The organism is Brevundimonas sp. (assembly GCF_041688735.1).
In the GTDB taxonomy this organism is placed as follows: Bacteria; Pseudomonadota; Alphaproteobacteria; order Caulobacterales; family Caulobacteraceae; genus Brevundimonas.
The window spans coordinates 1-49,970 of the sequence record NZ_JBDNHO010000003.1; the positions used below are offsets into that span (position 1 = coordinate 1).

General features: G+C 68.9%; 54 protein-coding genes and 1 pseudogene. 13 read left to right on the top strand and 42 right to left on the bottom strand.

Annotated features, from left to right (window positions below; genetic code table 11):
* Positions 1 to 116 (top strand): annotated as a pseudogene (locus ACESMO_RS00445) (IS5/IS1182 family transposase); the annotation flags it as partial.
* Between the two features lie 77 nt (positions 117 to 193).
* Here the strand turns inward: ACESMO_RS00445 and pgsA are convergent.
* The 5 genes from pgsA to ACESMO_RS00470 form a co-directional block, all read right to left on the bottom strand.
* Positions 194 to 829, bottom strand: coding sequence for a CDP-diacylglycerol--glycerol-3-phosphate 3-phosphatidyltransferase (gene pgsA / locus ACESMO_RS00450; protein ID WP_372706209.1), 636 nt, complete (start codon positions 827 to 829; stop codon positions 194 to 196).
* 75 nt (positions 830 to 904) lie between these two features.
* Positions 905 to 1,531 carry a carbonic anhydrase gene (locus tag ACESMO_RS00455; RefSeq protein WP_372706210.1) on the bottom strand — a complete coding sequence of 209 codons (627 nt, stop codon included), beginning with the start codon at positions 1,529 to 1,531 and terminating at the stop codon, positions 905 to 907.
* A gap of 243 nt (positions 1,532 to 1,774) precedes the next feature.
* A complete protein-coding gene (locus tag ACESMO_RS00460) occupies positions 1,775 to 2,200 on the bottom strand; it encodes a fasciclin domain-containing protein (protein ID WP_372706211.1) in 426 nt (141 codons plus the stop codon).
* Positions 2,201 to 2,426: 226 nt separating this feature from the next.
* The gene (uvrC, locus tag ACESMO_RS00465; RefSeq protein WP_372706212.1) at positions 2,427 to 4,316 is read right to left on the bottom strand and encodes an excinuclease ABC subunit UvrC; all 1,890 of its coding nucleotides are present in this window, start codon (positions 4,314 to 4,316) and stop codon (positions 2,427 to 2,429) included.
* Positions 4,317 to 4,332: 16 nt separating this feature from the next.
* A complete protein-coding gene (locus tag ACESMO_RS00470; protein WP_372706213.1) occupies positions 4,333 to 4,779 on the bottom strand; it encodes a DMT family transporter in 447 nt (148 codons plus the stop codon).
* A 76-nt stretch (positions 4,780 to 4,855) separates the two neighbouring features.
* On the opposite strand from ACESMO_RS00470, the gene ACESMO_RS00475 reads away from it, so the two are divergent.
* From ACESMO_RS00475 to ACESMO_RS00505, 7 genes are all read left to right on the top strand, one after another.
* On the top strand, positions 4,856 to 4,987 hold the full coding sequence (locus tag ACESMO_RS00475; RefSeq protein ID WP_372706214.1) for a hypothetical protein: 132 nt from the start codon (positions 4,856 to 4,858) through the stop codon (positions 4,985 to 4,987).
* Entirely contained in the window at positions 4,980 to 5,738 is a 759-nt protein-coding gene (locus ACESMO_RS00480) for an SDR family oxidoreductase (RefSeq protein WP_372706215.1), read from the top strand. The genes ACESMO_RS00475 and ACESMO_RS00480 overlap by 8 nt, the downstream gene beginning before the upstream one ends.
* Before the next feature lie 3 nt (positions 5,739 to 5,741).
* Complete coding sequence (folB, locus tag ACESMO_RS00485) at positions 5,742 to 6,137, top strand: dihydroneopterin aldolase (RefSeq protein WP_372706216.1); 396 nt, start codon at positions 5,742 to 5,744, stop codon at positions 6,135 to 6,137.
* A 58-nt stretch (positions 6,138 to 6,195) separates the two neighbouring features.
* Positions 6,196 to 6,957, top strand: coding sequence for a hypothetical protein (locus ACESMO_RS00490; RefSeq protein WP_372706217.1), 762 nt, complete (start codon positions 6,196 to 6,198; stop codon positions 6,955 to 6,957).
* 10 nt (positions 6,958 to 6,967) lie between these two features.
* Positions 6,968 to 7,297: a hypothetical protein gene (locus tag ACESMO_RS00495; protein WP_372706218.1), complete on the top strand. Its 330-nt coding sequence runs from the start codon at positions 6,968 to 6,970 to the stop codon at positions 7,295 to 7,297.
* Positions 7,298 to 7,454: 157 nt separating this feature from the next.
* A complete protein-coding gene (locus ACESMO_RS00500; RefSeq protein WP_372706219.1) occupies positions 7,455 to 7,742 on the top strand; it encodes a GNAT family N-acetyltransferase in 288 nt (95 codons plus the stop codon).
* 121 nt (positions 7,743 to 7,863) lie between these two features.
* On the top strand, positions 7,864 to 8,490 hold the full coding sequence (locus tag ACESMO_RS00505) for a DUF4126 domain-containing protein (RefSeq protein WP_372706220.1): 627 nt from the start codon (positions 7,864 to 7,866) through the stop codon (positions 8,488 to 8,490).
* Here ACESMO_RS00505 and ACESMO_RS00510 read toward each other — a convergent pair.
* From ACESMO_RS00510 to ACESMO_RS00520, 3 genes are all read right to left on the bottom strand, one after another.
* A complete protein-coding gene (locus ACESMO_RS00510; RefSeq protein ID WP_372706221.1) occupies positions 8,487 to 8,798 on the bottom strand; it encodes a hypothetical protein in 312 nt (103 codons plus the stop codon). The genes ACESMO_RS00505 and ACESMO_RS00510 overlap by 4 nt on opposite strands.
* Positions 8,799 to 8,935: 137 nt before the next feature.
* Positions 8,936 to 9,943 carry a tRNA dihydrouridine(20/20a) synthase DusA gene (gene dusA / locus ACESMO_RS00515; protein WP_372706222.1) on the bottom strand — a complete coding sequence of 336 codons (1,008 nt, stop codon included), beginning with the start codon at positions 9,941 to 9,943 and terminating at the stop codon, positions 8,936 to 8,938.
* A 12-nt stretch (positions 9,944 to 9,955) separates the two neighbouring features.
* Complete coding sequence (locus tag ACESMO_RS00520) at positions 9,956 to 10,357, bottom strand: cation:proton antiporter (RefSeq protein WP_372706223.1); 402 nt, start codon at positions 10,355 to 10,357, stop codon at positions 9,956 to 9,958.
* 47 nt (positions 10,358 to 10,404) lie between these two features.
* Between ACESMO_RS00520 and ACESMO_RS00525 the strand changes: the two genes are divergently transcribed.
* Complete coding sequence (locus ACESMO_RS00525; protein WP_372706224.1) at positions 10,405 to 12,204, top strand: von Willebrand factor type A domain-containing protein; 1,800 nt, start codon at positions 10,405 to 10,407, stop codon at positions 12,202 to 12,204.
* Positions 12,205 to 12,443: 239 nt separating this feature from the next.
* Here ACESMO_RS00525 and ACESMO_RS00530 read toward each other — a convergent pair whose 3' ends face one another.
* On the bottom strand, positions 12,444 to 13,964 hold the full coding sequence (locus ACESMO_RS00530) for an aldehyde dehydrogenase family protein (protein ID WP_372706225.1): 1,521 nt from the start codon (positions 13,962 to 13,964) through the stop codon (positions 12,444 to 12,446).
* A 98-nt stretch (positions 13,965 to 14,062) separates the two neighbouring features.
* Positions 14,063 to 14,554, bottom strand: coding sequence for a hypothetical protein (locus ACESMO_RS00535; protein WP_372706226.1), 492 nt, complete (start codon positions 14,552 to 14,554; stop codon positions 14,063 to 14,065).
* 167 nt (positions 14,555 to 14,721) lie between these two features.
* Between ACESMO_RS00535 and ACESMO_RS00540 the strand changes: the two genes are divergently transcribed.
* From ACESMO_RS00540 to ACESMO_RS00550, 3 genes are all read left to right on the top strand, one after another.
* The gene (locus ACESMO_RS00540; protein WP_372706227.1) at positions 14,722 to 15,132 is read left to right on the top strand and encodes a CBS domain-containing protein; all 411 of its coding nucleotides are present in this window, start codon (positions 14,722 to 14,724) and stop codon (positions 15,130 to 15,132) included.
* Between the two features lie 101 nt (positions 15,133 to 15,233).
* Entirely contained in the window at positions 15,234 to 15,806 is a 573-nt protein-coding gene (locus ACESMO_RS00545) for a hypothetical protein (RefSeq protein ID WP_372706228.1), read from the top strand.
* A gap of 79 nt (positions 15,807 to 15,885) precedes the next feature.
* Positions 15,886 to 17,748 (top strand): ATP-binding protein, encoded by a 1,863-nt coding sequence (locus ACESMO_RS00550; protein WP_372706229.1) that lies wholly within the window; start codon positions 15,886 to 15,888, stop codon positions 17,746 to 17,748.
* Between the two features lie 3 nt (positions 17,749 to 17,751).
* Here ACESMO_RS00550 and ACESMO_RS00555 read toward each other — a convergent pair whose 3' ends face one another.
* The 16 genes from ACESMO_RS00555 to ACESMO_RS00630 all read right to left on the bottom strand — a co-directional run bounded on the left by ACESMO_RS00555 (position 17,752) and on the right by ACESMO_RS00630 (position 34,566).
* Positions 17,752 to 18,243, bottom strand: coding sequence for a periplasmic heavy metal sensor (locus ACESMO_RS00555; protein WP_372706230.1), 492 nt, complete (start codon positions 18,241 to 18,243; stop codon positions 17,752 to 17,754).
* Complete coding sequence (locus ACESMO_RS00560; protein WP_372706231.1) at positions 18,240 to 18,677, bottom strand: hypothetical protein; 438 nt, start codon at positions 18,675 to 18,677, stop codon at positions 18,240 to 18,242. The genes ACESMO_RS00555 and ACESMO_RS00560 overlap by 4 nt, the downstream gene beginning before the upstream one ends.
* The gene (locus tag ACESMO_RS00565) at positions 18,674 to 19,237 is read right to left on the bottom strand and encodes an RNA polymerase sigma factor (RefSeq protein WP_372706260.1); all 564 of its coding nucleotides are present in this window, start codon (positions 19,235 to 19,237) and stop codon (positions 18,674 to 18,676) included. Before ACESMO_RS00565 ends, ACESMO_RS00560 begins: the two co-directional genes overlap by 4 nt.
* Before the next feature lie 64 nt (positions 19,238 to 19,301).
* Positions 19,302 to 19,925, bottom strand: a complete 624-nt coding sequence (locus ACESMO_RS00570) for an EF-hand domain-containing protein (RefSeq protein WP_372706232.1) — start codon at positions 19,923 to 19,925, stop codon at positions 19,302 to 19,304.
* Positions 19,926 to 19,990: 65 nt separating this feature from the next.
* On the bottom strand, positions 19,991 to 22,894 hold the full coding sequence (locus tag ACESMO_RS00575) for a bifunctional [glutamine synthetase] adenylyltransferase/[glutamine synthetase]-adenylyl-L-tyrosine phosphorylase (RefSeq protein ID WP_372706233.1): 2,904 nt from the start codon (positions 22,892 to 22,894) through the stop codon (positions 19,991 to 19,993).
* A gap of 160 nt (positions 22,895 to 23,054) precedes the next feature.
* The gene (locus ACESMO_RS00580) at positions 23,055 to 24,473 is read right to left on the bottom strand and encodes an ATP-binding protein (protein WP_372706234.1); all 1,419 of its coding nucleotides are present in this window, start codon (positions 24,471 to 24,473) and stop codon (positions 23,055 to 23,057) included.
* Positions 24,474 to 24,482: 9 nt separating this feature from the next.
* Positions 24,483 to 25,154, bottom strand: a complete 672-nt coding sequence (locus ACESMO_RS00585; protein ID WP_372706235.1) for a response regulator transcription factor — start codon at positions 25,152 to 25,154, stop codon at positions 24,483 to 24,485.
* Between the two features lie 88 nt (positions 25,155 to 25,242).
* Complete coding sequence (locus ACESMO_RS00590; protein ID WP_372706236.1) at positions 25,243 to 26,790, bottom strand: trypsin-like peptidase domain-containing protein; 1,548 nt, start codon at positions 26,788 to 26,790, stop codon at positions 25,243 to 25,245.
* Between the two features lie 110 nt (positions 26,791 to 26,900).
* A complete protein-coding gene (locus ACESMO_RS00595) occupies positions 26,901 to 27,398 on the bottom strand; it encodes a cytochrome c-type biogenesis protein CcmH (RefSeq protein WP_372706237.1) in 498 nt (165 codons plus the stop codon).
* Complete coding sequence (locus ACESMO_RS00600) at positions 27,395 to 29,389, bottom strand: heme lyase CcmF/NrfE family subunit (protein ID WP_372706238.1); 1,995 nt, start codon at positions 29,387 to 29,389, stop codon at positions 27,395 to 27,397. The genes ACESMO_RS00595 and ACESMO_RS00600 overlap by 4 nt, the downstream gene beginning before the upstream one ends.
* Positions 29,386 to 29,868, bottom strand: coding sequence for a cytochrome c maturation protein CcmE (gene ccmE, locus ACESMO_RS00605; RefSeq protein ID WP_372706239.1), 483 nt, complete (start codon positions 29,866 to 29,868; stop codon positions 29,386 to 29,388). The genes ACESMO_RS00600 and ccmE overlap by 4 nt, the downstream gene beginning before the upstream one ends.
* On the bottom strand, positions 29,865 to 30,665 hold the full coding sequence (ccmI, locus tag ACESMO_RS00610) for a c-type cytochrome biogenesis protein CcmI (RefSeq protein WP_372706240.1): 801 nt from the start codon (positions 30,663 to 30,665) through the stop codon (positions 29,865 to 29,867). The genes ccmE and ccmI overlap by 4 nt, the downstream gene beginning before the upstream one ends.
* 37 nt (positions 30,666 to 30,702) lie before the next feature.
* Positions 30,703 to 32,061: a hypothetical protein gene (locus tag ACESMO_RS00615; RefSeq protein WP_372706241.1), complete on the bottom strand. Its 1,359-nt coding sequence runs from the start codon at positions 32,059 to 32,061 to the stop codon at positions 30,703 to 30,705.
* 82 nt (positions 32,062 to 32,143) lie between these two features.
* The gene (locus ACESMO_RS00620; protein ID WP_372706242.1) at positions 32,144 to 33,592 is read right to left on the bottom strand and encodes a sensor histidine kinase; all 1,449 of its coding nucleotides are present in this window, start codon (positions 33,590 to 33,592) and stop codon (positions 32,144 to 32,146) included.
* Positions 33,589 to 34,269, bottom strand: a complete 681-nt coding sequence (locus tag ACESMO_RS00625; RefSeq protein WP_372706243.1) for a response regulator transcription factor — start codon at positions 34,267 to 34,269, stop codon at positions 33,589 to 33,591. The genes ACESMO_RS00620 and ACESMO_RS00625 overlap by 4 nt, the downstream gene beginning before the upstream one ends.
* Positions 34,270 to 34,566 (bottom strand): PepSY domain-containing protein, encoded by a 297-nt coding sequence (locus ACESMO_RS00630; protein WP_372706244.1) that lies wholly within the window; start codon positions 34,564 to 34,566, stop codon positions 34,270 to 34,272.
* Between the two features lie 246 nt (positions 34,567 to 34,812).
* Between ACESMO_RS00630 and ACESMO_RS00635 the strand changes: the two genes are divergently transcribed.
* On the top strand, positions 34,813 to 35,232 hold the full coding sequence (locus tag ACESMO_RS00635) for a hypothetical protein (RefSeq protein WP_372706245.1): 420 nt from the start codon (positions 34,813 to 34,815) through the stop codon (positions 35,230 to 35,232).
* Positions 35,233 to 35,293: 61 nt separating this feature from the next.
* Here ACESMO_RS00635 and ACESMO_RS00640 read toward each other — a convergent pair whose 3' ends face one another.
* The 16 genes from ACESMO_RS00640 to ruvA form a co-directional block, all read right to left on the bottom strand.
* Positions 35,294 to 36,109 carry a PhzF family phenazine biosynthesis protein gene (locus ACESMO_RS00640; protein ID WP_372706246.1) on the bottom strand — a complete coding sequence of 272 codons (816 nt, stop codon included), beginning with the start codon at positions 36,107 to 36,109 and terminating at the stop codon, positions 35,294 to 35,296.
* Positions 36,109 to 36,690, bottom strand: coding sequence for a nucleotidyltransferase family protein (locus tag ACESMO_RS00645; protein WP_372706247.1), 582 nt, complete (start codon positions 36,688 to 36,690; stop codon positions 36,109 to 36,111). The genes ACESMO_RS00640 and ACESMO_RS00645 overlap by 1 nt, the downstream gene beginning before the upstream one ends.
* On the bottom strand, positions 36,687 to 37,490 hold the full coding sequence (gene thiD / locus ACESMO_RS00650) for a bifunctional hydroxymethylpyrimidine kinase/phosphomethylpyrimidine kinase (protein WP_372706248.1): 804 nt from the start codon (positions 37,488 to 37,490) through the stop codon (positions 36,687 to 36,689). Before thiD ends, ACESMO_RS00645 begins: the two co-directional genes overlap by 4 nt.
* On the bottom strand, positions 37,487 to 38,356 hold the full coding sequence (gene folP / locus ACESMO_RS00655) for a dihydropteroate synthase (protein ID WP_372706249.1): 870 nt from the start codon (positions 38,354 to 38,356) through the stop codon (positions 37,487 to 37,489). The genes thiD and folP overlap by 4 nt, the downstream gene beginning before the upstream one ends.
* A gap of 64 nt (positions 38,357 to 38,420) precedes the next feature.
* A complete protein-coding gene (gene ftsH / locus ACESMO_RS00660; protein ID WP_372706250.1) occupies positions 38,421 to 40,349 on the bottom strand; it encodes an ATP-dependent zinc metalloprotease FtsH in 1,929 nt (642 codons plus the stop codon).
* 56 nt (positions 40,350 to 40,405) lie between these two features.
* Positions 40,406 to 41,728, bottom strand: a complete 1,323-nt coding sequence (gene tilS, locus ACESMO_RS00665) for a tRNA lysidine(34) synthetase TilS (protein WP_372706261.1) — start codon at positions 41,726 to 41,728, stop codon at positions 40,406 to 40,408.
* Complete coding sequence (locus ACESMO_RS00670) at positions 41,728 to 42,603, bottom strand: tol-pal system YbgF family protein (RefSeq protein WP_372706251.1); 876 nt, start codon at positions 42,601 to 42,603, stop codon at positions 41,728 to 41,730. Before ACESMO_RS00670 ends, tilS begins: the two co-directional genes overlap by 1 nt.
* A gap of 77 nt (positions 42,604 to 42,680) precedes the next feature.
* On the bottom strand, positions 42,681 to 43,244 hold the full coding sequence (gene pal, locus ACESMO_RS00675) for a peptidoglycan-associated lipoprotein Pal (RefSeq protein ID WP_372706252.1): 564 nt from the start codon (positions 43,242 to 43,244) through the stop codon (positions 42,681 to 42,683).
* 121 nt (positions 43,245 to 43,365) lie between these two features.
* On the bottom strand, positions 43,366 to 44,736 hold the full coding sequence (tolB, locus tag ACESMO_RS00680; RefSeq protein ID WP_372706253.1) for a Tol-Pal system beta propeller repeat protein TolB: 1,371 nt from the start codon (positions 44,734 to 44,736) through the stop codon (positions 43,366 to 43,368).
* A 126-nt stretch (positions 44,737 to 44,862) separates the two neighbouring features.
* Positions 44,863 to 45,654, bottom strand: coding sequence for a hypothetical protein (locus tag ACESMO_RS00685; RefSeq protein WP_372706254.1), 792 nt, complete (start codon positions 45,652 to 45,654; stop codon positions 44,863 to 44,865).
* Positions 45,655 to 45,658: 4 nt separating this feature from the next.
* Entirely contained in the window at positions 45,659 to 46,114 is a 456-nt protein-coding gene (locus ACESMO_RS00690) for an ExbD/TolR family protein (RefSeq protein ID WP_372706255.1), read from the bottom strand.
* A 3-nt stretch (positions 46,115 to 46,117) separates the two neighbouring features.
* Complete coding sequence (gene tolQ / locus ACESMO_RS00695) at positions 46,118 to 46,831, bottom strand: protein TolQ (RefSeq protein ID WP_372706256.1); 714 nt, start codon at positions 46,829 to 46,831, stop codon at positions 46,118 to 46,120.
* 355 nt (positions 46,832 to 47,186) lie between these two features.
* Positions 47,187 to 47,645 carry a tol-pal system-associated acyl-CoA thioesterase gene (gene ybgC / locus ACESMO_RS00700; protein ID WP_372706257.1) on the bottom strand — a complete coding sequence of 153 codons (459 nt, stop codon included), beginning with the start codon at positions 47,643 to 47,645 and terminating at the stop codon, positions 47,187 to 47,189.
* Positions 47,642 to 48,007 carry a hypothetical protein gene (locus tag ACESMO_RS00705; protein WP_372706258.1) on the bottom strand — a complete coding sequence of 122 codons (366 nt, stop codon included), beginning with the start codon at positions 48,005 to 48,007 and terminating at the stop codon, positions 47,642 to 47,644. Before ACESMO_RS00705 ends, ybgC begins: the two co-directional genes overlap by 4 nt.
* A 70-nt stretch (positions 48,008 to 48,077) precedes the next feature.
* Positions 48,078 to 49,112, bottom strand: coding sequence for a Holliday junction branch migration DNA helicase RuvB (gene ruvB, locus ACESMO_RS00710; protein ID WP_372706259.1), 1,035 nt, complete (start codon positions 49,110 to 49,112; stop codon positions 48,078 to 48,080).
* A 213-nt stretch (positions 49,113 to 49,325) separates the two neighbouring features.
* On the bottom strand, positions 49,326 to 49,943 hold the full coding sequence (ruvA, locus tag ACESMO_RS00715; protein ID WP_372706262.1) for a Holliday junction branch migration protein RuvA: 618 nt from the start codon (positions 49,941 to 49,943) through the stop codon (positions 49,326 to 49,328).
* Positions 49,944 to 49,970 lie beyond the last annotated feature (27 nt).

The window sequence follows — 49,970 nt, forward strand, 5'->3', positions numbered from 1 at the left end:
AGAACATGTTCGGCAGGCTCAAGGACTGGCGGCGCATCCACACCCGCTACGACCGATGCGCACACACCTTCATGTCTGCCATCACTATCGCCGCCACGGTGATCTTCTGGCTATGATCAATGAGTCCTGAGCCTAGTGGCGCACGCGGACAAACCAGCGCCAATCACTTATCACCAGTCACTAGCCACTCCTCCTACAGCTGGCTCATCTTCTGCTGGGCCTTGGCGAAATACTGCCAGCCGGTCCATAGCGTGACGATGGCGGCCAGCCAGATCAGGACATAGGCGAAGGTCTGGAACGGCGGCTGCCACTCCAGCGGCAGGCCAAAGCCGTCCCACAGAAGGACGAGCTGAAGGCATCCCAAGGCCACCAACTGCAGCGTCGTCTTCCACTTGGCCAGCATGGTGACCGGCAGCTTGACCTTGCCGGCCACGGTCTCGCGCAGGGCCGAGACGGCGAACTCGCGGAACAGGATCAGGCCGCACGGGATGGCGATTTGAGGCAGGGCGCCCCAGGCCAGCACGCCGAGGATGGCGCCGGTGACAAGGATCTTGTCCGCGATCGGATCCAAAATTGCGCCCCACCGCGTCGTGGCATGCCAGCGCCGCGCCAGATAGCCGTCAATCCAGTCGCTCGAGGCCGCGACCACAAAGATGACGAACGCGGTGCGGCCGAAGCGGAACTGGTCGTCCGGGCTCAGATAGTCGGACATGAACGGGATGCCCTGCGGCGCGGCCCCAGCGAGGATCAGGAACATGATCGCTCCGGCCAGCATGCGCAGGCCGGTCAGGATGTTCGGGATGGGGTTGGCGTGGGGCGTGGGGGTCATGTCATCTCGGGTCCGGCGTCTGAACGGGCTGTGCCACGCTTCGTTGCGCGAGGCGAGGCCGACGGCTGCTCGCGATCAGTCCAGCGCCTCGAACCGCCCCGGACCGACGAGGGCGCGCAGGACGCCGTCGGCGATGCCGAAATGCAGGCCGGTCAAGGCCAGCTCGCCCGCCACCTCCCGCTCAGCGACCCATGGGAAGGTGCGCAGATTGTCAATCGACAGGCGGACCACGGCCTCTTCCGTCGCCTGTTCGACCTGATCCGGCTCAACCGCCTCGGCCACCCGGCGCACAAAGGGCGCGCCCTGTTCGACCCAAGGCGCAACGAAGTCCTGACAATCCGCCGGCGCGCCGTGGAGCATCGAGTTCACGCCGCCGCAGTGGGCGTGACCCATGATGACGATGCGCGACACCTCCAGCACCTTGACCCCGAACTCCAGCGCCGCGGAGACGCCGTGCAGAAGGCCGTCGGGCTCATAGGGCGGGACCAGGTTGGCGACGTTGCGGACCACGAACAGCTGGCCCGGCGCAGTGTCGAAGATCAGGGCCGGGTCGGCGCGGCTGTCCGAACAGGCGACGACGAGGGTGAGCGGGCGCTGGCCGTCGGCGGCCAAGGCCTCGTACTCGGCCTTGGCCTCGGTCCAATGGCCTTCGCGGAATCGGCGGTAGCCGGAGAGCAGGGCGTCGGCAGACCGGGTAGGCATGGCCTCCCTATAAGCATTCCTCCTCCAGTTGGGGAGGGGGCGGCGAAGCGCTGGGGGCCTGCTTCGGACACGGGCGGCGAGCCCGCAGACCGCACCCCTCCGGACCGGCGCCTCTGAACTTCCGCCGAGGGCGGACAGTGGGCATCGACCCAAACGAAAACGGCCCCGCCTTGGCCAGGCGGGGCTGCTCTCTTTTCAGACTCGACTGCGGATTAGCCCTCTTGCGGAGGCTGGGACGGACATCTAGCCCTTTGGCAGAAGCACGGTATCGATGACGTGGATGACGCCATTGGTGCATGCGATGTCAGCGGTGACGACGTTGGCGCCGTTGACGGTAACACCGTCGGTGCCGTCGACGTTCAGTTCTTCACCATTGACCGACGCCGGCGACAGGGTCTTGCCCGAGATGTCGGCGGCGTGAACGGCACCGGACAGCACGTGCAGCGTAAGGATGGCGGTCAGCTTGTCCTTGTTCTCCGGCTTGACCAGATCCTCGACCGTGCCTGCGGGCAGGGCGGCGAAGGCTTCGTCGGTGGGGGCGAACACGGTGAACGGGCCTGCGCCCTTCAGCGTGTCGACCAGACCGGCTGCGGTGACTGCGGCCACCAGGGTCTTGAACGATCCGGCGGCGACGGCGGTATCGACGATGTCGTGTGTTTCAGTAGTCATCTTGACGTTTCCTTGATTACAGGAAACCCTAGGTGGGAGGCTGGCACTTTCGTTCAATAGAGACGCGGCCACTGATCGCTGTGGCAATGTGTCAACTTTCCGGGATCGAAAAATACGACGTGACACCCCCGATCGCTCCGTGCACGGAGCGAGTTCAGCATTGAAAGCGTGTTGGCGACATAGATCTCGTTAGCCGCCTTGTTGAGGCTGCGGGTTGGAAGCGGGCCTATCGACTTGTCGTCGCGGGGTGGAAGAATCCGTGAATCCGTTCGGCGAGCGGCTGGTTGATCCCATCCACCTTGACCAGATCGACCACGGCCGCGCGGCCCACGCCCTTGGCGGAACCGAAGGCGTGCAGCAGGGCCTTCTTGCGACGCGGCCCGACGCCCTCGATTTCGTCGAGCGGATTGCGCTTGATGTCCATGGAGCGGCGGGTGCGGTGGGCGCCGTTGGCGAAACGGTGGGCCTCGTCGCGCAGGCGCTGGATGTAATAGAGAGCCGGCGATTTTAGCGGCAGCATGAAGGGGACTTTTCCCGGCATGAACATCCGCTCCAGCCCGGCGTCGCGGTCCGGCCCCTTGGCCACGCCCACCACCGCGATGTCGTCGAGGCCGAGATCGGCCAGCACGGCGAGCACCTCGGCCAACTGCCCCGCGCCGCCGTCGATCAGCAGCAGGTCGGGACGGACCACCTCTTCCCCCGCGTCCTCGTCCTTGACCAGCCGACCGAAGCGGCGGCGCATGACCTCGCGCATCATGCCGTAGTCGTCGCCCGGGGTCAGATCCTCTCCCCGGATGTTGAACTTGCGGTACTGGGATTTCTGGAAGCCCTCGGGTCCTGCCACCACCATGCCACCGACGGCGTTGGTACCCTGGATGTGGGCGTTGTCGTAGATTTCGATCCGCTCGGGGCGGGTGTCCAGACCGAAGGCCTCGCAGACCTCGTCGAGGATTTTGCCCTGGGCCGAGCCCTCGGCCATCTTGCGGCCCAGCGCCTCGCGGGCGTTGGTGTGGGCATGATCGATCAGGGCGGCCTTTTCGCCGCGAAGGGGCCGGGCGATCTCGACCTTGCGTTCGGCCTTCATGCTGAAGGCCTCTTCCAGCAGTTCCAGCTCGTGCGGGCGGACGTTGGACAGGATCAGGCGCGGGATCGGCTTGTCCTCGTAGAACTGACCGAGGAAGGCGGCGAGGATCTCCGGGTCGGTGTCGGACTTGTCGACGCGCGGGAAATAGGCCCGGCCACCCCAGTTCTGGCCGGCGCGGTAGAAGAACACCTGGACGCAGGCCTGGCCGCCCTCGCTGAACAGGGCGAAGACGTCGGCCTCGGCGACACCGTCGGCGCTGACGGAGTTCTCCATCGAAATGGCCGACAGGGCCCGGATGCGGTCGCGGACGCGGGCGGCCTGTTCAAAGTCCATGGCCTCGGCGGCGGTGGTCATCTCAGCTGAAAGGCGGGCGATGACGGCGCGCGACTTGCCGCGCAGGAAAAGCGACGCCTCCTCGACCAGATCACCGTAGTCCTCAAGGCTGATCAGACCTGTGCACGGGGCCGAGCAGCGTTTGATCTGGTGCAGCATGCAGGGCCGGGTGCGGCTCTCATAGACGCTGTCGGAACACGAGCGCAGCAGAAAGGCCTTTTGCAGTGTGGTCAGCGTCCGGTTCACGGCCCAGGTCGAGGCGAAGGGACCGAAATAATCACCGGGCGTCGTGTGGGCCCCACGGTGTTTGCGCACCTGCGGCGCGCGGTGGTCCTTGCGGATCATGAGTTCGGCGAAGGACTTGTCGTCGCGCAGCACCACGTTGAAGCGCGGCTTCAGCTGTTTGATGAAGCTGGATTCCAGCAGCAGGGCCTCGGTCTCGGAGGCGGTGATGACCAGCTCCATCGACCGGGTCAGCGATACCATCAGGCCGATGCGCTGGGTGTGGAACCGCCCTTGCGCGTACTGGAGGATGCGTTTCTTGATGGAGCGCGCCTTGCCCACATAGAGGCAGGTCCCGTCCTCGCCATACATGCGATAGACGCCCGGCTTGTCCGGCGCGCGCCGGGCCTCGTCGCGGATCAGGTCGGCGGCCGTGAGCGCGCCGGTCTCCGTGTCGGGAATCGTCTCCTCGGTCATCCCGTCCGATATAGGCTCAGGAACGCCGCACCAGAAGCACGCCCGCGAGCACGAGGCCGACCCCGGCGACGCGCCCCCAGCTGAGCGGCTGTTTCGGCATGCCCATGGCGCCGAAATGGTCGAGCGCGACGCTGAGCAACAACTGGCCGGCCACCATCAGGATGATGGTCGTGGCCACACCCAGCCGGGGCACGCCCCAAGCCGCCGCCACGACGAAGATCGCACCATACAGACCGCCGACCCAGGCGTACCAGGGCAGGGCCCGCGATGCGGCCATGTCAGGCTTCGCCTGCAAGATGACGGCGAGGATGCCCAAGGCCGCCGTGCCGACCGCGAACGAGATGAAGGCCGCGTTCACCGGCGAGCCGACACCGGTCATCATCTTGGCGTTGGTCGGCGCCTGAAGGGCCGTGGCGGCGCCGCCGAGGACGACGGCGAGCATGGCGAGGACGGTGGGGTTCATCCCGTCTGGCTATCAGGTCGGCACCAACCGCGCACCACGGAAAACGCGGCGGCGGAACGATCTGGCTCCGTCGTTCTTGAACAGTCGGCTCCGGCGCTTTATCGAGGGGCGCGACAAGGAGCATCTCATGCTGGCCCTCTACATCATCCTCGGCTTCGTCGCCGTTCTCATGGCGATCAACTTCATCGAGTTCGGCCGGGTTGACTGACCCCGCCGCCCGGTCCGGAGCCGCGCTGGTCACCGGCGGCGGCAAGCGGATCGGGCGGGCGATCTGCCTGGAGCTGGCGCATGCCGGGTTCGACGTCGCCATCCATCATCGGAACTCGGAAGACGAGGCGACCGAAGTGGCCCAGGCGATCGAGGTGCTTGGGCGTCGAGCCATCTGCCTGTCCGCTGATCTGGCCGACCCCGTCGCGACACAGGCACTGATCGGGCGCGCCGCGAAGGCGCTGGGTCCGCTGTCGGTCCTGGTCAACAACGCCTCGGTGTTCGCCGATGACCGGCTGGACACGATCACGGGCGAGACCTGGTCCACGCACTTTGACGTCAACCTTCGCGCGCCGGTGCTGCTGGCGCAAATGTTCGCGCGGCAGGCACCGGACGGGTCGACCATCGTCAACCTGCTGGACCAGCGGGTGCTGAAGCCCGACCCCCGCTTCTTCTCCTACGGCCTGTCGAAGTCGGCCCTGTGGTTCGCAACGCGGACCATGGCCCAGGCGCTAGCACCGCGCATCCGGGTCAACGGCGTAGGGCCGGGACCGACCCTGCCGTCAATCCATCAGAGCGAGGCCGACTTCGCCGCCGAAGCGGGTGCCGTGCTTCTGCAGAAGGCGGGAAGCCCGCAAGCGGTGGCCCGCGCGGTGCTTTGGCTGGTGGACGCCGAGCTCGTGACCGGGCAGATGATCGCCGTCGATGGTGGCCAGCATCTGGCCTGGCAGACCCCCGACATCGTGGAGTAGCCCGTGGCCGCGTCTTCCCCCCTCCCCTTCGCTGAACCGAGCGCGCCGCGCCGCGAGGGCCTGACTGTCTTCGTGCGGGGCCTGATCCTGGAGGCCGGCATCGGCATCCATGACCATGAGCAGGGACGGCTGCAGACGCTGGTCATCGACGTCACGCTGGAGCTGACGCCCGCCCCGGTCGAGCGGCTGGGCGACACGGTCAACTATGAGACGGTGGCCCGGGCCGCCCGCGCCATCGTGGCCGAGGGGCATGTGGGGCTGGTGGAGACCTTCGCCGGGCGGCTGGCCGAGGCCGGTCTGGCGGACCCGCGCGTGCGGCGCTGCGTGGTGCGGATCGAGAAGCCGGGCGCGCTGGACGGCGCGGCGGCGGCCGGCTGCGAAGTCGCGCTGGCCCGCTGAGGCGGTTGCGCGGCGGCGAGCGGGCCGTCATTGTTCAAGCGGACTTCAAGGATTCCAGATGGCCGGACCCGGCGATCCCACTCACCCGGACGATCACGACGACGATCTGATTGGCTTCGTCTCGCCGGCGTCGCTGCAAGGCCGGGCGCGCGACGTCTCTCCGCCGGAGCCGGAGGCGCGAATCGACGCCCCGCCCGGCCTGTTACCCGAGACGGAGGAACCGATGGCCGCGGCGCCTCCGCAGCCTGAGCCGGAACCCGTCCTGCCGAACTGGAGCGCGTCCGTCACGGCGCATAAGACGGTCGAGCCGGTGACCGGGGTCGCCGAAGCGGACCGCTCCGACCCGGTCGAGGCGCCGGCGGCCGAGCCCCTGTCTTTGCCCCTGCCACTGCCCTTGCCCAAAACAGCGGACGCGGACGGTCTCTTTGCGCCCTCGCCCGAGTTCGCGACCCGAACCCGCCGACGCGGCCAGCCGTCGGCCATACCCGGAGGCGGAATGAGCCTGTTCGTCGTCTATGCCCTGATCCTGTTCGCCGTGCCGACGCTGGGTGTCTCCGTCCTGATCGGCCTGCTGGCCGTGACGGGTCGCGATGGACACGACGACGCCTTGTCTCGCTCGCATTTCATCTATCAGCAGCGCACCCTGTGGACCGCCGCCGTGGTGGCGGGCGCGGGCCCGATCCTGCTGGCCGCGCCCCTCGCCCTGGGCGTGCCGATCCTGTTCGGACTGGCCCTTTGGCTGGTGGCCCGCGGGGCCTCCGGCGTATGGGCGTTGAAGGCCGGACGACCGATAACCGATCCCCGCGGCTGGTGGATCTGAGGAGACGACCATGAGCAACGTTCCGCCTGAAGACCGGGGACAACCCCGTTTCGTCTCCGGTCACGAGTCCGAGGGCAAGGCCCCGGCGATGATCGCCTGGGCTCTGTACATCCTGTCGATCCCGAGCGCGAACCTGCTGGCTCTGGTCGGTCTGGTCGTGGCCTATGCCTCGCGCGGCACGGCGACAGGAGTGGCGCGCCAGCATCTGGACGCGCAGATTGGCCTGTTCTGGTCGGTCTTCGTCTGGACCATCGCCTGCTGGCTCGCGATCTTCATCAGCGCGCTGGCTTCCATCGTGCTGATCGGGATTCCGTTCCTGATCATCTTCGGCATCCTTTAGTTCGTCATCACCATCTGGTTCACGGTCAAGAGCATCTTCGGCCTGATGAACCTGCTGGGCGACCGCGCGCCCTGACACGGCCTTGCCGTTCAGGGGGAACGGGGGGCGTCGTCGGGTATTGGAGGCTCGCGGCCCGAGCCGCGCAGGAGGCTTTTCAGTGACCGAATTCCGCGACGTGAGCGACGCGAACCGCTTTGAACAGGCGTTCGCCGACGCCGAAGGCGAGACGCGGACGGTGTTTGCCGACTATGCGATCCAGGGCGACAGCCGGGTGATCTTGCATGTCGAGGCGGCGCCCGAGCTGCGCGGCGGCGGCGCGTCGGGCCGGTTCATGCAAGCCCTGGCCGAGCATGCGCGCGCCGGGCAGCTGAAACTGATCCCGCGTTGTGGCTACGCTGTCGCCTGGCTGAAGCGTCATCCGGAGTTTTCGGACGTGGTCGCGTAAGGGGGGAGGATTTGCCCCTCGCCGTATCCGCCGATGATCGGCAGATGCCGATGGAGCGGCGAAGCGTTCCCGCGCATTGTGCAGGGAGACGGCATCGATCGTCGCTGCGGAGCCTCGCCTGATGACCGAACTGGACCTGTCCGCCCTCGGCGCCGCCACGGGACCGTTGCAGACCTGGATCATGCCCGCCCTGCTGGGCCTGGGTTTGGCGTCGGCGACCGGATTGCGCACCTTCCTGCCGATGCTGATGCTTGCGGTGGCGGCGAAATTCGAGATGTTCGGTGTGCGGCTGATCGACCAAATGGACTGGCTGGCGTCGTGGCCCGCAATCGCCGCTCTGACCGTCGCGGCGGTGGCCGAGTTCGCGGGCGACAAGGTGCCGGCCGTCGATCATGCCCTGAACGCGGTCGGCTACGTCACGCGGCCGGTCGCTGGAGCCATAGCGGCGGGCAGCGTTTTCTGGGCGGTCGATCCGACGACGGCGGCCATCGCGGGCGTGATCGTCGGCGCGCCCGCGGCCCTCGCTTTTAATGCGGCCCAGACAGGCGCGCGGCTCAGCTCGACCGCGACCACGGGCGGTCTGGGTAATCCGCTGGTGTCGCTGATCGAGGACGTGCTGGCCGTGTTGACGGTAATCGTCGCCTTCCTGGCGCCGATCCTGATTCCCGTCGTGGTGGTGATCCTGGCGGTCGTGGTATTCCGCCTGGCCCGGAGGATCCGGGGCCGGATGGAGACACGCCCGGTCTAGAACGAGCGGCTGACGATGGCTTTGAGCGTCTCGGCCTTGCCGGGCAGGTCCGAGGCCAGGCGACCGGCCAGTTCACGTGCACCGACAGGGTAGGCGTCGCCACCTTCGGCGATTTCCCGGGCCATCTCGGCGGCCTGTTTGAGGACGCGTTCCAGGGCCTCCACCTGCTCGGCGGCGAGGGCTCGGGCTTCGATCTGAAGGCGCTTGACGCGGTCGGTCGTCGTTTCCGGTTTGCGCATCAGGTCGTAGATCTCGGCTTCGCCGGGAACGAGACGCAGGTTGGAACTGGTCGGCGGACTCTTCGTCATGGGGGACTCCTGCCAAGCTGAATGCGAGGACCCAACGCGCGTTCCGCCATCATGACGCCAGTTGGTTACTAGAGTTTCCGGTGTGTCTCCGGCGCATCAACAAAGGCCATGAGCGCGCCGAAACGGGTCAGGCGGCCTCAACGCGTTTCGGTCTTGCGGGCCTCGGCCTCGCGCACGGCCTCGACGGCCCGGTCGATGACCTCCAGCCCTGCGTCGGGACGGATCGAGTCCACGGTCAGGATGCGACGGAAGGCGCGCGCGCCGGGGCGGCCGTGCATCACGCCCAGCATGTGCCGCGTCATGGCCGGCAAGTGCACGCCCTCGTCCAGTCGGGCGGCCATATAGGGGCGGTAGCGGGCGATGGCTTCGAAAGCGTCGACGTCAGCCGTCTCGACGCCGAACAGACGACGGTCGGCCTGACCCAGGATGGCAGGCTCATGATAGGCCGCGCGGCCCAGCATGACGCCGTTCAGCTGGACGCCGTCGGCATCGTCGAGATGGGCCTCGGCCGCGTCCAGCGAGGCGATGCCGCCATTGATCGAGATGGACATCTGCGGCCGCTCGCGTTTGAGCCGCCGCACCAGGCCATAGTCGAGCGGCGGCACGTCACGGTTCTCCTTGGGCGACAGACCCTGCAACCAGGCCATGCGGGCGTGGATGATGAACACCTCGACGCCGACCGCGGCGCAGGCGTCCACGGTCGCGAACAGCGAGACGTCCGGGTCCTGATCATCGACGCCTAGGCGGCATTTGACCGTGGCGGGCACCGAGACCGCGCCCTTGATGGCGGCCATGCAGTCGGCGACCAGGCCCGGCTCTCGCATCAGACAGGCCCCGAAACGGCCGGACTGGACGCGGTCCGAGGGGCAGCCGACGTTCAGATTGATCTCGTCATATCCGAAGGCCGCGCCGATGCGGGCCGCCTCGGCCAGCTGATCCGGGTCCGAGCCGCCCAACTGAAGCGCCACGGGATGTTCGACTGCGTCGAAGCCCAGCAGTCGCTGCTGGTCGCCGTGCAGGATCGCCGGCGCCGTGACCATCTCGGTGTAAAGCAGGGCGCGGGTCGTGAGGACGCGATGGAACGCCCGGCAGTGCCGGTCCGTCCAGTCCATCATAGGTGCGATCGAGAGGCGGCGGTCCAGCATGGCGCGGGACTTCTATACTGAAGCGGCGGCGGACGCGACGGTCAGGCCTTCGCCATGCTTCTGGTTCAGCCGGGCCACCGCATAGACCGCGACCATCTTGGCCGTCATGAAGGCCAGAAGACCGCCGATCACCAGTGGCCATTCGGCGACCACGCCGCCGAGATTCAGCGACATGCCGACAATGAGAAAGAACAGGCCCAGCAGGATGCCGCGGAACGGCGACGACCGCCGCGCCCAGCAGCGCCACGGCGGTGCCCAGCCCCATGCCCGTCGGTTCAGCCATCCGTCGCCCCTTTCAGCCCAAGGCTTGATACTCGGGGCGGGAAACGCCGTGCGCCAGTCCGTCGCGTCAGGTATTGTCAGGAGACGGCGGCGCTGCGTGGGTCGAGAATGAACGGGTGACGCATGACGCACGCCGAAGGGAACAGACCGCGATGACCTACCGCCCGCTAAAGAGCTGCATGGCCGCCCTGATGGCCGTCGCCGTCGCCGTGCCCATGGCCCCCCTGCCCGCCATGGCCCAGACGCGCGGCTTCGATCCGGACAAGCCGTCCGACGGGGCCGTCTCGGTCGCCGCCTGTCGGCCATTGGGCTTCACCCTGCCGGAAGACCGCCAGCTCGCGGTTCAGCGACAGTTCACCAGCCCCGGCTATGTCGCGCCCATGGGCGGGGCGCAGATTCCCGCGCCGCCGCCGCCTCCGCCCATGCCCACGTCCCCCCCACCGCCCGTCACGGCGATGAACGAAGCGTCCGCGGCCGTCGTCGTGACCGGCTCACGCATCGCGCATTCGCGCGCCTATATGGTGCCGGGGATGCCCCGCGTCGTCGATACCGAACGCTATCCCGACGCAACGCCCAATCCGGTCAAACGGGTCGCGGACGAGCCGGTCTCGACCTTCTCCATCGACGTGGACACGGCCAGCTATTCCAACGTCCGCCGCTTCATCGAGGACGGGCGCGCGCCGCCCGTTGACGCGGTGCGGGTCGAGGAGATGATCAACTATTTCGACTATGGCTACGCCCGGCCCCCGTCGGCCAGCGCGCCGTTCGCCATCACTACCGTGGTCGCCGCCTCGCCCTGGTCGCCAGGCCGCCAGATCGTGCATGTCGCCCTGCAGGGCTATGAGCTGCCCGTTGGCGAGCGCAAGCCGCTGAACCTGACCTTCATGGTCGACGTCTCCGGCTCCATGCAGTCCCCGGACAAGCTGGCGCTGGCGCAGAAGTCGATGAACCTGATCATCGACCGGCTGCGGCCCGAGGACCGGTTGGCCGTGACCTTCTACGCCTCCGACGTCGGCACCGCCGTCGGCCCGACCCCCGGCGACCAGAAGCTGAAGCTGCGCTGCGCCGTCGCGGCCCTGAACGCGGGCGGCTCGACCGCCGGGGCTCAAGGCATGGTCAACGCCTACAGCCAGGCCGAGGCCGCCTTCGGGCGCGACAAGGTCAACCGCATCCTGATGTTCACCGACGGCGACTTCAACGTCGGCGTGACCGACGACCAGCGCATCGAGGACTATGTCGCCGCCAAGCGCGGCACCGGCATCTATCTGTCGGTCTACGGCTACGGCCGGGGCAACTATCAGGACGCGCGGATGCAGACGATCGCCCAGGCCGGCAACGGCACGGCGGCCTATGTCGACGATCTGGACGAGGCGCGCCGCCTGTTCGGACCGGCCTTTGACCGGGGGGCCTTCCCCATCGCCGACGACGTCAAGATCCAGGTCGAGTTCAACCCGGCCCGCGTCGCCGAATACCGGCTGATCGGCTACGAGACACGCCTGCTCAGCGAGGCCGATTTCAACGACGACCGCGTGGACGCGGGCGAGGTCGGGTCGGGCGCCTCGGTGACGGCCCTGTATGAGATCACCCCCGTCGGCGGGCCGAGCCAGATCGCGGACCGGCGCTATGACCAGAACCGCCTCAACGTCGGCGGCGGCGATCCGGACGGCGAGGTCGGCTTCGTCCAGGTCCGCTACAAGCTGCCGGGCGAGCGCGACTCGCGGCTGATGCAGCGGGTGGTGTCGAACGCCGGCGGCGACCGGCTCTCGGCCCAACCGCCGGAGAGCACCCGGTGGGCGCTGGCGGTCGCGGCCTTCGGCCAGAAGCTGCGCGGCGACCCATGGCTGGGCGACGCTTTCGGCTGGAACGAGGTGCTGGAACAGGCGCAGGGGGCGCGCGGCGATGACCCTTACGGCGAGCGGGCGGCGTTCGTTCAGATGGTACGAGCGGCGCAGGGCTCGCCCGCGCGGGCGGCACCTTAGTCCCGTCGCCATCTCCCATTGGGCGAAGGTGACCCGTAAGGCCGGATCAGGCTCGGCTGCTTGGGCCGGAGGGTGGAAGTGCCGTCAAGGTCGACCTGGCGGAGGCGCTGAAAGTAGCGACCAATCGGTGAGGAATTGGAAGACGGAATCGCAGTGATTGCGACGACTGGCGGCGACGAATTCGAGGACAGGGATTACGCGTGAGACAGGGGAGGCTCACGCCGCCACCGGCGGAGGGCTCAGACGTCGAACCGAACGCCCTGCGCCAATGGCAGGCTGGACGAGAAATTCACCGTCTGGGTCTGGCGGCGCATATAGGCCTTCCAGGCGTCCGAGCCGGATTCGCGGCCGCCGCCGGTGTCCTTCTCACCGCCGAAGGCGCCGCCGATCTCCGCTCCGGACGGGCCGATGTTGACGTTGGCGATGCCGCAGTCCGAGCCCCAAGCCGACAGGAAGGCCTCGGCCTCGCGCAAGCTGTCGGTGAAGACGCACGAGCTCAGGCCCTGGGCCACGGCGTTCTGCATCGCCACGGCCTCGTCGAAGTCGGACCAGGTCAAAACGTAGAGGACGGGGGCGAAGGTCTCCTGCTGCACCACCGCGCTCTGGGCGGGCATGCGGACGATGGCGGGGCGGACATAGACGCCCCCGGAGTTGTTTGGGCGGTCCACGCGGTCGCCGCCGACCACCATTTGGCCGCCCTGTTCAACGGCCTGGGCGAGCGCGGTCTCGAAGCCGTGCGCGGCGGCCTCGTCGATCAAAGGTCCGACCAGAACGCCGTCGTCGCGCGGATCGCCGACGGGCAGGGTTTCGTACGCCGCCTTGAGGCGCGCGATCAGGCCGTCGGCCATGCTCTCGTGGACCAACAGGCGGCGCAGGGTGGTGCAGCGCTGGCCGCAGGTGCCGACCGCCGAAAAGGCGATGGCGCGCACGGCCATGTCGACGTCGGCGCTGGGCGTCACGATCATGGCGTTGTTGCCGCCGAGCTCCAGCAATGACCGGCCGAGGCGGGCGGCGACGGTCTGGGCTACGGCCTTGCCCATCCGGGTCGAGCCTGTGGCCGAGACCAGCGCGATACGCGGGTCGGCGGTCAGGGCCTCGCCGGCTTCGCGCCCGCCGATGACCAGCTGGGACAGACCCGCCGGGGCCCCATATCCCGTTTCCCTGGCGAACCGGGTGATCGCGCGATCGAAGATGGCCTGGGTCGCCAAGGCCGTCAGCGGGGTCTTCTCCGACGGCTTCCAGATCACCGGATCGCCGCACACCAGCGCCAGACAGGCATTCCACGCCCAGACCGCGACCGGAAAGTTGAAGGCGGAAATGACCAATACCGGGCCCAGCGGCTGCCACGTCTCGCGCATGTGGTGCCCGGGGCGTTCGCTGGCCAGCGTCAGGCCGTAGAGCTGCCGCGACAGGCCGACGGCGAAGTCGCAGATGTCGATCATCTCCTGCACCTCGCCGAGGCCCTCGGAGACGATCTTGCCCGCTTCCAGCGTCACCAACCGGGCCAGATCGTCTTTCGACGCGCGCAACTCCTCGCCCAGCAGGCGGACGAGTTCACCGCGGCGGGGGGCGGGCACGCGCTTCCAGGCGTGGAAGGCCGCGACCGAGCGGATCACGACGCCGTCGAGGTCGGCGGTTTCGGCCAAGGACCCGGCACTGGAACCGTCGATCGGCGAACGGGTCGGCAGGGCACCGCCCCAGACGGCGTCGTCCACGCCCAGCCTTTGCAGGATGGCCTTCGCCTCGTTCGCCGCCGTCATCATCGCTCTCCGGTTCGAGCGAGCGGCTTAACGGCAGAGCCGGACAAACGAAAGGCCGCCCCGTCGCCGGTGCGGCCCTCCCGTTCAGATCGCGCCGGTCACCAGCGGTCGCGGCGCTCCTGACGAAGCATGACCTCAATGCGGTCCAGACGGTTGCTGAGCGCCGCATATTCCCGGCGGCTCAGGCCATCGCGGCCGTAGCGCCACTCCAGGCTCCGGTAGTGCTGCATCTCCCAGCTCAGCCGCTGCGCCTCGCCTCGGCTGACGCGGCCATTGTGTGCGACGCGATTGATCCGCTGGGCCAGGCGCTCGGCGCGGATTTGCAGGTCACCGCCGTAGCCGCGACCATAGCCGTAACCGCGGTCATGGCCGAAGCCACGATCATAGCCGTAACTGCGGTCATGGCCGAAGCCGCGATCGTTGCCGTGGCCGCGGTCATAGCCATAGCCATAGCCATAGCCCTGGCTGTAGCCCGGCGATCCTACGCCGATGGAGAAGGTGACGTTCTGGGCCAGCGCCGGCGTGGCCGTCATGACCGCCGTCGCCGCCAGCGTGGAAAGCAGGGCCTTCCTGATGATGGCGGTGTTCATTTTCGTGTTCCTCGTCGTTCCGATCCGAAGCGGACCTTGGAGGCAGGAAACCATGCGGCACCTGACACGACTCTGAGGGCTTCGTTGTCTGGCAGTCATCTGGCTGAACCGGAACCAGCAGCGGACGCGGGGGTTCTTACTGCAGCCCCATCCAAGGAGAACTCCCGATGAAAATTCGCGACGTAATGAGCAAAGACGTCCAGGTCGCCCGTCCCGGCGACACCGTCCAGGAGGTCGCCTCGCGCATGGCCGCCGGAGATTTTGGCTTCATGCCCGTGGCCGACGGCGACACCCTGATCGGTACCGTGACCGACCGCGACCTGACCATACGCGCCTTGGCCAAGGGCTGCGCCCCCAGCGCGCCGGTGGTCGAATACATCACCCGCGATCCCCACACCGCCCGCGCCGACGACGACCTGAAGACGGTGCTTGACGCCATGGGCACAAAGCAGATTCGCCGCCTTCCGGTGCTCGACAAGGACGACCGTCTGGTCGGTGTCGTCTCGTTGGGCGACCTGTCGACGCGCGTGAAGGAAAAATACGCCGGCGAGGCCCTTGAAGAGATTTCCCGGCCCTGAGGACAACGGCGTCGGGCGCGGCGTTAATGCCCCTTAACCCTGTCGCAAAACCAGACGTTCATCGCCGCATGACAGGCTGTTCCTCCAAGTGAGGGAGAACGATGGCGCGCGCGCAGTTCCAGAAGGGGCAGAAGGTCTGGGTCGAATGTGTCGGCACATGGGCCCAGATCGAGAAGGTCCAGCCCGTCTGGGCCAAGGGGTTTGAAGAGCCTGTTCGCGTCACCTATGACGTCGGCCTGGGCCGCGAGTTTCTCGGCCACGAGTTGCTGCTGCCGACCGAGGACCCCGCCGCCAACATAAGCGAGCATTGGCGGTTGATGCGGGCGCGCAACAAATGGCAGACGGCCGACGACTGGACCCACCACCCCTTCCCCGGCACCTGTCCCGTGGTCGTGACCGACAAGGCGGACTGGGGCGGCTGGCGCGTGCCCGGCGCCGAGTATGACCGCGACCCCGACCAGATCGAATTCCAGGCCCGCCTGATCGCCGCCTCGCCCCGGCTGCTGGCCCTGGCCGAACGGCTGGCGGCTTCGGTCGGCGAGGCGCCAGACGATGCGCCTACCGAAATGCAGAGTCTGGCCCGCGCCGCGCGCGAATTGTTGAAATCGGTGAACGACGTCCTGGCCGCCCCCACGGCCGACGTCGCTGCCAATGCGCCCTCAAGAGCCGCCTGAAAAGGCAACAAGCCTCGACACGACTCCGCGACGCAGCCTAGATTCAGGCATCGTCAGTGAATCGGGTCGGGAGAGCGCCTTGCGGGGCAACAAGCGCCGCATAACCCCAACAGGACAGCGCGTCTCAGACCGGGGCAAGGGCCCGCCCGCGTGGCTGCGCATCTCCATACTGACGCTCGCGCTCGCGATCACCGCCCACGTCCTGCTGGTCGCGCGCAGTCTCGCCCCCCAGGCGGGCATGGGCGCGGCGGCCGACGGCCGGATCTGGACCGAACTCTGGGTCTTGGGAGCGCCGATCGGCATCGGCCTGTTCACCCTAGTGCTGGTCGTCCTGATGCAGCGTCGGCAACAGGGCATCAGCCACGATTGGGCGGCGTCCGAGCGGCGGTTCCGGGGTGCCGTCGAAGCCGCGCGCTGTGGGGTTTGGGACTGGGACGTCGAGGCCGACGAGATCAGCCTGTCCAACTATATGGCCGAGATGATGGGCCTCAGCGCCACCGAACCCGTCACGACTGAAGCCTTGCTGGAGCGCGTGCACCCGCGTTATCGCGAGGCGGTGGTCCACGCCGTGCGGCAGGCCCGGGTGTTCGGCGACTTCGAGGTCAGCTTTCCCGTGCCCGACGCCGACGGCAGCGCGCGCTGGATCGACGCCCGGGGCCAGGCGCGGGGCGACCCCGGTCCCGAAGGCTTTACCTCCATCGTCGGCGTGGCGCTGGATACGACCGAGGCGCGGCGCGCCAAGGCCCAGGCCCAGGCCGCGGAAAGCCGGCTGCGGGACGGCATCGAGAGCGTATCCGACGCCTTCGTCCTGTTCGACAAACAGGGCCGGCTGATCCTGTCGAACCAGGCCTTTCAGGATGCATTCGAGTTCGAGGACGGGGTGATCCGCAAGGGAGCCTTGAAGCAGGACCTGAACCGGATCGCCGCTCTGGCCATCAAGTCTGACCAGCCCGCGACGGGCGGCCGGGCCGGTGCGCGCGAGGTCGAGCTGCATGACGGACGCTGGCTGCAACTGGTCGAGCGCTTCACCTCTGACGGCGGCTCGGTCGTCAGCGCGGCGGACATCACCGCCATCAAGCGCAAGGAAGCCGAACGCCAGCGCGCCACCGAGCGGCTGCAGACCACCATCGGCGAGCTGGAGGACCGCGAGGATAAGCTGTCCCAACTGGCCCGCGAATATGAATTGGCCATGACGCGCGCCGAGGCGGCCAACCAGGCCAAGTCGGAGTTCCTGGCCAATATGAGCCATGAGTTGCGCACGCCGCTGAACGCCATCAACGGCTTTTCGGAGATCATGGCGGGCGAGATGTTCGGGCCGCTGGGCGATCCGAAATACAAGGGCTACGCGGCCGACATCCTGAAATCCGGCCAGCACCTGCTGAGCCTGATCAACGACATCCTCGACATGGCCAAGATCGAGGCCGGCAAGCTGACGCTGCACTACGATACGGTGTCGCTTAAGGAAGTTGTCGACGACGCCGTGCGTCTGATGCGCGGACGGGTCGAGGAATCGGGTCTGAAGCTGATCGTCGACGCGCCCGACCTGCCGGACATCGAGGCCGATTATCGGGGCATCAAACAGGTCATCCTGAACCTGCTGTCGAACGCGGTGAAATTCACGCCCCAAGGGGGCTACATCGTCGTGGCCCTGTCGCGGGAAGACGATGACCGGGTCCGGGTCGCCGTCACCGACAGCGGCATCGGCATCGCCGAGGAGGATCTGGCGCGGCTGGCGCGGCCGTTCGCACAGGTCGAGGGCCAGCATTCCAAGACGACCCAGGGCACGGGGCTGGGGCTGGCGCTGACCAAGTCCCTGATTGAGTTGCATGGCGGAAGGCTGTTGATCCGCAGCGAACCGGGGCGCGGCACGACGGTCAGTTTCGTCCTGCCGATCCGTCGCCCCGGCGGCGAGGAGACGGAAGACCGGTCCCGCGCCGCCTGAGGGTCAGGACGGAGCCCTGGTTTCCGGCGCCTTGTCCCGGCCGTTGCGCGAGCCCCTGCGCGTCAGGATACGGGACACGGCCTTGCGGTCCGCCAATTCCAGCGTGTCGAGCAGGGCGACGGCATCGGCTTCCAGCCGCGCGCGGCCCCGGATTTCGGCCTGGCGCGAGTGCTCAAGCAGGGCCCCGACCTCCGCCGGATCGAAATCGGCGCTGTTGGTGAGGCCCACGGCCTCGCGCCGCGCCCGGCGGGCCTCGTCGAAGTCTGGCCGCGCCGCGAGAGCCGAGGCCCGCAGGGCCGAGCGCACGCGCCCGCCCACCTCGGGATCCATGTCGGCGAGGACGTCGGCCAGCGGCGCGCTGCGCGGTCGACGCTGGGCCTCGGCGTGGTTCTCCACGCGGTCGCGGGTGACGAGCAGGGTCGTCGCCGCCGCCGCCGCGAACAGGTTCAGCGCCACCGAAGCCGCCAGCAGAATCTTCAGGGTTCCAGACCTCACCCCAGCACCTCGGTGTCGTCCAGTCCGATCAGTGACGCCTCATACAGCGCGGCGTCCGCGCGGACATCGGCCGTGACGTGACTGGTCATCATGAGGCCCGCCGCCACCCCGGCGCAGGCCGCCGCAGCCCATCCGGTGCCGAAGACGAGACCCAGCCGGTCCATCCAGCGACGACCCGGGCGCGCCGCCAGGCCGCCCGTGGCCAGCGCGGCGGCCAGCACCCGGTCGCGCAGCTCCAGGCTTACGCGGGGGTTCGCCGAGGCGACCAGCAAGGCGTCCATCGCGTCCGCGTCATCCAGCGCCGGGCACGCGATCTCGGGGCGCGTCCTTACGAAGGCCTCGGCCGCCGCCCGCTCGCCGTCGGGCCAGCGCCGTCGGTCGGCGCCATAGGCCGCGACCAGAGCGAGGAACCGTTCCGCCGTCATGTCTCTCATTCTCCTTCGGCGCCCGGCCGATGATCGGCCAGGGCCAGTCTCAACGCCCGACGTCCACGCGACAGCAGGCTCTCCAACGCTTCGACGCTGACGTCCAGCAGGCCGGCGGCCTCGATGTTCGACAGCTCCTGATAATGGCACAGCACGATGGCCGCGCGCTGGCGCTCGGGCAAGCGGGCCAGGGCCGCATTGACCGCGTCGCCGATACCCGCCGCAATCAGGCCCCGATCGGGAGCCGGGCCGTCCCAGACCCGGTCGGGCGGAGTCTCGGTCGGAATTTCGCGGCGGCGGCGTAGCTGGTCGTAGCAGAGGTTCAAACCGACCCGGTGCAGCCATGTGTCGAACCGCGCGCGCCCCGAGACCCAGCCCGGAGCCTGTCTCCAGGCCCGCAGCATCGCCTCCTGGGCCACGTCCTCGGCCTCCACGGCGTCGCCCAGCATGCGATGGGCGAGCGCCAGCATCCGAGGCAGCTTACGTGCCACCATGGCCTGAATGGCCGCAGGGTCGCCTTTACCCACGCGGCGCACCAGTTCCTCGTCGGGGTCGGCGAACGTCGCCATCCGGCCTCGTGCGAAAAGATTCAGCGAGACCGACCGGTCGATGACCGCCGCGCCCGCCATCTGCTTACTCCGAAGCGGGCGTCGAAGGCGACGCCTGTCGCGCCTGACGGGCGGCACGACGTTCGGACATGCGCTCGCGGCGCTGCTCGCCGAAGGCGCGACGCTCTTCAGCCACGACGAAACCGTCGCCGTTGGCGTCCATGCGGGCGAAGGCCTGTTCAGCCTTGGTCCGGGCCTCGGCGATCACCACCGGTGCCCGGGCGTCCATACGGACGGGCAGGCGTTCGTCGCGCTGACCCCGGCGACCTTCGTTGTTGGCGCGAGGACCGCCTTGGGCGCGCGCGGCGCGCGACGCGTCAAACTCGGCACGGCTGATCATGCCGTCATCGTCGCCGTCGAGACGCTCGAACCGACCGTCGGCGCGGTCGGCCATGCGCGTCCGGGCGGCCGAGCGCATTTCCCCGGGCGCGACCGTACCGTCACGGTTGGCGTCTGCGGTGCTGAGGCGCTGGACGCTCGAGGCGACGAATTCCGCCTGATTCAGACGGCCGTCGGCGTCCGCGTCGGCGCGCATGCCGCGCGCGGGACGATCCTGCGTCGATTGCTGCGCCATGGCGACGCCGCCCGCGATCAGGACGCCGCCGAGGGCGACGGCCGTCAGGACGCTGGTCAAATAACTGGTCTTCATGTTCGTTCTCCATGCCGCCGTTGGGCGGCGCCATAGCCCCGTCGAAGAGTTTTACGCGCCCGGCGTCAGAGTCCGTCGCCGACCGGCGGCAAGGCGGCGTCGAAGGCCGCCCGCGCCGCGCGCCGCGCCGCCACCAGCCGCGCCTTCAACGTCTCGAAATCCGCGCAGCCGCCTGCCTCGGCCAGTCGGCGCTGGAAGCCGGAGGGTTCCTCGTCAGGATCGGGCCGGTCGTCGAAGGCGGCCGCCAGCGTCTGGGTCAGGGCCTGTTGAAGGCGCCACGCCTCGGCCAGGGCCGGAGCGCCGGCGAGCGCCTCCAGCGTCGAGACCGTCAGGGGCGCGCCGTCGGCCGCGGCGGCGAGCTGGCGCGTCTGGGCAGCGAATTCAGCGTCGACCTGCCCGCCCGCCGTCAGTTTCAGGTCCCAGAACCCCTGCGCCGGGCGCTCGCGGGCCATCAGGTCGCGCATGCGCCGCGCGTCGGCGGCGATGTCCACGTCCGGCCGGGGTCGCCGCAGGATGGCCTCCAGCGCGGCCTCGACCCGCGATCCGAAGACCGGATCGTCGCACCAGACCACGCGGGCGCGGGTCAGGGCCATGAACTCCCAGGTGTCGGCCCGGTCGGCATAGTAGTCCTCGACGCTCGCCAGTCTCAGCGACACCGGCCCCTTGGCCGCGCCGGGGCGCAGGCGCATGTCGACCTCGTACAGCCCGCCCTCGGCCGTGTGGGCCGACAGAGCCGCGATCAGCCGTTGGGTCAGACGCGAATAGAAGACCCCGGCGGCCCACCCCTTGCCGTCGGAGACGACCTCGGCGGGCGCGTCATAGACGGTCATCAGGTCCAGGTCGGAACTGGCCGTCATCTCGCGCGAGCCGGCCTTGCCCAGGGCGACGACGGCGACCGCGCCCTCCGGCAGGCCTCCGCCCTGACGCGTCGTCTCGGCCAAGGCGGCGGGTCCCAGGGCCGCGATACAGGCGTCGGCCAGGACGGCGTAGCCGCGGCTGGCGACCTCGGTGTCGGCGCGCCCGGTCAGGATCTGGACGCCGATGCGGAACATCTGCTCGCGGTGGACGCGCCGGACCACGTTCATCGCGGCCTCGAAGTCTGGCGCGGCCGCCATGTCCACCTGCATCTGGGCGATGACGCCGCTGTCCTCGTCGATATGACGGGCGAAGCGGGCGTCCAGCATGCTGTCCAGCGCGGCCGGATAGCGCCCCAGCGTCCGCGCCAGACGCGGCGCGAAGGCCATCACGCCGAGCACCAGATCGAACAGTCTGGGCTGGGCCATGAACAGGGCCTGCACCTGCACGCCGGTGCTCAGCGCCGAAAAGAAGACGGCGAACCGGCGGAAGGCCGCGTCCGCCGCGCCGGTGTCGGCCATGGCGGTCAGCAGGCGCGGGGCCAGCCGGGTGAACAGCTCTCGCCCGCGCGCCGTGCGCGTCGCCGGGATGCGCCCATGGTGCCAGCTGCGGATGGCGTCGGCCACCATGGCGGGGTCCGAAAAGCCCATCCGGCTCAGGGTCAGCGAGGTCTCGGGATCGTTCTCGACCCCGGTAAAGACCAGCGAGCCGTAAGGCGACGACAGCGCCTCCTCGCCCTCGAAAAGTTCACCGTAGCGCCGGTTGACGCCGACCAGGGTGGCCTCGACTCCGGCGTCGAAGGCGGCGAGGTCGCCCTCGCCCGCCAGGGCCGCGACCGCCGCGCGACGGGCCGGATCGACAGGCAGGATGTGGGTCTGCTCGTCGTCCAGCATCTGCGCCCGGTGCTCCAGCCCGCGCAGGCGCCCATAGGCCCCCGCCAGTTCGGCGCAGACGTCCCGCGTCACATGGCCCGCGTCGCGCAACGCCTCCAGCGCGTCGATCGTGCGGCGCGAGCGCAGGGCCGGGTTCCGCCCGCCGAGGATCAGTTGCTGGGTCTGGGCGAAGAATTCGATCTCGCGGATGCCGCCGCGTCCGAGCTTCAAGTTCGCTCCGGACGCCTCCAGTCCCGCGCCGGTCTTGTGGACGTGGATCTGGCGCTTGATCGACTGGATGTCGAGAACGGCGGGATAGTCGAGGCTGCGCCGCCAAACGAAGGGGGTCAGCGCCTGCAGGAACGCGTCTCCGGCCTTGAGGTCGCCGATGACGGGCCGCGCCTTAATGAAGGCCGCCCTTTCCCAGTTCTGGCCGACGCTCTCGTAGTAGGGCAGGGCGAAGGGCACGGCCACGACCGGCGGCGTCGAGGACGGGTCAGGACGCAGACGCAGATCGACGCGAAAGACGTAGCCGTCGCCGGTCCGCTCCTGCATCAGGCCGGCGAAGGCCTGCGCCAGACGGTCGAGGAACCGCTGCGGTTCGACGCCGTCGGCGAGCGCGGTCTGAACCGCCTCCGGTTCCCAGAACAGGCTGACGTCGATGTCCGAAGAATAGTTCAGTTCGTCGGCGCCATGTTTGCCCATGGCCAGGCCGAAGAGGCCGGGAACCGGACCGCGGGGATCGTCGGCTACGGAGATCAGCTTGCCACGTTCGCGCTGGTCATGCGCCACGGCCGCCAGAGCCGCCTGCGCGGCGACGTCGGCGAACCGGCTGAGCGCGCCGGTGACCTGATCCAGCGTCCAGACGCCGCCCAGATCGGCCAGGGCGGTGAGCAGATGCAGCTCGCCCTTCAGACGCCGCAGCGGGACGCGGACGTCGTCCGCACCGCCGCTGAGCGCCTCGGTGGCGGCGAGCACGAACGACAGTCGCGCCTCGGGGTCCTGTTCCAGCGCGTCGCGCAGCATGTCCGGCCAGCGACAGGCGAGCCCGAACAGATAGGGCGAGGCGGCGAACACGGGGGCCAGCGCCGGCCACACGCCTTCCAGCGTCTGCGCCCAGCCACCCTCGACGGCGATGTCCGAAAGACGCGCGCGCGCGCGGTCGGCGGCGGACGCATCGACCACCGGCCCGCATGGCCGCAGGCGTGATCCGAGCACAACGTCTCCGTCAGACCCGCTCATTCTTCTCTTCCGCTCATCCCCGCCAACGCGGGGACCAAGTGCTTTCGAAGATAGGTGGCGCAGAATACCACTCCGAAGAATGTCCGGGACGCCGTGCATCTCGCTGGACAGAACCGGGTCGCCGCTTTCGCGGGGATGAGCGGGATGAGGGCGTTGTCACTCACGCGCCGTCCGCCGCCGGCAGGACCAGCGCGACGCGCAGGCCGGGACCGAAGCCGCCGTATTCGCCCGGACCTTCGTCCAGCTGGATACGACCGCCGTGCGCTTCCATCACCGCCCCCACCAGCGACAGGCCCAGACCTGAACCCGCCTCGGTGCGGCTGTTATCCAGACGGACGAAGCGTTCGATGACGCGCTCGCGGTCCTCCTCGGGCACGCCGGGGCCGGTGTCGGTGACGGAGAATTCGATCTCGCCCGAACTGCGGCGGCGGGCGCGCAGCATCACGGCGCCGCCGCTCGGGGTGTATTTGATGGCGTTGTCGATGACGTTGGCCAGGGCCTGGGCGAGGAAGGGCTGATTGGCCTCGATCATCAGGCCGCGCTCGATCTCGGCCGAGAACTCCAGACCCTTGTCCTCGCTTGCGGGCGAGTACAGCTCGGCCATGTCGGCGGCCAGATCGGCGGCGTCGAACAGGGTCGGATTTGGCGTTCGGCCCGAGCCCGTCGCCGCCTGCAACCGCGCGATGGCCAGCACGGTGTTGAAGGTCTTCAGCAGTTCGTCGGCCTCCGACAGAGCCAGCTCCAGGGCCTCGGTCCCGTCGATCTCGCCCGCCTCGGCGTCGATCAGGGCCACCTCAAGCCTGGCACGCATGCGGGTCAGGGGCGAGCGCAGGTCGTGGGCGATGGCGTCCCCGGCGTGGCGGATCGAGGCCATCGACGCCTCCATCCGGTCCAGCATAACATTCATCCCCTGCCCCAGTTCGTCCAGCTCGTCGCCGGTGTCGCGGACGGGTACCCGGGCCTTGAGATCGCCTTCCTGAACTGCCGTCACCACGCGGCTGAGCCGGCCCATGGAGCGTTCGAGATTGCGGCTGACCAGAACGCCGCCACCCAGCCCCAGCAGCAGGACGATCCCCATCGCCCCCCACAGCGCCTGGGTCAGGCGCGCCAGATAGGCCTCGGTGTCGCTCAGCGACTGACCGACGAACAACATGCCGCCGCCCTCCAGCCGGGTCTGGACGCCACGCACCTGGGGCCGGCGGATCCGACCTTCGGCGTCAGTCTCTGTGAAGGGGAAGGTGATCCACTGCTGGTCCTGCTCCAGCGTCTCGATCGGGAAGATGGTCAGGCTGCCGGTGACCTGGCTGCCGTCGGGGTTCTTCAGCAGATAGAGGAAGGCGTTGTCGCGCAGGGTTCTGTCGATCAGCGCCATGTTAAGCGCGTCGAAGCCACGCGCGTCAAAGACGCCGGTCAGCACCTGCATCTCGCTGCGTACGTCGCGCTCGGCCCTGGTCCGGGCCTCCGACGCCGAGGCCAGATAGACATAGGCCAGGATGGCGCTGGCCGCCGCCGCGAACAGGGCGAGGAACAGCAGCGTCAGCCGGAAGGGCGTGCGGCGAAGGAGGGAGGGGAGTTTCACGGGCTAAAGTCAGGGCTCCAGCCGGTAGCCCGCGCCTCGCACCGTCTGCAGCATGGGGTGATCGAAGTTCTTGTCGATCTTGGCGCGCAGGCGGCTGATGTGGACGTCGATGACGTTGGTCTGGGGGTCGAAATGGTATTCCCAGACCTTCTCCAGCAGCATCGTCCGCGTCACCGACTGACCGGCGTGCCGCATCAGGAATTCCAGCAGCTGGAACTCGCGCGGCTGCAGGTCGATCTCCTTGCCGACGCGGTGCACGGTGCGGGCGATCAGGTTCATCTCCAGCTCGCCGACCTTCAGCATGGTGGCGATCGAGCCCGTCTCGCGACGCCGCGCCAGCGCCTCGACGCGGGCGATCAGCTCGGCGAAGGCATAGGGCTTGACCAGATAGTCGTCGCCGCCGGCCTTCAGACCCATGACGCGGTCCTCGACCTCGCCCATGGCCGACAGGAACAGCACCGGCGTCTGGTCGCCATCCTTGCGCAGGGTCTCGACCATGCCGATGCCGTCGAGCCGCGGCATCATCCGATCGACGACATAGACGTCATAGCCGCCCTTCTGCGCCTCCAGCAGCCCGAAGGCTCCGTCGACGGCGTGGGTCGGCTCATGTCCCGCCTCGGTCAGGCCCCGGACCATCGCGGTCGCGGCCTCGGCGTCGTCCTCGACCACCAGAATACGCATGGAATCAGCCCCTCGAACGTGAATCGCCGCCGATGTTAGCGCATCGGCGGCGATCGGGGCAGTTACGGGTTGTTCAGATTGCGGAAGATCATTCTTCCGCAAGTTCGAGCAGCACCGTCGCCGTGCCCTGCGGCGTGCGAACGAACAGTAGCACGCTGGGCCGACCGGCCTGTCGCGCGGCCGCGATCACGGCGCGAAAATCAGCCGCAGAAGCGACCGCCCGGTTGTTCGCTTGGGTAATCACAAAACCGGGTTCGAAACCACGGCGGGCGGCGGCGGTGCGGGGCGCGACGGCGGTGATGACAACGCCCGAAACGTTGTCCGGGATCTCATAGCGCGACCGCAGCGCCGACGTCAGCGGCGCGAGGGAAAGGCCTTCGACGGCCTCGCCTTGAACCGCCGGGGGTTGGACCGGAGCGGCGGGGCCGCCATTGCGACCGTTCTCGGCCAGTAACTCCGATTCGGACGGCCGCGTGCCTGAGCGGACGTTCAGCGTGCGACGACGACCATCGCGGATGACCTCCAGCCGAATGGTGTCGCCAGGACGCGCGGCCCCGACACGTCGTGTAGCGTCCGTGCCGTTCTCGACGGCTTCGCCGTTCACGCCGACCAGATAGTCACCGATTTCAGCGCCCGCCTGCGCAGCAGGTGCTCCGGCGGTCACGCTTTCGACCAGCGCGCCGTCGAAGTCGCGCGGTTGACCCAACGCTTCCCATTGTTCTGGCGACAACGTGCGAAGTCCCAAGCCGACGTAGCCGCGCTCCACGCGGCCCCCGCGCATGAGTTGATCGGTTATCGGTTTGGCTACCGAGGCCGGGATGGCGAAGCCGATGCCGACCGAACCACCTGTCTGCGAATAGATGGCCGTGTTCACGCCAATGACGCGGCCATAGATGTCGAAGGTTGGGCCACCTGAGTTGCCACGATTGATGGCCGCGTCGATCTGCATATAGTCGGTGTAGGGCGTCGTGGGATCGACCTGGTTGCGGCCTTGCGCCGAGACGATGCCGGCCGTGGCGGTGCCGCCCAGCCCGAACGGGTTGCCCACGGCGACGACCCAGTCGCCGACACGCGGCTGGGCACCTTCCTCGAAAGTCACAAAAGGAAAATCGGCACCGTTGACCTTGAGAACCGCCAGATCGGTCGGGACGTCGCCTCCCACCAACCGCGCCTCAAGTTCGCGGCCATCGGAGAGAGTGACTGTGATCTTGGTCGCATTGGCCACGACGTGGTTGTTTGTGACGATATAGCCGTCACCCGAGATGAAGAAGCCTGATCCCGCGCCTTGCGACGTCAGCGGTTCCTCGCCCTCTTCCGGCTGAGGAATCGGAATGCGGAAGGGCGTGCCTGGAATCTGAACTACGCCGCCCGGACCGCGCGTGACCGGGGTCTCCACGTCGATCTGCACCACGGCGGGCGCGACCTGCTGGACGATGTCGGCGAAGCTGAGGGGCGCGCCCTGCGGCGGGGCGAAGGCCAGGCCCGAGGCACCGGCGCTGGGGGCCAGGCGGCCGGAGACCCCGGCGACGGGGCCGGCCTGGGCGGACGGCCAGTCGACGACCCCACCCGCAGTCGCGGCGGCGGCGAGCGTCAGGCCTGCGACGGCTCCGAGCATGAATTCCTTGCGCTTCATCATGGGTGTCTTCGTGATCCTCTTGATCGGGCGACGCGCGTCCGATGAGCCATACGATATAGGGTCGCGCCGATCATCGCCAATGCATGGCGCGACGATAGGCCCGCAGGACTTCAGTCGTCAGACGGCTTTGCGTCAGGATCGGGGCGATCCGCCCGCGCGGCGAGAATATCCGACAACCGCGCCTCCTCCTCAGGCGAAAGCGCGGCCTCCCGCGCCGGAACGGGTCGGCGTCGGATGAAGACCAACAGGCCTGCCCCGACGGTGAGTAGCCCCGCCAGCGGCCCGAACCACAGCAGCCACGTCCCCGGACGGAACGGCGGCTCGAACAGAACGAAGTCGCCGTAGCGGGCGACCAGATCCTGGCGAATCCGGCGGTCAGAGCGGCCGGCGGCGATCTGTTCACGGACCAGAACGCGCATGTCGGCGGCGATGCCGGCCGGGCTGTCGGCGATGGCCTCGTGCTGACAGACGACGCAGCGGATGTCGTCGAACAGGGCTTGGGCCCGGGCCTCCTGGGTCGGATCGGCGAGGGGACGGTCGGGCGCGGGCGGCGGCGCGGCGGCCATCAGGCCGACGGCGGCCACGGCGACCAGCAGAGCGGGCCTCACGGCGTCGCCCCGGATTTGCGTTTCTGGCCCACGCCCAGCCGCAAGCGGCGGTCCATCAGCGACAGCACCCCGCCCAGGGCCATGATCGAGGGGCCGAGGAAGATCAGCCGCACCCACGGATTCCACCAGACGCGCACGTTCCACGCCGGCGCGTCCTCGGGCGTCCGGCCGCGCTCGCCCAGCACCACATAGACGTCGTCCAGCCCCCGGAAGTCGAGTCCGACCTCGGTCGTGGTCTCCCCACCCGCCGGGAAGAAACGGCGCTCGGCGGTGACCTGACGCGTCTCGCCGCCGCCGCGCGGCGCGACGGTCAGCAGACCGCGCTCGGCCAGATAGTTGGGGCCTTCGACGATGCGAACGTCGTCCAGACGGACAGTCCATTTGCCGACCTCCAGCGATTGGCCCACGGCCAGCGGGCGGGCGGCCTCGACGCGATAGCCGGTCTCGACCACCGCCCCGAGCACGAAGACTCCCAGCCCGGCGTGGGCCAGCGTCATACCCCAGGCTCCGAACGGCAGGCCGCGCGCGCGGCGCAGGCTTTCGGCGAGCGGCGACTGGAACAGGCGGACGCGGGCGGCGACCTCGGCCAAGGCCCCGAAGATCAGCCAGCCACCCAGGCCGATGCCGGCGGCGGACAAGGCCTTCTTCGGCTCGAACGCCATCCAGCCCAGCAGCGCCACGAGGATGGCCAGGCCTGCGGCCACGCTCAGCCGTTGAGCCGCGCCTCTCGCGTCGCCGCGCTTCCACGCCAGCATGGGTCCGGCGGGCAGGATCAGCAGGGCCACGACCATCAGCGGCGTGAACGTCAGGGCGAAATAAGGCGGGCCGACAGAGATGGCCGCGCCGTTCGCGGCCTCGAGGATCAGGGGATAGAGGGTGCCGAGCAGGACGGTCGCGGCGGCCGCCGTCAGGAACAGGTTGTTCAGCACCAGCGCGCCCTCGCGGCTGACCGGAGCGAACATGCCGCCGCCCTTCAACTGCGGCGCGCGCCAGGCGAACAGGGCGAAGGCCAGTCCCGACGTGAGCCCCAGAATAGCCAGCAGCATCAGGCCCCGCTCGGGATCGACGGCGAAGGCGTGGACGCTGGTCAGCACGCCCGAGCGCACCAGAAACGCCCCCAGCATGGAGAAGGTGAAGGCCAGCAAGGCCAGGAAGGTGGTCCAGCCCGCCAGCGCGCCGCGCCGTTCGGTGACGACGGCGGAATGCAACAGGGCTGCGCCCACCAGCCACGGCAGGAACGACGCATTCTCGACGGGGTCCCAGAACCACCAGCCGCCCCAGCCCAACTCATAATAGGCCCAGAAGCTGCCCACGGTGATGCCGACGGTGAGGAAGGCCCAGCTGGCGAGCGCCCATGGCCGCACCCAACGGCCCCATGCGGGCCAGAAGCTGGAATTGGCCCGGCCCTCGATCAGAGCCGCCACGGCAAGCGAGAAACAGACCGAAAACCCGACGTAGCCGAAGTAGAGCAGCGGCGGGTGGAAGGCGAGCGCGGGGTCCTGCAGCAGCGGGTTCAGCGACGCGCCTTGGAAAGGGGCGGGGTCCAGGCGGGCGAACGGATTTGAGGTGAAGACGCTGAAGGCCAGGAACAGGGCGCCGAGCAGCCCCTGCGTCGCCACGGCCGAGGTCTTCAGGCCGAACGGCAGGTCGCGCGCCCGCGCCAAGGCCGCGCCGAAGACGGTCATGACCAGGCACCACAAGACCAGCGAGCTTTCGTGGCTGCCCCATGCGGCGGCCACCTTGTAGAGCATCGGCTTGTCGACATGGCTGTTGGCCGCGACGTTGGAAACCGAGAAGTCCGAGACGGCGAAGGCGAAGATCAGCGCGCCGAAGGCGACGGCGACGGCCACGGCGGCGGCGATGGCGGCCCCGTCGGCGGCGCCGGCCAGCACCGGGCTGCGCCAGGCGCGGCCCGCCACCCCCATGCCGGTCTGCAGGACCGAGAGGGTGAGGGCGAGGATCAAGGCGAAGGCGCCGAGTTCGACGATCACGAAACGGGCGCTCCGGGAGCGAGGGCGGTGTCCGGACGCCGCTCGGCCGTGGCCTTCAGGGCCTCGGCAACCTCGCGCGGCATGTAGTTCTCGTCGTGCTTGGCCAGCACCTGGGTGGCGCGGAACGAGCGATCGGGCTGGAACGCCCCTTGCGCGACGATCCCCTGCCCTTCGCGGAACAGGTCGGGCAGATCGCCCTGATAGAAAATGCGGGTGGTGGCGACATTGTCGGTGACGGCGAAGACGACCTCGCCGTCGGCACCGCGCGCCAGGCTGCCCGTCTCGACCAGACCGCCCAGCCGCACGACCCGGCCCGCCGGGGCTTTCTCGGCGGTGGCTTCGGACGGGGAGAAGAAAAAGGTGACGCTGTCGCGCATCGCATACAGCGACAGGCCGACGGCCAGCGCCAGGACCGGGGCGACGACGACGACGACCCAAAGGCGACGCCTCGCCTTGGGCGATCGTGGCAACCAGTTCACGAGGCGGCGCCCGGCAGGCGGGATTCCAGATCGATCCGGCGGGGATCGGCGGGATCGAGCGCCGCGATCAACGGCGACCACATCTGGCGCGCCGTGGCCGCGTCGCCGCGCGCCAGGGCCGCCTCGCCGATGAAATAACGCGCGCCCAGCTGATCGGGGTCGCGGGTCAGGGCCTGGCGGAACGCGGCCTCGGCGTCGGCGTCGACCTGGCCCTCATTGGCACGGACCAGGCTTTCGCCCAGCCGTGCCCAGCTCCGGGCGTCCTCGGGCCTGAGCGCCAGCGCCCGTCGGAAGGCCGAGGCCGCGCCGATCGGATCGCCCGCCTCGAAGCGCGCGGCGCCCAGCATGGTCAGGGCCTCCGGGTCGCGAGGCCGTTCCCTGACCACGCGGTTCATCACGGCGGCGACCTGCGGCGCCTCCAGCGTGTCCAATTGCCCGGCCCATTGGTCCACGCGACGCTCATAGGCCTGATCCGGCAGGCCCGGAGCGCCGACGGCGACATAGAGGCCGAGGGCGGCGATCACCGTCACGGCCGTTCCTCCCAAAACCCACAGGCGATCGGCGGGTCGCACCCGCGCGGGCTCAGCGGCCCGTTCGGACGACAGGATGCGGCGTCCGGCCTCGGCGCGCGCGGCTGTCCAGCCCGCGTCGTCTAGCAGGCCGCGCGCGCGCAGCCGGTCCAGTTCGTCCATTTCCACCACCGCGGCGGCGTCATTGACCGCGGCCGTAGCGTCCTCGCCACGGCGCGCGCCGGCCAGCGTCAGCAGTCCAGCCAGGGCGGCAAGCAGGGCGGTCATGATCCAGAAGATCGTCATCGCCTTGCGATGTAGCCGATCAGGCGGCCCGCGACGAGGCCTTGTCGTCCTTGTCGGCCCCAGCGACCGCGGCGCGACGACGCACCGTCCGGGCGGCGTCCTTGGCGTTGATAAGCGCCAGGCAATGGCTGGCCAGGGCGATCAGCTTCAGGGCATGAGCCTCGTCCGCGACCTCGCCGTCGTTGACCATGTGCAGCGCCTCGTCCGCATAATCGGACAGGCGGGCGGTCAGGGATTCCACCAGAAGCTTGCGATTGGACTCCGCGCCGAACACCGAGGCGGCACCGCGCACGGACCCGACCAGTTTGAGCAGGTTGCGGACCGAATTCACGTCCGGTCCCTCGAACGGCGCGGTCATCAAGGGGCATTTGCGGCTCATCCGTCCGCCGATCTTGACCTTGGCCAGCGGCAGGGCCTTGTCGACCGCCTTGTCGGCGGCGCGCAGGAACGAGGACAACTGACCCGAAATCATGACGCGACCGTCGCGCACCGACTTGCCCCAGGCGCTCTGGGGATTCAGCGTCAGGGTGATGTCCAGTTCGCTCAGCACCGCGGCACACCAAGAGAAATCGGCGATGATCTCCTCGACCCTCACCTTGGTCGCGCCCGACTGGAAGGCGGCGATCCGCGCGGCGCGGACCTCGACGCCCACGATCAGGCGCTGGACGAAGTCGGCCAGCTCAGAGGCACTGAGGAAGGATTCGCGCTCGGCCACGCCTGACGTCTGGGTGATGACGCGCAGAATCAGCACGGCGTCTTCCAGATGCGAGAACAGGATTTCGAGGACGCGCTGGGACCCGTCGTGATGGACGCCGGCGCAATCCTTGAGCAGCAGCCGCAGCTCGGCGATCTGATCGCCGTCCGGCCGTTTCAGCCATATCTCCAGGGACGGCAGGGCGTCTCGGGCGAGCCTGGCCAGGTCGAGGCAGGTGGCCAGGTCGGCCAGACCCTTCTCCCGGGCGGCCGGGTTTGCGTCGACGGGCCAGATGAGGTCCGGCTTGTCCCGAACGACGGACGCGGCCGCCAGGCAGATGCGGTTGACGACGGGCATGACGTCCGGACCGTCGTCGTCCAGTCGGCACAGCAGTTCGGGCTCGCGCGAGGACGCGGCCTTCCAGAGGCGGGGCAGAACGCCCACGGGAAAGGTCATGCACTCGATTCCGTCGGCCCGCTGGCGGAACATCGGCAGCAGGGGCATCAGGACGATGGCTCGGCGGCGGCGGTCCAGCGCTTCGACGGCCAGCATGGTCTGGAGTTCGCGCGCCCGCTCGCCGGGCAGCGAGCCGACGACCTGGCTCAGCTTCGCCAGCATGGGATCCGGCGCGCGTTCCACGATGGCCGCCAAGGCGACTTTATGGGCGACGGACAGGCCGGCCATGCGAATCCTCGACCGGCCACGCGCCGGATCGGATCATGTTGAAGCTACAGGGTTAACATCCGCTGACTGAACGAAGCGTGTTTCACGCCTCGGCCGCAGGCAGTTCGAGAAGGACTTTCAGCCCGCCCAGATCACTATCGGCCAAGGTGATACGGCCGCCGTAAGCGCGGGTCAGCTCGACCACGATCGACAGGCCCAGGCCGGATCCCGGCGTGGTCTCGTCCATTCGGGCGCCCCGTTGCAGGGCGGCTTCGCGCTGGTCGGCGGGCAGGCCGGGGCCGTCGTCCTCGACCACCACCACCATCTGCCCCATGCCGGTCGGTCCGGCGGAGACGCGCACGCGCCGCCTGGACCATTTGCAGGCGTTTTCGATCAGATTGCCGAGGATTTCCTGCAGATCCTGACGCTCGCCCCGGAAACCCAGTGCATCGGGGGCGCGCCAGTCGATCTCGACGCCCTTCTCCTCGAATACCCGTTCCAGCATGACCGCCATCTCGTCCAGCACCTCGGCTATGGGCGTGCGCTCGCCCAGCGACTGGGCGCGAGCGGCGGCGCGCGCGCGGCGCAGGTGGTGATCGACCTGGGCCTTCATCACCTCGGTCTGTTTGCGGACCATGTCCGGCAGGACGCCGGGCTGGTTCCCCGCCTCGGCCAGCATCACCGACAGCGGCGTCTTGAGCGCATGGGCCATGTTGCCGACGTGGGTGCGCTGGCGCTCGACGGTCTCCTGATTATGGTCCAGCAGCCGGTTGACCTGTTCGGCCAGCGGCTGGATTTCGACGGGATAGACCTTGGCGATGCGCGCGGCCCGGCCCTTGCGGACGGCGGCGATCTCGTTGCGCAGCGCATAGAGGGGTCGCAGGCCGATCTGGACCTGCAGGAACACGGCGATCACCAGCCCCAGACCCAGAATCAGCAGCGACGTCCAGGTGAAGGTGGCGAACTCACGCGTGTCGTCGTCGATGTTGGAGCGGTTGATCCCCGCCATGAAGACCACCGGCGCATCCCGCCCCGGCAACGACTTCATGCTGGCCGCGATCCGCAAAGGCTCGGGCAAGGGGCGACGCAGCGGTCCGGCGGCGTTGTAGCTGATCGTCTCGCCGTCGGCCGCACGCAGACGGGCGGGCAGGTCTACCGGCACAACAAGGCTTTCGCCCGCCAGCGACGGGGACCGGGCCAGAACCCTCAAACCGCCGCGCGGTTCGAACTCGGCCACGGCCCAGTATTTTCCGGACAGGGCGCGCAGGGTCAGGGCGTCCATGATCGGACTGACGGTCACGCCTTCAGCCGTCGCATCGGAGGCCACGACCACCTCATCGATGGTGTCGGCCAGCACGTCGCCGAGTCGGCGCAGCGCGGATTCCTGATACTGGGTGGTCAGGGCCCAGCCCGTCAGCACCAGGGCCAGAACGATCCAGGCCGAGGCCAACCAGATCAGGCGGCGCGTCAGGCTCTTGCCCGGACGACCGAACCAGCGGCCCCAGGATCGTCCGTTCGTCTCGACCGGCCCGCCCCCCGACGCTTCGGTCACGTCGCTTCGGACTCCCCGGCCAGCGGGGTCAAGCGATAACCGAGGCCCCTCACGGTCTCGATCCGGTCGGAACCGATCTTCTTGCGAAGACGACCGACGAAGACTTCGACGGTGTTGGAATCGCGATCGAAATCCTGATCGTAAAGGTGTTCGACCAGTTCGGTGCGGCTGATCACCCGGCCCTGATGCATTATCAGATAGTGCAGCAGGCGGTATTCCAGCGAGGTCAGGCGCAGAGGCTCGCCATTGACGGTGGCGCGCGCGGCGCGGGGGTCGAGCCGCAGTCCGCCGCACGACAGGGTCGCCGAGGCGATGCCCGCCGACCTTCGCAGCAGGGCGCGCAGGCGGGCCAGGAGCTCTTCGGTGTGGAAGGGCTTGGTGAGATAGTCGTCAGCCCCGGCGTCGAAGCCCGACACCTTGTCCGACCAGGCGCCGCGCGCCGTCAGGATCAGCACCGGCGTGGTCTTGCCGTCGCGCCGCCAGCGCTCGAGCACCGATACGCCGTCGATCTTGGGCAGGCCGAGATCCAGCACGACCACGTCATAGGGCTCGGTGTCGCCGAGGAAGTGGGCTTCTTCGCCATCGGCGGCGTGATCGACCGCATAGCCGGCGTCGCCCAGCGCCATCTTCAGTTGGCGCGACAGATCGACGTCGTCCTCAACAAGCAAGACTCGCATTCAGCGTTCTCCCATGACCCGGCCGGTGCGGGCGTCGATCATGATGTCTGCGACCCGGCCGCCGGGATATTGCCAGCGCACCACGATGGTGTCGCCACGGTCGCTGGCCCTGAGGTACCGGCCCGGGCGACCGGACGAGGCACGCTCAACGGCCTCTGCCACGCTGATGCGGGGACGCTCATCCATCTGTTCGCGCGCGGGGCGTTCGCGGTCGCGATCACGGCGGTCCTGCGCCGCGGCGTTGAAGGGCACGACGGCGATCAGGGCGGCCAGAAGGAAGGCGGGCATCCGGTTCATGGACGACGATCTAGGCTCCGGGCTCTGAACGGCGGCTGAACGACGCGTGTAGACATATTTCACCATCCCCGTCTCGCCCTTTCAACCGGACCCGGATCAAGGCGCGAGAGAGACCCGGCATGGATGTGAATTGATCGACATGAACCCAAGCTGACCCGGCCCGTTCAGATCGCGCTCAGCCGAGGGATGGTCTGTTCCACCCCAACGCCGCACCCCGATGGCGTCACGACCCAAGGAGTGACCACGATGATGAAGACGTTTATCGTTCCAGCCATCGCTCTGGCCGCGGCCTCCGTCGCGGTCCCCGCCATGGCCCAGGACCACCGTCGCGACCAAGACCGCGGCGACCGTTACGAGCGCCGTCCTGGCGGCGACGACCGCTACGAGCGGGACGACCGTCATCACAACCAGGGCGGCTGGCAGTCGATCAGCCAGCGTAAATATCAGCTCGACCGCCGCATCGACGTCGGCCTGCGCAACGGCCAGCTGAGCCGCCGCGAAGGCGTGCGTCTGAAGACTGAACTCAATGTGCTCGTCCGCTTGGAAGCCAGCTATGCACGCGGCGGCCTGACCCGCTGGGAGCGGACCGATCTGGACCGCCGCTATGACGGTCTGGCGCGACAGGTGCGCGACGAACGCCGCGACAACGACAACCGTCGCTATTAAGGCCTGACCTTCCTCGCCGAGGGTCCAGGGTGCGCGGTCCGCAAGGGTCGCACCTCCTTGCTTATGGGCGAACCCTCAGCACGCTTTGCATCACCGTGACCGCCCGGCCGCGCAGCAGGACGCGGTCGCCGCGCGTCTCCGTGGCGATGTCGCCGCCTCGACCCGGGAACACCTGCCGGAAGCGGACGTCGGGCCGGCCCAGCTTGTCGGCATAGAGCGGACCCAGGATGCAGTGAGCCGAACCGGTGGCCGGATCTTCGTCCACGCCGCAACCCGGCGCGAAGAACCGGTCCACCACGTCGACGTCGTCGCCCGCGTCCGCGACGGCGCAAACGATGACCTGGCCGATTTCGCCCGCCTCGCCTTGAAGACGGCCCAGCGCCCGGATGTCGGGAGCCACGGTCCGCACCGCCGAAGCGTCCGCCAGCACCGCGACCAGATAGCGCCCCGCCCAGACCTCCACCGGCTCGACACCCAGCGCCTCGGCCAGGCCCGGAACGCTTTCCGTCCGGCGCGGCGGGTCGGCCGGAAAGTCCATTTCATAGCCCTCGCCCTCCCGCCGGACGATCAGTGGACCGGAGTGGGTGTCGAAGGTCAGGGCCGCCGCCTCCAGGCCCAGCTCGGCCAGCAACACATGGGCCGAGGCGAGCGTGGCGTGGCCGCACAGATCGACCTCCATCCCCGGCGTGAACCAGCGCAGACCGAAGCGCGACGGATCGTCGGTCTTGAGCAGAAAGGCCGTCTCCGCCTGATTGTTCTCCTTGGCCAGCGCCTGCATCCAGCCGGCGTCGGGCCATCGCGCGAACGGCTTGACCACGCAGGCGGGATTGCCCTTGAAGGGTTCGGAGGCGAAGGCGTCGACGGTCCACTGGCGCATCAGGCGGCCTCAGGTTCGATGATGGTCAGCTCGGGCCACCGCGCCCGGGCCCGGGCGACCACACGCGGCCAGTCCTTCGCCACGCTGCGGTTGGGGTTGGGCCGCAGGATCAGGGCAAACATGTCGTCCAGGCCGAACGGCGCGGCCACGCTGATGGCGTCGTCCGCCTCCAGCCGCACCCCGATGGCGAAGGCCGGGGCCACGAACCGCGCCAGCGCCTCGTCAGTGCCCGAGAGCGGGTCATAGGGCTCGCCGAACCGGGCGGGAAACCACAGCGGCACGCGGGCCTGGTTTCGCAGCTCGACCGTGCTGCGGAACGGCTCGTCAAAGGCCGCCGCGACACGCTTGATGACGACGTCCTCGGCGTCCCAGCTCGTGTCCGGATCGTAGTAGCCGACATCGTAGTCCCGGACCCCATAGCCCGCCGAACGCCCCGTCAGGGCGTTCCATACGCTCTGATAAACGGCACCTGAGAAGACCCGCCAGTCCGGCAGGTTCTGATCCCGCACCCCCCTCAGCACATGCATCAGGCCGGGGTCGGCGCGGACGATCTCGACGAGGCGCGCTTCAAGATCGCTCATCGGTCGCGCCTCAACGGCCAGCCGTGGTCCAGCGGTCCGCGTCCGCCGCCCAGACCCGGCGCGCGACGGATGGCCTCGGCGACATAGGCCCAGGCCTCGGCCACGGCGGCCTCCAGCGGCAGTCCCCTGGCGAGGCCGACGGCGCAGGCGCTGGCCAGGGTACAGCCGGTGCCGTGGGTGTGGCGGGTGTCGATGCGCGGCCCCTCCAGCAGGGTCTCGCCGTTGGGGGTCAGCAGCAGGTCGATCACCGTCTCGCCGGGCACATGCCCGCCCTTCATCAACACGGCCCGCGCGCCCATGACCAGCAGGGCCTCACCCGCCCGGCGCTGTCCATCCAGATCGGCGACGTCGAGGCCGGTCAGGGCCTCGGCCTCCGGCGCGTTCGGGGTCAGCAGGGTCGCGCGGGGGACCATCAGCGCCCTGACAGCCGAGACGGCGTCGTCCGCCAGCAGACTCTGTCCGCCCTTGGCGACCATGACCGGATCGACCACCATCGGTGCCTCGCTCGTGTCGAGGATGGCCGCGACCCGCTCGACCACCTCGCGCGTGCCCAGCATGCCCGTCTTGATCGCGTCGGCGCCGATGTCGTCAAGCACCGCCCGGGCCTGGGCCTCGATCAGGTCCAGCGGCAACGGATGGACGCCGTGGACGCCGAGCGTGTTCTGGACCGTGATCGCCGTGATCGCCGTGGCGGCGTAACCGCCCAGCATGGTCACGGCCTTGATGTCGGCCTGGATGCCCGCCCCGCCGCCCGAGTCCGAGCCGGCGATGATCAGGACGCGTCCGAGGGGTGAGGTCATGAGGGCTGGATGGCCAATCCCTCGCCGCTCGGCAAGCCCCGGCCCGATGCCAAGGGCGGCCCGGACGCCGCAATCGCCGCCTGAACCGCCAGCGCCTGCACCGTCTCACGCACGTCATGGACGCGGATTATCGCCACGCCGCGCCGCGCCGCCTCCAGAGCCAGCGCCAGCGAACCCCCCAGCCGGTCGCCGGCATCGGTAGCGGACGGGTCGACGGACTGGATCGTGCGCTTGCGGCTGGCTCCGTACAGGACGGGAAATCCGGTCGCCGTCAGCCGGTCGAGGTGGGCGGTCAGGCTCAGATTGTGCGGCGCCGTCTTGCCGAAGCCGATGCCTGGATCTAGCCAGATCCGCTCGGGCGCCACACCCGCCGCCATCGCAGCAGCCGCACGCGCGGCCAGCCAGCCGGCGACCTCGGCGACCACGTCGTCATAGTGCGGGCCGTCCTGCATGGTGCGCGGCTCGCCACGCATATGCATCAGCACCACGTCGCAGCCGAGCTCGGCGGCGGCGGCCATGCTGTCGGGCGCGAAGCCGAGGGCCGTCACGTCGTTCCACATGGTCGCCCCGGCCGCGACGGCCGCGCGGGCCGCGTCCGGCTTCATGGTGTCGATGCTGATCGGTCCGGCCCAGCCGGCCGCGCGCAGGCCCGTGATGACGGGCGCGGTGCGGCGGATCTCCTCGGCGGCATCGACCGGTTCAGCCCCGGGCCGGGTGCTTTCGCCGCCGATGTCGATGATGTCCGCCCCCTGTTCGACTAGCCGCAGGCCGTGGGCGACGGCCGCCTCGACCGACGCCAGCCGCCCGCCGTCCGAGAAGCTGTCGGGGGTAACGTTGACGATGGCCATGACGCGAGGGCGGTTCATTCGGTCTCCCAAAGAAAAAGGCGCGCCTGGCGGCGCGCCCTTCCGTCTTAATCTGCACGGCCGATCAATGCACCGTCTGCACCTCGACCGTCACACCGTCCGACACCGGGGTGATCGGCACGGAGACCGAGGGGCCGGCGTTGGGGAAGTTGCTCTCGTCGCGGTTGGGCTGAATGCCCTTGTAGAGCAGGTCCTTGATCTCCTCGCCCGACAGGGTTTCGTATTCCAGCAGGGCCTGGGCCAGTGTCTCCAGATCGGCGGCCTTGTCAGTCAGGATCTGGCGCGCCTCGTCCCAGCCGGCGCTGACGATGCGCTTGACCTCGGAATCGATGATCCGGGAGGTTTCTTCCGAGACATTCTGGCTGCGGGCGACGGAGTGACCGAGGAAAACCTCCTGCTCATTCTCGCCATAGGCCACGGTGCCGAGAATCTCGGAGAAGCCCCACTGAGTGACCATGCGGCGGGCCAATTTCGAGGCCTGCTGAATGTCCGAGCTGGCCCCCGATGTAATATTCAGCTTGCCGAAGATCAGCTCCTCGGCCACGCGGCCGCCGGCCATGATGGCGATGCGGTCGACCATCTGCTGGTATTTCATCGAGTAGCGGTCGCCTTCCGGCAACTGCATCACCATGCCCAAGGCCTGGCCGCGCGGGACGATGGTCGCCTTGTGCACCGGGTCGGCCATCTTGACGTTCATGGCGACGATGGCGTGGCCGCCCTCGTGATAGGCGGTCAGGCGGCGCTCTTCCTCGTTCATGGCCATGGATTTGCGCTCGGCACCCATCATGACCTTGTCCTTGGCGTCCTCGAAGTCGCGCTGGGTGACCATGCGCCGGTCCTTGCGGGCCGCCATCAGGGCCGCCTCATTGACCAGATTGGCCAGGTCGGCGCCCGAGAAGCCGGGCGTGCCGCGCGCGATGGTCTTGACCATCACGTCACTGGACAGCGGCACGTCCTTCATGTGGACGCGCAGGATTTTCTCGCGGCCGTTGACGTCGGGGTTCGGCACCACGACCTGACGGTCGAAACGACCCGGACGCAGCAGGGCCGGGTCCAGCACGTCGGGGCGGTTGGTGGCAGCGATCAGGATGATGCCCTCATTGGCCTCAAACCCGTCCATCTCGACCAGCAGCTGGTTCAGCGTCTGCTCCCGCTCGTCGTTGCCGCCGCCGAGACCGGCGCCGCGATGGCGACCGACGGCGTCGATTTCGTCGATGAAGATGATGCAGGGGGCGTTCTTCTTGGCCTGTTCGAACATGTCGCGCACGCGGCTGGCGCCGACGCCCACGAACATCTCGACGAAGTCAGAACCCGAGATGGAGAAGAAGGGCACGCCCGCCTCGCCCGCCACGGCACGGGCCAACAGGGTCTTGCCGGTGCCGGGAGGGCCGACCAGAAGGGCACCCTTGGGGATCTTGCCGCCCAGGCGCTGGAACTTGCCCGGATCCTTCAGGAAGTCGACCACCTCGGCCAGCTCTTCCTTGGCCTCGTCCACACCCGCCACGTCGTCGAAGCTCTTGCGGCCCTTGTGTTCAGTCAGCAGCTTGGCCTTGGACTTGCCGAAGCCCATGGCCCCCCGCGCGCCGCCCTGCATCTGACGCATGATCAGGATCCACAGGCCAATAATAAGCAAGAAGGGCAGCAGGCCCAGAAGGACGCTCATCCAGATCGGCTGGCGCGTATTCTTGACCTCGACCGCGGCGCCCGAGGCCTGGATGCTCTGGACCAGATCGCCGTTCGGCAAGGGCGTCACGACGGTGAAGGCCTGATTGGTCGTGGTCTGGACGATCATCGTCTCGTTGCGGACTTCGACGCTGGCGATGGTCTTGGCGTCACGCGCCTGGATCAGCTCGGAATAGGTCCACGGCTGAGGCCGCTCAGCGGCCGCCTTCTCGCCCGGCGCGGCGATCGAGCCGCCACGGCCGACGGCCACATAGACCGCGAGCATGCCCAGGATGATCACGCCCCAGGTGGCCAGATTGCGAAGATTCATGCTCGGTCGGTCCTAGGAGGCGCGGCTACGGCCGGTCGCCCTGTGATATCTGCGTCTCAAAATAGGGGGTTTGGCGGCATTGCGCCATGGATGTGCGCGCCAACCTCCCTTTCGTGCGACATTCGGTCCAGCGCGAGCGCCAGTCTCTCCTCGACCAGCGAACGCGCCTTCCCGGCGGGAACTGCAAGAACCGCTCCACCCGGACCGTCCCGGATCAGCACGGGTTGCGGTCCGCGCGCGGCGGCAGGAAGGGCATTCAGCCAGGCGCGATCGGCCTTGCCCAGCGTCGCCATCCGGTTCGCGGCGGGTGCCACGGACCAGCCGGGGTCATCGACGGTCAGCAGATAGCGCCCGTCCCAGGCGGTGTCGACGCCGGGCTGAAGTGGCAGGGGGGTGACGCGCCGCCGCGCGAACTCCCCCGCTTCGCGCGTGATGAAGACCCCGTCGGCCGTCGCCTCGAGACGGGCACCGCAGAGGGTCGCGGCGAAGGCCTCGCCCGACCTCAGACGCGTCACGAGCCCCTCCAGCCGATCGCCTCGCGGCAGCCGCTCGCCGCCGCCCACGCAGACCAGCGCGACGGCGAGCGCCGTCGCCGGGATCGAGCGATCGAGCGCGATGGCCCCCTCTCCCAGATGGCGAGGGAGGGGGACGCCCATAAGGCGTCCGGGCGGGTGAGGGAGCGCCGCGTCCGTTCGTCTCCGATCGCCCCTCATCCGACCGGGCTCATCCCGGCCACCGTCTCCCGCCGGGAGAAGGGAAATCCGCGCCCGGCTGCGCGCGAAGCGCCGGTCTTCGTTCGCGGGGTCATCGAGCCATGGGACGCGGCGCGCCCGCAACCCGTCCCGCAGGTCGGCGCGTCCCACGTCCAGCATCGGCCGCGACACCATCAGCTCGCGCCCTTCCGGCCAGACCGGCGACGGCGACCAGTCCCGAACGCGACCCAGGGTCGAGCCCTGATCCCGCATCAGATCGGCCTCGGCGACGTCGTCTCCCGTATGGCCGAACAGGATAACCCGCGCCCCCGCATCGCGCGCCGCATCGGCGATCAGCGCATGACGGGCCCGACGGGCGGCGGCCGGCAGGCCGTTCGCCGGCTTTCCGCCCGACCACGTCAGACCCCGCCATTCGGCGCCGACGGCATGGGCGGCTTCTCGGGCGAAGGCGGTCCAACCCACGCTCTCGGGATTCAGCCCATGATCGACGGTCAAGGCCAGCAGCCCGCGCCCGTTGTCGCGCGCCCAGTCGGCGGCGACACGCAGCAGGGCCATGGAGTCGCCGCCGCCGGACAGGGCCAGGGCGATGGGCCGATCGACGCCGCTTTCCAGACGTTCGGACAGGCGGGACCGGACCCGCCCGACCCATGCCGGGTCGGCCTGGATCAGCGCGCCGGCCTCGGCGTGGGACAGGCGAAGCTGGTCCGCATCTGGGCGGCGCGAGCGCGCACGGGCGCGCCGGCCCCCTCGGCGTAGCGACGCGTGAAGTCGGTCAGGGCCGTGCACGCGTCGGTCTTGCGGTCGTTGGCGTGCAGGACAGCCGCCAGCTCCAGCGTCGTCGCCGCCGCCCACGGCGTCTGCGGCCAGCCGCGCAGGGCGCCGGCATAGGCCGCCATGGCCCCCTGGGTGTCGCCTTGGGAGACGCGCAGATCGCCGATCCGCGAGCTGGCTTCCAACGCCTGGGGCGTGCCGGGCCAGGCCAGGGTCACGGTCTGCAGGGCGCGCTCGCCCATCGCGGGGTCCGACGCCGCCAGGCGCGCCGCGGCCAGGAGATCGCGCTGGACGTCGCCCGTCGGGGACTCGGAACTGACCGGCGCGTTCAGCTCAGCCTCGCGCCGGGCCGCTTCCTCCATGGTCCGCATGCGGGTCTCGGCGTCGCGCAGGCGCGTGCCCATGGCCGCGTTGTCGCGCGCGGCCTCGTCCAGCTGGAAGGTCAGTCGCTCCAGATCGCCGTTCACGCGCTGTACGGTCGCCTCCATGTCCTGAAGACGGCGATCCATGATACCGACGCGGCCTTGCAGGGCGACGGTTTCGGGATCGGTCTCGACGATGACCGGCTGCCCTGCCGCGTTGCGCTGGGTCAGGGCGCGTTCGATGCGGCGCACGTTGCGATCCAGCTGCTCCAGTCGTCGCTTGTCCCACTGGATGGGTTCCATCGGCGCGGTCTGGGCCACGACCGTGGTCGTGCCGGCGATCAGCACGACGCCGAGCGCGGTGATCAGGGCGTTGCGCGAACTCAGGGCGGTGGGCAGCTTGAACATGGTTGGTTTCGTCCCACCGATTTGAGGCCGGTTCAAGGTATCCGCCCCGTCGCGGACCGCGACGGGGCGGAATGGTCCTAGCGCGTCGCGCCCGAGACGATGGCGGTGTGGGCGTTGCGGTTGCGGGCGAAGGCGTCCTCGGTCGAACCGGCGGCGATCGGGCGTTCCTTGCCGTAGCTGATGGTGTCGATGCGGCCGGCGTTGATGCCGCGCTCGACCAGATAGGTGCGGATAGATTCGGCCCGGCGGGCACCGAGGGCCAGATTGTACTCGCGGGTGCCGCGTTCATCGGCGTTGCCCTCGATGCGGACGGTCACGCCCGGATAGCGCTGCAGCCAGGCGACCTGTGCGTCGAGGCGGGGATAGACTTCCGAACGCAGCCGATAGCTATCCAGGTCGAAATAGACGCGGTCGCCGACGTTGACGACGAAGTCCTGTTCGGACCCCGGCGCGGCCGCGCCGAGGGCGCCGCCGTCGACATTACCGGAACCGGGGGCCCGAAACTGGTCGTTGGTTCCGGCGGGCGGCGTCGCGTTGCCGGCGCCGCTGTCGACGGGGCGACGCGGGGTGCAGGCGGCGATGGCGGTCATGGCCAGGCCGACGGCGGCCAGACGGATCAGGGTGGAGGGCTTTTTCATCATCGTATCGTCTCCTTCAGGTAAGTCGGGGCCTCGAGCTTGGCTTTAAAGGGTTGCTACTGATGAGCCACCGGTTTCACAAGTCTTGGTAACGCGGGTTTGAGCCATGAGGCTCAGCTTGTGATCAGCCGGGGCAGGCGTTGGGCCCGCCCCCGCCCAGGTTAGTGGGCTGTTCGTCAAGCAGGGGCGACCAGGCGGGATCGGAGCCCCGCCCGGTGTAGCCGGACTGGCTGATCACGCGCCCCGACAGATCCACGGTCCACAGCCGGGTGTCGCCGCCGGGCGACTGGCGCGCGAACATGATGTAGCGGCCGTTGGGGGCCCAGGACGGGCCTTCCTCGAAATAGCTGGACGACAGGATGCGCTCGCCCGAGCCGTCGGGATTCATCACCCCGGTCGAGAAGCGTCCGCCGGACTGTTTGGTGAAGGCGATCAGATCGCCGCGCGGGCTCCAGTTCGGGGCGGTGTAGAGGCCGCTGCCGCGCGCGATGGGCCGCTGGCCGCTGCCGTCGGCGCGCATGACGTACAGCTTGGCCGAGCCCGAGCGGTCCGAGGTGAAGACGATCTGGCGGCCGTCGGCATTGAACGAGGGCGAGGTGTCGATTCCCGGATCGGACGTCAGGCGTCGCACCTGACGGCTGGACAGGTCCATGACATAGACATCGGTGTTGCCGCCCCGGATGATCGAGAAGGCCATCTGGGTCCCGTCATTCGAGAACCGCGGGGCCAGCACCTGACCGTCGAACTCGCCCAGGGACTCGCGCCTCTGGGTCGCCAGGTTGAACAGATAGATGCGGCTGTAGTCCTTGCCGAGCGCGACATAGGTGATCTCGTTGGGATCGCTCAGCGAGAAGCGCGGCGACATGATGATCTCGTCGCCTTGAGTCAGATAGACGGGGTTGAACCCGTCCTGATCCGAGATGGCCAGACGCGACAGGCGGTTCAGCTGGGTGCCGCTTTCGGCGACGAAGATGACGCGGGTGTCGAACAGGCCCGTCTCGCCGGTCATCCGCTGATAGATCAGATCCGCGATCTTGTGCCCGATACGGCGCCACTGCTCGGGCGTGGCGGTGAACTGGTAGGCGATCAGCTGGCATTGCCGGTAGGGGTCGTACAGGCGGAAGCCGTAGTCGTTGCGGTCATCCGGCCGGCGCGTGACCGAGCCGTAAAGCACCGCCTGAGCGCCGATCGAGGTCCACTGCGGAAAGTTGGGGGCGTTGGCGAGCGTCAGCCCCGTCTCGACGAAACTGGCCGGGTCCATCGGCTCGAAATAGCCCGAACGGCGCAGGTCGGCGCGGATCACCCCACCCAGATCAGCTCCGTTCTGTCCGTCGAAATTGGCCACGGCGATCTGCAATGGGCGGATGACGCCCTGATCAATTTCGACTTCGACCGGATCACCGGCGCGCGGCGGGGTCTGGGGCGTCTGGGCCGTGGCGGTCGCCGTCGTGACCGCCACGATGGCGATGCTCGCCAGAAGTCGGTTCCATCGCATGTGGGCTCCCACTCAATCCAGACGTCCGGCGATCCTTATCGCCAGACCGAACAAATAAGGCCAGCATGACCGTGATTGGGGCGACTTTCAGGCCCTGTCAGGCTTCGTCAGCTTTAAAAGCCATCCTCACCGGTTTCTGCACGCGCGTTCTGTGACGAAGGTGGGTCGGAACGGCCCACCGTTGAATCCCTCGGGCACTTCGAACGGCGCGGTCTGGCGAATGGCGCGGACGGCAGCGTCGGCGGCGGCCCTCCAGATGGGGTCCGGGCGCGGCGCCAGCAGGGTCGGTCCGGCCGTTATCCGTCCGTCGCTGGCCAAGGTCACGTCCATCTGGATGCGCAGGTCCCGCGCTCCGGGAATGTCACACGGAAGGGTCCAGTTCGGATAGACCTGATTGAAGATGGCCGTGACCTGAGGTCCCGTCGCCTGTGAGGCCGTCCCCCTGCCCTGCTGGCCCGTCGCCGGACGCGTGCCGGGGCGCGTCGTGGGACGCGCCGGCCCCGCCAGCGCGTCGAGATCAAGCGTCGCCTCGCGACGCGGCGGCGCGGGGTTGGGGCTTGGCGGCGTCGGGGTTGGACGCGCTTTGGGCGGGGGCGGCGTGGGCACGGGACGCGGGGTCGGGGCCTTGGCCGGGACCGGGGCCGGGCGGGGCGTCACAGCCACGGGCTCGGGTGGCGTCGGTTCGGGTGGGGACGGCGCGACCGGCGCGGTGGACGCGTCCTCGGTGATCAGTTCCTCGGACGGATTGTCGGCGGCGGCGGCCTCTATGACCGCTTCGGAGACGATCGAGACCGGCACGGCGTTGACCACCGGCACGATCTCGCGGTCGCCCCACGACATCAGGCCGAGCAGGGCCACGCCCACGACGGCGGCGTGGACGACGACGGATCCGATCAGCGAGGCGCCGGGCCGTTCCACGGCGTCAGCCCTCCTCGCCGGCCGAGGTTTCGGTGATCAGGTTCAGCTTGGTGAAGCCGGCCGAGGACAGCCGCGCCATGACCCGCGCCACCGCCTGATACGGCGCGCGGCCGTCGGCGCGGATGAAGACCGCCTTGTCGCGCGCCTCGGCCCCGCCCTCTTCGGCGACGCGCAGCACCAGCCGCTCCCAGGCCACTTCGCCCTCGCCGACGAAGATGGCACCGTCGCGGGCGATCGAGACCGTCACCGGCTCTTGCGAAACGTCGACCGCGCTGGCCTCGGTCCTGGGCAGTTCGACCTCGACGCCAGTGGTCAGCAGCGGCGCCGAGATCATGAAGATGATCAGCAGCACCAGCATAACGTCGACCAGCGGCGTGACGTTGATCTCGCTCAGCGGACGCTTGCGCTCCCGCCTGCGTCCGCGGACGTGTCCGCCTCCGCCGCCGCCCGCCAAAGCCATGGCTCAGACCTCGCGCTGGCTGGTGGGCGACGCGCCCAGGCGACGCGCCACGGCGGCCTGTAGATCGTCGGCGAAGCTCTCCAGACGGCCCGTGAACTTGCCCGCGTCGATCGAGAATTTATTATAGGCGATATAGGCCGGAATGGCCGCCGCCAGGCCGATGGCCGTCGCGAACAGGGCCTCAGCGATGGCCGGGGCCACGGTGGTCAGATTGGTGTTCCCCGCCGAGGCGATGGCCCCGAAGGCGTTCATGATGCCCCAGACCGTGCCGAACAGGCCGATGAAGGGCGAGGCAGTGGCCACCACCGACAACACGCCAAGGCCGGCCTCGACCCTCTGCCCCTCGCGCGCGATCAGGCTGTCCAGCGCGCGGTCGATGCGCGAGATCAGCATATTGCCCTGCGCCTCGGTCAGCGGCCCGCGCGTCCGCGCCTCGCGCCAGTCGGACAGGGCGATGACCAGCATGCGCGGCAGGGGATGGGTCGGCTCCGGTCCCGCCTGGGCGGCCACGTCCTCCAGCGAGCGACCCGACCCGACTGCCCGTTCGAAGGCGGTGGCCTGGCTGTTCAGGTTGGTGAACTTGAACGCCTTGTCGATGATCACGGCCCAGGACCACAGCGAGGCCACGGTCAGGCCGATCATGACCGTCTTCACGACAAGATCGGCCGCCAGGAAAAGGGCGACGGGGTCCATCATGGTCGAAACGTGGGCGGTCATTTGCGAATCCTTGCGGCGTCCCGATGATCAGCGCCGGACGGCCGTGGCGTTTTCAGGGCGGTGGATGCGGGGTCTAGACCATTTTCGCTTCAGGTCGAATCGACCTGAATCCAGAAAATGGTCCAGAATCATGCTGGAGCGAAATGTGAGCCTTGATGGACTGCGTCCATCAAGACCGATTTCGCTCTAGCCGGGTGTGGCGCGCGGGTCACCCGTCGAATTCTGACGACTTTCGCCTGCGGTCAAGCTTGAAGCCTGTTCCGACGACCGACCGGTGTTCGGCTGGACCGCCAAAAGCAAAGGTGCCGATCAACAGGCTCCAGCCCTGCCTTCGCTGATGGTGGGTTGAAAACTCTCAGGCTCCCGCTCTCTCTCTGGCCAGCCAGGGGCCGACCTTTTCGATCAATGCGGGCGTCGGCCGTCGCGGCCGGCCGTCCATGTGGATGCAGACCACCTCGACACTGGCCCGGCAGAGCACGTCGTCGCCGCGCGTGACGGTCTGGCTGATAACCATGCGGGGACCCCTGATCGCGTCGTAATGGGTGCGGACGATCAGGGCGTCGTCGATGCGGGCGGGCTTGAGGAAGTCCAGGTCCATCTTCGACACGACAAAGGCCATCGGCGCGTCGCCGTCCAGCAGATCGGTGTGCCCCAGCCCCATCAGCCTCAGCGCGTCGGACCGCCCGCGCTCGAAATAGCGCACATAGTTGGCGTGATAGACCAGGCCGGTGAAGTCCGTGTCCTCGTAATACACGCGGACCGGCAGGCGATGCTCGCGGCCTTCGAACCGGCCGGCGGTAGGACTGTCGGTCATGAGGCCCTCGGCGGCGCGCGCAGGAAGCCGGGACAAAGGTCCGCCAGCATGCCCTCGAATTCGGCCCTCAACGGATCGGTGGCCAGCAGCACCCGGTTGGGCCGCGAGATGAAGGCCGTCACCCGCCCCCCATGCGAGACGTAACCGCACACTGCCCGGCGGCCGCCGGTCTCGGTATAGCTGATGCGGGCGTCCGGCCCGACGTGTTGGCGCAGTTGCGCCTGTGCCCGCTCGACCGGCGTGGGCTCGGCGGGACCCAGGCCGCGCGTGGTGGCCAGCCAAAGGATCACGGCGCCCAGCGCCAGCACGGCGACGCCCATCGCCGCGATCAACCGCTCGACCTTGATCGTCCGTCGCGCCATTCCGTCTCCGTTCGCGTCGACCATGCCGGGGTTCGCGGCGAAGGTGAAGGGTGGAGAACACGCGCCGTCGTCACTTGCCGCCGAACAGCCCGCCCTGCTCAGGCGCCTTGGGCGGTTCGGCCAGGCCGAGGTGGGCATAGGCCCGGGCGCAGGCCATCCGCCCGCGCGGCGTGCGCTGGATGAAGCCCTGTTGCAGCAGATAGGGCTCGATCACGTCCTCGACCGCGTCGCGGGCCTCGGCGATGGCGGCCGCGAGCGTATCCATGCCGACCGGCCCGCCGCCGTAGTTCTCGATCAGGGCCCTGAGGAAGCGGCGGTCGAGGCTGTCCAGCCCGGCCTCATCGACCTCCAGCCGGGCCAGCGCCCGCGCCGCCGCCAGCCGGTCGATGACCGGCGAGCCCTCGGCCTCCGCGAAGTCGCGCACCCGGCGCAGCAGCCGCCCGGCCACGCGCGGCGTGCCCCGCGACCGGCTGGCGATCTCGCGCGCGCCCTCCTCATCGACCGCCACGCCCATCTTGCGGGCCGCCCCGGTGATGACCCGGACCAGTTCCTCCGGCGTGTAGAACTCCAGCCGCAATGGGATGCCGAAACGATCGCGCAACGGCGTGGCCAGCAGGCCAGCGCGGGTCGTCGCCCCGACCAGGGTGAAGGGCGCCAGATCGATCCGCACCGACCGCGCCGACGGCCCTTCGCCGATGATCAGGTCCAGCACATGGTCTTCCATGGCCGGATAGAGAATCTCCTCCACCGTCGGGGCCAGCCGGTGGATTTCGTCGATGAACAGCACGTCGCGGGGTTCGAGATTGGTCAGGATGGCGGCGAGGTCGCCGGCCTTGGCAAGGATGGGGCCGCTGGTGGCCCGAAACCCGACGCCGAGCTCGCGCGCCACGATCTGGGCCAGCGTCGTCTTGCCCAGTCCCGGCGGGCCGAACAGCAAAACGTGATCCAGCGATTCGCCCCGGCCACGCGCGGCGTCGATGAAGACCTTGAGATTGCCCTTGGCCTGCTCCTGCCCGACGAACTCCGACAGGGTCTGGGGCCGCATGGCGCGGTCATGGGCCTCGCCGGGGGCGGGCTCGGGCGAGATGATGCGGTCTTCAGCCATGCCGACTCCAGTGGCGAGTGGCGAATGGCGTGTGGCGAGTGGCGCCTCCAGAGCCTGATCGGTTGAGGAGGAATCGCTTCGCGATTCCGCGGATGCCGTAAATCAGGCTCCAGCATGACCCGGGATCAAACGTCGATGAGCGGTCGAGTGTCCCGCCATTGTGACGAGGCGGATTAACTCGCCACTCGCTACTCGCCACTCGCCACTCGCATATCATCGCCCCAGCTCCTGCAGAGCCGCGCGGATCACCGCCGACAGGTCCGCCCCATCGCCCAGCCGGATCAGCGCCTGATCCACGGCGCGACGCGCGTTGACCTCGGCCACGCCCAGACCCAGCAGAGCCGACACGGCCTCGCCGGTGACGCTGGGGACCGGGAGCGAGGTCCCGACGTGCGTGCCCTGCGCGTTGGGCGTGAGCGACACGTCGCCCAACGGCTTGCCCTTCAGCTCGGTGACGATGCGCAGCGCCAGTTTGGGGCCCACGCCATTGGCCCGCGCCACCGCCGCCTTGTCGTCGCGCGCCACGGCCGCCGCCAGTTCGCCCGGCGGCAGGACGTCCAGCACCGACAGCGCCGCCTTGGGGCCCACGCCCTGGATGCCGGTCAGGGTGGTGAAGGCCCGCCGCTCGTCCCGGCTGAGGAAGCCGTACAAGCGCGGCCCGCTCTCGGCGTTCCAGTTGCTCTCGATATGCAGGGTCGCCTCGTCACCGGGGGCCGGCAGCCGTTGCAGGGTCCGCGATCCGCACACCACGACATAGCCCGCGCCCGCACAATCGATCAGACAGTGGTCCGCCTCGACCTCGGCCAGCACGCCTCTGAGCCGGCCGATCATGACGCAACCCTGCCCCATCGGGGGAGG

Excerpts from the sequence above, each read along its gene's own strand:
- pgsA (WP_372706209.1), bottom strand. The coding sequence starts at position 829 with ATGACCCCCACGCCCCACGCCAACCCCATCCCGAACATCCTGACCGGC.
- ACESMO_RS00455 (WP_372706210.1), bottom strand. The coding sequence starts at position 1,531 with ATGCCTACCCGGTCTGCCGACGCCCTGCTCTCCGGCTACCGCCGATTC.
- ACESMO_RS00460 (WP_372706211.1), bottom strand. The coding sequence starts at position 2,200 with ATGACTACTGAAACACACGACATCGTCGATACCGCCGTCGCCGCCGGA.
- uvrC (WP_372706212.1), bottom strand. The coding sequence starts at position 4,316 with ATGACCGAGGAGACGATTCCCGACACGGAGACCGGCGCGCTCACGGCC.
- ACESMO_RS00470 (WP_372706213.1), bottom strand. The coding sequence starts at position 4,779 with ATGAACCCCACCGTCCTCGCCATGCTCGCCGTCGTCCTCGGCGGCGCC.
- ACESMO_RS00490 (WP_372706217.1), top strand. The coding sequence starts at position 6,196 with ATGGCCGGACCCGGCGATCCCACTCACCCGGACGATCACGACGACGAT.
- ACESMO_RS00495 (WP_372706218.1), top strand. The coding sequence starts at position 6,968 with ATGAGCAACGTTCCGCCTGAAGACCGGGGACAACCCCGTTTCGTCTCC.
- ACESMO_RS00505 (WP_372706220.1), top strand. The coding sequence starts at position 7,864 with ATGACCGAACTGGACCTGTCCGCCCTCGGCGCCGCCACGGGACCGTTG.
- ACESMO_RS00510 (WP_372706221.1), bottom strand. The coding sequence starts at position 8,798 with ATGACGAAGAGTCCGCCGACCAGTTCCAACCTGCGTCTCGTTCCCGGC.
- dusA (WP_372706222.1), bottom strand. The coding sequence starts at position 9,943 with ATGCTGGACCGCCGCCTCTCGATCGCACCTATGATGGACTGGACGGAC.
- ACESMO_RS00525 (WP_372706224.1), top strand. The coding sequence starts at position 10,405 with ATGGCCGCCCTGATGGCCGTCGCCGTCGCCGTGCCCATGGCCCCCCTG.
- ACESMO_RS00530 (WP_372706225.1), bottom strand. The coding sequence starts at position 13,964 with ATGACGGCGGCGAACGAGGCGAAGGCCATCCTGCAAAGGCTGGGCGTG.
- ACESMO_RS00535 (WP_372706226.1), bottom strand. The coding sequence starts at position 14,554 with ATGAACACCGCCATCATCAGGAAGGCCCTGCTTTCCACGCTGGCGGCG.
- ACESMO_RS00540 (WP_372706227.1), top strand. The coding sequence starts at position 14,722 with ATGAAAATTCGCGACGTAATGAGCAAAGACGTCCAGGTCGCCCGTCCC.
- ACESMO_RS00545 (WP_372706228.1), top strand. The coding sequence starts at position 15,234 with ATGGCGCGCGCGCAGTTCCAGAAGGGGCAGAAGGTCTGGGTCGAATGT.
- ACESMO_RS00560 (WP_372706231.1), bottom strand. The coding sequence starts at position 18,677 with ATGAGAGACATGACGGCGGAACGGTTCCTCGCTCTGGTCGCGGCCTAT.
- ACESMO_RS00565 (WP_372706260.1), bottom strand. The coding sequence starts at position 19,237 with ATGGCGACGTTCGCCGACCCCGACGAGGAACTGGTGCGCCGCGTGGGT.
- ACESMO_RS00570 (WP_372706232.1), bottom strand. The coding sequence starts at position 19,925 with ATGAAGACCAGTTATTTGACCAGCGTCCTGACGGCCGTCGCCCTCGGC.
- ACESMO_RS00575 (WP_372706233.1), bottom strand. The coding sequence starts at position 22,894 with ATGAGCGGGTCTGACGGAGACGTTGTGCTCGGATCACGCCTGCGGCCA.
- ACESMO_RS00585 (WP_372706235.1), bottom strand. The coding sequence starts at position 25,154 with ATGCGTATTCTGGTGGTCGAGGACGACGCCGAGGCCGCGACCGCGATG.
- ACESMO_RS00590 (WP_372706236.1), bottom strand. The coding sequence starts at position 26,790 with ATGATGAAGCGCAAGGAATTCATGCTCGGAGCCGTCGCAGGCCTGACG.
- ccmI (WP_372706240.1), bottom strand. The coding sequence starts at position 30,665 with ATGACCGCCCTGCTTGCCGCCCTGGCTGGACTGCTGACGCTGGCCGGC.
- ACESMO_RS00615 (WP_372706241.1), bottom strand. The coding sequence starts at position 32,061 with ATGGCCGGCCTGTCCGTCGCCCATAAAGTCGCCTTGGCGGCCATCGTG.
- ACESMO_RS00625 (WP_372706243.1), bottom strand. The coding sequence starts at position 34,269 with ATGCGAGTCTTGCTTGTTGAGGACGACGTCGATCTGTCGCGCCAACTG.
- ACESMO_RS00630 (WP_372706244.1), bottom strand. The coding sequence starts at position 34,566 with ATGAACCGGATGCCCGCCTTCCTTCTGGCCGCCCTGATCGCCGTCGTG.
- ACESMO_RS00635 (WP_372706245.1), top strand. The coding sequence starts at position 34,813 with ATGATGAAGACGTTTATCGTTCCAGCCATCGCTCTGGCCGCGGCCTCC.
- ACESMO_RS00640 (WP_372706246.1), bottom strand. The coding sequence starts at position 36,109 with ATGCGCCAGTGGACCGTCGACGCCTTCGCCTCCGAACCCTTCAAGGGC.
- ACESMO_RS00645 (WP_372706247.1), bottom strand. The coding sequence starts at position 36,690 with ATGAGCGATCTTGAAGCGCGCCTCGTCGAGATCGTCCGCGCCGACCCC.
- thiD (WP_372706248.1), bottom strand. The coding sequence starts at position 37,490 with ATGACCTCACCCCTCGGACGCGTCCTGATCATCGCCGGCTCGGACTCG.
- folP (WP_372706249.1), bottom strand. The coding sequence starts at position 38,356 with ATGAACCGCCCTCGCGTCATGGCCATCGTCAACGTTACCCCCGACAGC.
- ftsH (WP_372706250.1), bottom strand. The coding sequence starts at position 40,349 with ATGAATCTTCGCAATCTGGCCACCTGGGGCGTGATCATCCTGGGCATG.
- ACESMO_RS00670 (WP_372706251.1), bottom strand. The coding sequence starts at position 42,603 with ATGTTCAAGCTGCCCACCGCCCTGAGTTCGCGCAACGCCCTGATCACC.
- pal (WP_372706252.1), bottom strand. The coding sequence starts at position 43,244 with ATGATGAAAAAGCCCTCCACCCTGATCCGTCTGGCCGCCGTCGGCCTG.
- tolB (WP_372706253.1), bottom strand. The coding sequence starts at position 44,736 with ATGCGATGGAACCGACTTCTGGCGAGCATCGCCATCGTGGCGGTCACG.
- ACESMO_RS00690 (WP_372706255.1), bottom strand. The coding sequence starts at position 46,114 with ATGGCTTTGGCGGGCGGCGGCGGAGGCGGACACGTCCGCGGACGCAGG.
- tolQ (WP_372706256.1), bottom strand. The coding sequence starts at position 46,831 with ATGACCGCCCACGTTTCGACCATGATGGACCCCGTCGCCCTTTTCCTG.
- ybgC (WP_372706257.1), bottom strand. The coding sequence starts at position 47,645 with ATGACCGACAGTCCTACCGCCGGCCGGTTCGAAGGCCGCGAGCATCGC.
- ACESMO_RS00705 (WP_372706258.1), bottom strand. The coding sequence starts at position 48,007 with ATGGCGCGACGGACGATCAAGGTCGAGCGGTTGATCGCGGCGATGGGC.
- ruvB (WP_372706259.1), bottom strand. The coding sequence starts at position 49,112 with ATGGCTGAAGACCGCATCATCTCGCCCGAGCCCGCCCCCGGCGAGGCC.
- ruvA (WP_372706262.1), bottom strand. The coding sequence starts at position 49,943 with ATGATCGGCCGGCTCAGAGGCGTGCTGGCCGAGGTCGAGGCGGACCAC.